Source organism: Acinetobacter sp. V102_4, assembly GCF_031799005.1.
Lineage (GTDB): Bacteria > Pseudomonadota > Gammaproteobacteria > Pseudomonadales > Moraxellaceae > Acinetobacter > Acinetobacter calcoaceticus.
The window spans coordinates 115,344-173,014 of the sequence record NZ_JAVQNR010000034.1; the positions used below are offsets into that span (position 1 = coordinate 115,344).

Below are 57,671 nucleotides of genomic sequence, written 5' to 3' on the forward strand. Positions count from 1 at the left end.
ATTAAGACTCATTGCATACACAGAAAGTGGAAAATAGCATCCGTTGGAGAGATTTCTCAAACTTTTAACATCAATTCGTTTACCACGAATATGCCCGTTTAAATCATGGAGGCAAATATCAATATGTTGAGTATGAGGATATGAGTTTAAATATGCATCGACTTCTTTCAAAAATAAATCGGGTTGGAAAGTATAAGCTTGTGTCAGTGGAGTAATATCGTCTGATATTTTAAAAGCCTTAAGGTGAGGGTCTTGTAAGTTTAAGTTTGGATAAATATGTGTACTCATTATAAAAACCTTGGTGGTTATTTAGCTAAAATCCTACCGCAAGCTGTGAGGTTAATAGCATAAAAAAAGAGTAAAATGATTAAAGAATAATTTTTAGAATATTTGGATTTTTTGTATGAATAATCAATTGCTTGAGTCTAATTTTTATAATTAAAAATTTAAGTAAAATTAGCGTATATGGGCAGTATAAGAGTTAGCAAATTTCTTAGAATTTTATTTTTAAATTAAACAATATTAGTAATTATGACCTTTCAATTTGGTGAGATGGTCAAACTGATTTAAACTTAAAGGCTTATCCAGTGAGTCACTTATTTTTGAAGTCTCGAATAGAGCAAGGCCTTTTAGGGTATTTACTGGAATTTTATTTTTGCGTTTTTTAAATTTATTTTTTGAGTTCTCTTAATATGAAAAATATCGGTTTAGCCATTCTAGCCATCAGCCTTTCAGGTTGTGCTGCAATGAGCGTAGAAGAATGTAAGACTGCGAATTGGTCATTAGTGGGTGAGAAAGATGGTTCAAAAGGTTCGTCGCCACGTTTAGATCAATATTACAAAGCATGTGGAAAAGCCAATATTGTTCCAGATCAAAAGTCATATGAACGTGGGTATAAAGAAGGTCTAGGGTATTATTGCCAGCCAACAAATATTTTTTATAACGCTTTAGAAGGTAGTGGCAATATCAATGTGTGCCCAGTTGAGCAGCGTAATCGTTTAAGACCTTATTATCAGGCAGCTTCTGATTACTACAATGCAAAAAATGAATATGATCGTTATGACGAAAAGTTTAAGCAATATTCTGATAATGCTTACAACGAAAAATTAAAGCCAGAAGAGCGTGAACGTTATCGTAAGCTTTTAAAAGAATTACAAATTGATCGTGACCGTATTAATCGAAATTATTGGAACTCAATTCGCGATATCGAACGTTTTAAATATGATCATGGCTTAAAATAATATTTGAAAAGGATTGATCCGAATTAGATCAATCCTTTGTTTTTTTTAAAGATAATAACTGGTTTTTGTCATGAGCTTTGAAATGGCTGTCATCGTAATTTTTACTGCATATGGTAATTCAACACCACCTGCTTCAAGTGCAGTATGACGGTGATGTAACTCATCTTCATTCATTTGCTCTAAAATTTTACGAGAGCGATCATCTTGAGCTGGTAGCTGTTTTAAATGGTCTTGTAAATGAAGGCTGACTTGACGCTCCGTTTCAGCCACAAAACCTAAACTATATTTATCACCTGCAATACCCGCAAGAGCACCCATGCCATATGAAAGCCCATACCATATTGGGTTTAATAAACTGGTATGACTATTTAACTCTTTTAAGCGAACTTCACACCAAGCTAAATGATCTTGTTCTTCAATTGCTGCTTGTTGCATTTCTTTACGTACATTGGGTAATTTTGCAGTTAATGCTTGTCCATGATAAAGGGCTTGTGCACAGACTTCACCACTATGGTTAACACGCATTAAGCCTGCGACATGGCGAGCATCTTCTACCCCTAGTTTTGCTTCAACTGTTTCAGCTGGATTTTGGCGCTGTGCTGCTGTTGCACCCGGAACAAGACTACGTAATGCTTGATCAAAAGAGTTAATGAGCTGATCAATTCCAGTATAGTGGCGCATAAATTAGTCCTCCAAAGAAAGATGTGCTGTGGCAAGCATTGGTTTTAGTCGTGCTAGAAGCCAAATACTAAAGATTGCACTAAGTACAGCTGTAATAATAAAAAGTATTTTAATATCAATTTTTAAAACACTTAAGATTAAAATTGAAAAAATTGCAGAAGAAACCATAAAAACGGCATTTAAAATGTTATTAGCCGCAACAACACGGGCACGATGTGAGCGCGGAGAATAAGCCTGCATCATGGCATAAAGCGGAACAATATAAAAACCGCCGCTAATCCCCAGTAAAGTCACTGCTAACATTACATGATAGTAAACCCAGCCTTGAGTGAAAATATCTTTTAATGTAAGTAATGCCCCAGTTCTTTCGGGTACAAAAGCTAAACTGGCAGCAAGGTAAAGCGCAAAAACGGTAAGGCCAATCGCACCAATTGGTACCATTTTAATATTAATTTCTGAGCCACCAATTTTACGGCAAAGCAGAGACCCGACCCCAATACCGACTGAAAAGAAAGTAAGTAAAAGGCTGACCACATTTTCTGATGCATGCAGATTTTGTTGAGTGAGCTGCGGAATTTGCGTTAAATAAGTAGCGCCATAAAACCAATACCATGAGTTACCTAACAAAATGGTGAACACTAAAGGTAAGCTTTTAGCATATTTAATCGTTTGAAAACTCGTGCGAAGAAAATTCCAATCAATCTTTAAATCGGGAGCAGCAACTTTCTGTGGCAAGATGAAGCGACTACATAAATAGCCAATACAAGCAATAATTACAACAGTAAGACTAATCCACAATAAGTTCCCATGTGATGATGCAATTACAGCACCACCTAAAATCATCCCAAATAAAATTGCCATTGAAGTGCCCGATTGAAACAGAGCATTACCGGACATTAACTCGTGCGGTTTTAAAATTTCAGGCAAAATTGCGTACTTGATAGGGCCAAAGAATGTTGAATGTGTACCCATTAAGAATAAAGCAAGAAGAAGCAACCATAAGTGCCCCAATAAAAAACCAGCAGAACCAATGAGCATAATAATAATTTCTAAAATTTTTATGCCACGGACGAGTTGAGAACGCTCATATTTATCTGCAATTTGTCCAGCAGTGGCCGAAAAAAAGAAATAGGGCAAAATAAACAAGAGAGCTGCTAAATTATTAAGGGTACTTACTGGGGCAGATTGTTGCTGAATCAAACCATAGGTAATCACTAATAATAAAGCTTGCTTAAAAACGTTATCATTTAATGCGCCAAAAAACTGGGTAAAAAACATCGGTACGAACCGACGTGATGTCATCAGGTGCTCATCTTGTTTCATCATGTGCAAACTTCATTGTGTTTTATAAAAAAATGTGACCGATTGTTAATTTGCAGAGAAAACCATGTATGATATTTTTAACGCTTGATTAAATGAAAAATCAATGGTTTTGAGTGAGTTTTACACTCACCTTGGTGCGTTTTATTAAAAAATAAGTCTAGAGTTTTCTATGCCTTCTAAAATTAAGTTTAAACAGTCAACTCTCGCTCATTCTATGCATTTAATTTTAAAAATGCAGGGGATTCCTAAACTTATTTGTAGCAGCTTGTTGTTAAGTGTTTGTGTAACGCCAAGTTTTGCTCAAACTTCTGTTGCAGCTAGTTCGTCAACTGCAAGCCCAACTGTGTCTGATACTTCAGCAGAACAATTAGCTTCGGTGGATCAGCAAAATACTGCGCCAATTACAGATATTGCTACACTTGTGACTCAAGCTCAGCAACAACAAGATAGCTTGGCTATATTGCAACAACAAGAACAATTTCCAAATCAAATTGACGAATTTAAGCCAATTACACTGGATAATCTCGAAGATTTACCAGATATGCCTGTTGACCAAAACATGGCAAATGAAATTTATAGGGTAGCGGAAGAAGCTAAAAATGAAGCGCAGAGTTTTCAAAATGGCACTCAGAAGCTACCTGAAGTAACGGTAAGTGATGCAACGCAGTCTGAAATACAAGAAATTAAACAAGCACCTGTAAATATTGACCAGCTTATGCAAGAGATTCAATCTGATAGCAAGATTGTAGTCGAAGCCAATGAAACAGGAAAAACCTTACCAGAGTTAACGCCAGAGACCGATGAACCACCTGAACACGCGGGTTTCTTTAAGCGTATTTTAAATAAAGTGCGTCCGCCACGTGCAATTCCAATGGAACAAGTACCGCGTATTAGTGCAGAAGTAAGTGGTGCTTCAGATGTGCTGGCTAAAAACATTAAAGGTAAGCTATCGACATTTACTCAAGAGTCATTTGAAGATTTCAATGCAGCTTTACCTCAACTCAGAACGTTAAGTAATCAGGCCGCACAAGCAGTTGGTTATTATAATGCTGAGTTCCGCTTTGAAAAATTAAGTTCGAGTCGGGTTCGTGTAAATGTGACGCCAAATGAACCAGTACGAATTAATGAGCAAAATATTGAATTTACTGGTGCGGGTGAAAAGCAACCACAGTTTCAGGTTATTCGTTTAGTTCCTGATCAGGATGTTGGTGACATTTTTAACCATGGTTTATATGAAACCACTAAAAGTCGTATTGTTGATGCCGCATCTAATAATGGTTATTTTGATGCTTACTGGCGTTTGCATGATGTGAAAGTGAGTCAGCCAGAAAATAAGGCTGATATTAACTTACGCTATGAAACAGGTGAGCGTTACAAATTAGATAAGGTTGAGTTTCGGATGAGTGATCCATCGAAACCTTTGCCATTAAATTTGAATATTTTAGAAAGTATGGCGCCTTGGAAAGATGGTGATGACTATGCATTTTGGCGAGTAAATGTGTTAGCAAACAACCTAACAAACTCTCGTTATTTTAATTACACTTTGGTTGATAGTATCAAACCTGATCCAATTGAAAAACAACTTGAGTTACCGCCAGATTTGCAGGCTTTAGTGGATGAGCAAAACATTGATGTTGATGAGTCTAATTTACTTTCACCTGAACAACGACAACTGGCTAAAGCACGTCAATTAGCGACATCTAATAAAGAAGTTACACAAAACGTAGTCGATGAAAAACAGTTTGCAGGAACACAAAAGGCCAAAGAGGCAGAACCTCAAACTGCTATGTTGCAAAGTGCGTCAGTTCAGCAGGATGAACAAGAAACTGAACAGGACCGCTTGCAAGCACAAGCACGTGAAACTAAAAGAATTCCAGTCATTGTGACTTTAAATGCAGATAAGCTAAATAGTTTAGAAACGGGTGTTGGTTACGGCACCGATACAGGCGCACGTTTACGTAGTCAGTATCGCCGTTCTATTGTCAATAAATATGGTCATTCATTTGATGCCAACTTAGAAGTTTCGCAAATTCGTCAATCTATTGATGGCCGATATAGTATTCCCTATAAACACCCGTTAAATGATTACTTTAACATTGTGGGCGGATATGAGCGTGAAACACGTGATGATATTGGTCCAGATGTAAGTTTACTTACAGAATCCGCTGTTGTTGGTGGAGAGCGTATCATTAAACGTCCGTTAGGGAACTGGCAACATACTTTTGGGGTCCGCTATCGTTTAGACCGTTTAACCCAACAGGGTAATGTTGATATTTCTGAATTACCAGATGCTTTTAAAACTGCCGCATCAGAGCAAGAAGCATTATTATTTAGTTATGAAACTTCTAAAACTTCTAGTAATACACGTTTGAATCCAACTAAGGCTTTTAAACAAACCTATAAAGTAGAATTAGGTAGCGAGAGTTTACTATCCGATGCCAATATGGCAATAGCAAGTGCGGGTTGGAGATTTATTTATTCTCTTGGCGAAAATGATGATCATCAATTCGTTGGAAGATCTGACCTTAGCTACATTTTTACCGATGACTTTGACAAAGTTCCGTACAATCTTAGATTCTTTACGGGTGGTGACCAAACCATTCGTGGGTTTGACTATAAGAGTCTTTCCCCAGAAATAGATGGATATAAAATTGGGGGACAAGCTTTGGCTGTCGGTTCTTTAGAATATAACTATCAGTTTAAGGACGGTTGGCGAGCCGCTATTTTCTCTGACTTTGGTAATGCCTATGATAAAGACTTTAGTAATCCAGCAGCTTATAGCGTTGGGGTTGGAATTCGCTGGAAGTCTCCAATCGGGCCAATCCGTTTAGATGTCGCTTCGGGTATTTCAGATGAAAACCATCCGATTCGTTTACATTTCTTTATAGGCCCACAACTTTAAAAATAAAATTTTATTAGGTTTATTTTATGGCGGATGTAGAACAGCAGCCAACTTCGGCACCTAGTTCACCTAAGAAGCGGCGCATTTTGCGTAGTTTCGTGCTGACGATATTGATCATATTTTTATTATTAGCGTCTTCGTTAGTGATCATGATGTCAACAGATCGCGGAAGTCGTTTTTTATTAGATCGGGTTTTAGAAGCTCAGAAAATAATTAAATATGAATACGAAGGCGGGAACTTACTGCGCGGAATTATTCTTAAGAATGTTTTGGTGCAATTAAAGGACGTTGATGTTTCATTAGATAGAGCTGACGTAGGCTTAGGATGGCGCTCTTTATTATTAGAAAAAGAAGTGCATTTGAGCCATGCAGATGTGCGTAACTTACGTATTATTAATAAAACTCCGCCCTCTGGTAAAGCATTTGAATTTAAGCCCATTAAGTTGCCATTTGTTCTACGTGTTGATGAAGCCGATGTTGATCATTTAGAGATTAAGTTAGCGACCTCAGATGTAAGTTTTCATGATGTTCATTTGCAAGATGCAGTTTGGTCAGAGACTAAACTGGAATTTGAAAAATCTAGTATGGATATGGGCTATCTTTCAGTCCACAATGCCACAGGAAAAATGGATTTTAGTGGTAAATATCCATTAAATGCGACAGCAGATTTAAGAATCCCATCTTTAAAAAGTTTAAATATTCAAAATATTAAAGTCGTAGCTCGCGGAAGTTTAGATACTTTAAAAGCTGGTGTTGCAACAACAACTCCCGATTTGTTAACAGGTTGGGTGGTATTGCATCCTGTTCGTGATGAAGTTCCAATGCAAGGTCAGTTATTACTCAAAAATTATCACTTACCTTTATTAGTTGAACAAAAATTATTTGCAAAAAATGGTGTGATCAAGTTTCAAGGCGATATTAAACAACTTAATTTAGCAGTTGATACAGATTTAAAGGGTGAGAATTTACCTGAAGGTCAATACAACGCTTTAATGAATACTGACTTGGTTCATCAACTTAATATTACCGATTTTAATGGCCAAGTCATGAAAGGGGCTGTTAACCTTAAAGGTTTGGTGAGCTGGAAAGATCATGTTATTTGGGATATCAAAGGCCGTTTAGACCATATTAATCCTAAAGACAAAGCAATTCCTCAGGTTGTTCAAGACTTTTTACCACCAAGTTTAGATGCTGCTGTTGCTTCAACCGGCTCTTTGGAAAAAGGTACTGAAGTATTTGCTAATGTTGATTTTGATCGTTACGAGTCTTGGAAACTTAAGTTTAATCAGGCGCCAGAAAAAAATAATAAGCCTCAACCGATGCTCATGAATGTAGCTTGGACGAAAATAGACCGTGCAATGCCTTATATTGGATGGTTAAGCAGTGACAGTGGTCAGGTTGATTTAACATTACGTGATGGTCAGCAAGATATTAAAGTGGCTACAAAAGTATATCAGCATGAAAAAACTTTATTGCCAGCAGGGCAATATCTAGCCAATTTGGATGTTAAAGATAATGTTTTAAATATTCCCAATTTTAGTTTTACTGCTGAAAAAGGTAGTTTAACTGGTCAGGCTAAAGTGTTGCTTCCTACCGAAAAACGTCAGTTGGTTTGGAACGCATTGTTAAATGCAAAAGATTTTAACCCACAAAGTATTCATGCGGCAGCACCAGTTAATCTTTTAAATGGTTCGATTAAAGCGAATGGTTTTGCTAAACCAAACCAGCAAATCATTCAATTTGAGAAAATTGATTTAACTGGTCGACTGGCTCAAGCAGGTCAAGAGACTGTAACTTTAGGTGGTAAAAGTACAGCAGCATTATTATTCCATGATGTGAAAGCTGGTGGTGGCTTTAAAGGTTTTGCAGTTAATTATGATGGATCTTTAAAAGCCTTAAAACAGGCAAATGGTTTATTGAAGTTTTCTATAGCAGGTACGCCAGATTTTATTCGAATTAACCAGTTACAACATGATGGTGTAGCTGGGAAAATCTATGCGACAGGTTCTGTAAATTTAAAAGATCGCATTGCATGGGATATTAATAGTTCATTGGTACGCTTTAAACCACAATATTTTGTCTCAAGTATTAAAGGTGAACTTTCAGGGAATCTGAAAACCCAAGGGGTTTGGTCAGATCATTTGAAACGAATTAATATTCAGCAATTGAATCTTGCAGGCTTTATAAATAATAAACCTGTTCGCGGTAAGGGTAATTTATCTTTATTGATGGACTCTAATCAAAAGGGCTTTTTACCTCAGCAGTTTGAAGCCAATAATTTATTTTTAGTGTACGGCCAGAATCAGCTACAAGCGACAGGTAATGCACAAAATCTAAAAATCAAGCTCAATGCCCCCGCACTCTACGAGTTATATCCGGGGTTGCGTGGTCGAGCTTATGGCGACCTAAATGTTCAATCACAACCACGTTTAAAAGCAACAGCAAATATCGCGGTAGATAACTTTGCATTTAATACTTTAGTAAGTGTGAAGCGGTTGAGTATTCAAGGGGAGCTTCCAACATCGGAAACAACACCGACTCAATTAACCGCAAAATTAGATAATTTGCGGAGTGGAAATAGACAAATTCAGTCTGCCGAATTGAATTTAACTGGAACAAGAAAAGCGCATCTATTGAAAGTACTCGGCAATAATAGTATTTCCAAATTCTATGTTCAGTTGGCGGGCGGGTTTAACCAAAATAATGATTGGTTAGGTCAAATTCAGAAAGGAAGTTTTGATTCAAAACGCATTCGTTTAGCACAAAATCAAAATGCTCCAGTGATTTATTCTTCTGCAAGGTCTGAGCTATATGTAGGTCAACACTGCTGGCAAAGTGCGAATAGCCAGCTCTGCTTTGACCAGCCAGTACGAGTAAGTAAGGCCCGCGGTAATATTTCATTTGTAACTCAAAACATGGATTTAAGTGACTTCGCGGCATTTATGCCAGAGGGCTTAGCGATGACTGGACAATTAAATGGTTATGCCAAGGCATCGTGGGTAAATGGAGGCAATCCAAAACTTGACGCACGTTTAATTACACGTAAAGGTGAAATTGGTTTAGCTGCTGAAGATCCTCAAGACCCTGCAACTACTCTGGCTTATGATGAGCTAAGTGTTATTGCAAAAAGTGTATCAGAAGGTCTATTGTTCCGTGTTGATGTTAAAACACCTGATATTGGTACGGGATATGCGAATGTTATTATCAATCCATTCCAGCCATCAATGCCAATGCATGGTGAGGTCGCTTTTAATGATGTTCAATTAAAAGTCTTGAAACCATTTATTCAAGATGTCCGCACACTAAGTGGAACCTTGGCTTTAGCAGGTAAGGTCAATGGTACATTAACTCAGCCACAGTTTACTGGTGAAATGCGTCTGAAAAATGGTGCAATCAGTATGATTTCGCTGCCAGTTAATTTAACTAATGTTCAGGTTTACTCATCAATTCGTCAGAACATGGCAACCATTGATGGCGCGTTTAACAGTGGTCAAGGTGTGGGGCTTTTAAAAGGCAGTTTTGAATGGAAAGATGCACCGCGTCTTCAATTAAACCTCAAAGGTGATAATTTACTTGTACGTCAGGCGCCACTAATTACTGCAATTGCCAATCCAAACCTTACACTTGATATGTATCCTTTCGATAAGCGTTTAAGCTTAAAAGGATCGGTGGATATTCCTCGTGCGCGAATTTCAATGCCAGAAACAACTGCTCCAGTCATTAATACCTCATCAGATGTCCGCATAGTTCGACAAGGCCAAGACCCGCTTGCAATTTTACGTGCTGCTAAACCTTGGGATATTCGAGCTGATATTGCTGTTAATATTGGAAAACAAGTGATATTCCAAGGCTTTAACAGTAATATTCCATTAGTTGGTCGCCTAAATTTAAGCCAACGTGGCTATGAGACTGCAATGAGAGCTAACGGGGCAATTGGTGTCAGTCAAAAAGTGAAAATTGAAGCTTATGGACAAAGTCTAGATTTGAATCGAGCGATTGCGCGTTTTAATGGTCCATTGGCAAACCCAACATTAGATATAGATGCAAACAAAAATGTTCAGGGTAGTATGGTTGGGGTACGTGTTACAGGTACTGCGACATCGCCAAACATTCAGGTTTATAATGATGCAGGACTATCTGAGCAAGAAGCATTAAATGCGCTCGTTACGGGACGTATTAATGAAGGTTCAAGTGGTTTAAGTAATGCGGAAGGGTTTAAATCTGATGTAAATAACACCATTGCTGCTGCGGGTATCAGTATGGGCTTGGGCGGTACACGTGCCTTAACTAACCAGATTGGACGTACTTTCGGTCTAAGTGGATTAGCTTTAGATGCTCAAGGTACAGGTGATGATACTCAGGTGAGTTTAACTGGCTATATTACACCTGATCTGTTTATTCGTTATGGTGTAGGTGTGTTTACTCCAGTCAACAAGCTTACGTTACGTTATCAAATGAACCGCCGTTTATATTTAGAAGCGAGTCAATCTTTAGAAAGAGCGATCGATTTATTCTACAATTGGCGCTTCTAAATGTATGAATTAAAAGCTCACTTCAAGTGGGCTTTTAATTTAATAACACCTTCATAATATTTAAAAAAGTTGAATATTTACTATATAAACCATCGATTCTCTTAAAAGTAAGCAAACCTTGAGCTGACCTCTGATTAAAGAAAATTCACTTGAAAATTGCTGTTTTATAAATTAGTTTTCAGAAACATTAAATGAAATTAGATTGATAATACCTTGTTGATAAGTGCAAATAAGGTGAGTTTTTCAAGGAAATAAACGTGAAAATAGATACTTATGTTGAAATAAAATATGGCAAGGACAACGATACAAATATTAAATATCGTGGGCTAATTCACAAGTTAACAGCAACATTGTCGTTGACGCTTTTGTCATTTGGATGGTGCTCCACTGTAAATGCTGCACAGCAACAAATCGCTTTAGTGGGAACATGGACATCTATCCCTGATGCACCGCTTGTGCAAAAACCCAAACAAGCCAGTGAAGGTCTGTACCAGCTTCAAGTGAATAGCGATGGGACTTTAACTCCTGTTAAGGTGTTGAAAATGAAAAGTCCTTCTTGGGTTGTAAAATCGAAAGATGGTCGTTTTGCCTATACCACTAATGAAGAAAATGAAGGAGCGGTGACTGCATTATCAGTTCAAAATGGTAAGGTAGAAGTGTTGAACACAGTGAATAGCCATGGCGGACATCCAACACACGCATCAATCGGTTTAGATGGTAAATTCCTGTTTGTGTCGAACTATTCAGCATTCGATAAAGGACGTGGTGGTGTGGCCGTTTTGCCAATTTTGCCAAATGGTCATTTGGGTGAAATGGTTCAAAATATTGTTTTCGCGGAAGGTTCTGGTCATGTCAAAGGCCGTCAGGAGAGTGGTCATGCACATTCGACAACTTTCAGCCCAGATGGTAAGTATTTATATGCGAGCGACCTTGGAAATGACAAAGTCTATACCTTTCGTTATAACTCGAATAAGCCTCAACCACTCGAAGCGGACAGCAGCCGAGATGTGACTTTTAAGCACGGTTCTGGCCCGCGCCATATGGTCTTTTCACCAAATGGCAAACATGCGTACATTACCGCAGAAATGCGAAGTGAAATTGTGACATTTAACGTACAAGATGGTCATTTGAAAAAAGTAGCTGAGCTAAAACTAATTCATGAGGACAAAACACCTGAATTTAAGAGTGCGAGTGGAATTATCCTCAGTCCAAATGGCAAATATGTGATTGCTGCTAATCGTGGTGCAGACAACAAACTTTTGGTATTTAAAATTCAACAAAATGGATTGCTAGGTAAACCAACAGTTTATAAAGCGAATGGTGTTGAACCACGGGCTTTCTCATTCGATGCGTCTGGTAAATATCTTTATGTAACCAATGTTTTTACTAATAACATTAGCTTGTTCCGTTTTGATGCCAACAAAGGCACATTAAAACCCGCTGGTGATGCAGCAAAAATATCAACACCGACTGATATCAAATTTTTTAATTAACCAGACTCATGAAACTGGCATTTCTAATGCTTGTATAAAAAGACCGAGGTTTTTATCTCGGTTTTTTTATGGCAATTTTTGCAAAAATGATGATTTTCCGTATGATATCAACAGCAATAATTAGTGTAGTGAAATGATGAAAAAGATTTTATTGATTGCAGTGAGCTTGTTGTTTGTTGGTTGTTCAGAAAAGAAGCCTTTAACCCCCGAAGAGCAGTGGCATGGCTTTTGTACTAGCGTAGGAAATGCAGCGAGAAGTATTGTTTTTGATCGTCAGCAAGCAATTGAAAAAACTCAAGCAGTTGAGCATGCAAATAAGATTGAAGATGACATTACGAAAAAATTTATTCTTAATGTTATTGAAAAAGTTTATGCAATTCCAAAAGAAGAACTGACTAAAGATTCTCAAGCACTCCAAGAAAAAGTTAGAAAGCAAGCGATGGATGAGTGTTTGGCAACACCTCATGACAAAATGCCAAAATATAAATCGTTCTAAATGTGTAAGGTTATTGAATTTCCTCTCATGTAAGGTGTTTTTGCTTAAAAATAGCCCAGATTTGGCTAATATGCTTATTATTTATACATGGGTATTTAGATACAAAATAATGGGCATCACGGAGAAACACCCCGTTTTCATTAACTTTTACCTTGAACTCTAGTAAACTTTTGTAGTCCATATTACTTGTGAAGCTTTTTAAGAAAGCTGGAATTTGCAAGTAATTTTTCAAAAAAAGAGGAATGAACACCGTGCTAGAAGCTTACCGCCAACACGTTGAAGAACGTGCCGCACTCGGAGTCCCACCGAAGCCACTTGATGATGCTCAAACAGCTCAGCTTGTTGAACTATTAAAAAATCCACCAGCAGGCGAAGAAGCGTTCTTGGTTGATTTGCTTGAAAACCGTGTTCCTGCAGGTGTTGACCAAGCAGCTTACGTAAAGGCAGCGTTCTTGGCAGCAATTGCAAAAGGCGAAGCAACTTCATCACTAGTTTCTAAAGAACGTGCTGTTTACTTACTTGGCACGATGCTTGGTGGTTATAACGTAGCACCACTTGTTGAGCTTCTTGACAATGCTGAACTTGCAAGCCTAGCTGCTGAAGCGTTGAAGAAAACACTTCTTGTATTTGATGCATTCCATGACGTAGCAGATAAAGCAAAAGCGGGTAATGCCAATGCTAAAGCTGTTTTACAATCTTGGGCAGACGCAGAATGGTTCACAAGCCGTCCTGACGTTCCAGAAGAAATTAAAATCACTGTGTTCAAAGTAACTGGTGAGACAAATACTGATGACTTGTCTCCAGCACAAGATGCTTGGAGCCGTCCAGATATCCCATTACACGCAAATGCAATGTTGAAAAACGAGCGTGATGGTATCAATCCTGAAAAACCAGGTGAAGTTGGTCCATTAAACCAAATTAAAGAACTCATCGCGAAAGGCAACCAAGTTGCTTATGTTGGTGACGTTGTTGGTACAGGTTCTTCACGTAAATCTGCAACTAACTCTGTACTTTGGTTCTTCGGTGACGAACTTCCACACATTCCAAACAAAAAAGATGGTGGTGTGTGCTTAGGTTCTAAAATCGCTCCAATTTTCTTTAATACAATGGAAGATGCAGGTGCATTACCTGTAGAAATCGACGTTGCTAACATGAACATGGGCGACGAAGTTGTATTGAAAATTGACCACGCTGCTGCAAAAGTTACTGCTTTTAAAGATGGCGTACAAATTTCAGAAGCAGAACTTAAAACTCCAGTACTTTTAGATGAAGTACGTGCTGGTGGTCGTATTAACTTGATCATTGGTCGTGGTTTAACAACTAAAGCACGTGAAGAATTAGGTCTTGCACCTTCTACATTGTTCCGCACACCTGTACAACCTGCTGACACTGGTAAAGGCTTCACGCAAGCTCAGAAGATGGTTGGCCGTGCATGTGGTTTAGCTGAAGGTCAAGGTATCCGTCCGGGTACTTACTGTGAACCTAAGATGACTACAGTTGGTTCTCAAGATACAACTGGTCCAATGACTCGTGACGAGTTAAAAGACTTAGCTTGCTTGGGCTTCTCTGCTGACTTGGTAATGCAGTCTTTCTGTCACACTGCTGCTTATCCAAAACCAGTTGACGTAACAACTCACCATACATTACCTGACTTCATCATGAACCGTGGTGGTGTATCTTTACGCCCAGGTGACGGTATTATCCACTCTTGGTTAAACCGTATGTTACTTCCAGATACAGTTGGTACTGGTGGTGACTCACATACTCGTTTCCCAATTGGTATTTCATTTCCTGCGGGTTCTGGTCTTGTTGCGTTCGCAGCTGCAACTGGTGTTATGCCACTTGATATGCCAGAGTCTGTACTTGTTAAGTTCAAAGGTAAAATGCAACCTGGTATCACTTTACGTGACCTTGTACATGCAATTCCTTACTACGCGATTCAAGCGGGTGACTTAACTGTAGAGAAGAAAGGTAAGAAAAACATCTTCTCTGGTCGTATCCTTGAGATCGATTTATCAGAAATGGAAAATGACTTGACTGTTGAGCAAGCATTCGAACTTTCTGATGCATCTGCTGAACGTTCTGCTGCTGGCTGTTCAATCACACTTTCTGAAGAGAAAGTTGCTGAATACTTACGTTCTAACATCACCATGTTGAAGTGGATGATCGCAGAAGGTTATGGCGATGCTCGTACAATGGCGCGCCGTGCTGAAAACATGCAGAAGTGGTTAGATAACCCAAGCTTGTTGAAAGCTGATGCTGATGCTGAATACTTAAAAGTTTACGAAATCGATCTTGCTGACATCAAAGAACCAATTCTTTGCTGCCCGAACGATCCAGATGACGCTAAACTTCTTTCTGACGTTCAAGGCGACAAGATTGATGAAGTATTCATCGGTTCTTGTATGACTAACATTGGTCACTTCCGTGCAGCGGGTCAGTTACTTGACAAAGTACCTAGTGGCTCACTGTCTACTCGTTTATGGTTGGCTCCACCAACACGTATGGACGAGCACCAATTAATGGAAGAAGGCTTATACAACATCTATGGCCGTGCTGGTGCGCGTACAGAGATGCCAGGTTGTTCACTTTGTATGGGTAACCAAGCACGTGTAGCACCGAACACAACATGTGTATCGACTTCTACTCGTAACTTCCCGAACCGTTTAGGTCAAGGTGCAAACGTTTACTTAGCTTCTGCTGAGCTTGCATCTGTAGCTGCGGTTCTTGGTAAATTACCAAGCCCAGAAGAATATCAACAGTACGCATCGCAAATCGACAGCGCTTCTGCTGACATCTACAAATACTTAAACTTCGACAAGATGAGCGAATATACTAAAGAAGCTGATCAAGTTGATACTAAGAAAATCCAAGCTGCTCAATTGACTTAATGAGATATGATTAAGAAAAGCTGATAGGCTTTTCCCTAGCGCAAGAGCAAAGCTATGCTTTGCTTGAGCAAAAAGATAAAATAAGGGCTGAGTAATCAGCCCTTATTTTTTATAATGAAAAGCATTTTAAATATTGAAAAAAATATTTTTGAATTAGAAAATATTTTGAATAAAAAACAAAAAATTGAAGAGTTGGAAAGCTCAATTCAGCAATTATTTTCCATAATATTAAAAGATTATCCTTATCTAAAATTACCGACGTTTTCAATAATTCCAACAAAGGCTCTAGAGTTTATTGTTTGGTATCAAGACCCGAATGCCATTACTGAAACCTTATTAATTAAGCAAAATAGTTTTGATGCATATTTATGGAGATGTGATGATGAAAAATGGTATTTAGATGATTTATATTCTGAACCGCGCGAAATCGCCTCTAAATTAATCAAAAATATACCTGTCTTTTATTCAATTCCTGAGAATCCTAAAGAGGTGAAGCATTTACTTGAAATTGGAATAATGCATTTTAACGAGATTTTATTTCCCATTTTTTCAAACAGAACGTTAGAGGACAGTAGAGAAGTATTGACATGGAATGATCACTTTTTACTAGTAGGTACCCAATTGACCAATCTTAAACTTTATAGTCATGAAGAGTGGAATGCCTTGATTGATAGAGAGAATTCTTATTTAAATTAAAATTAGGCAAAAGATTTTTAAGATTAAGAGATATTTATACTGATGGTAATATTATTTATACATTCGCATTTAAATTTAGAGAAACATTCCTATTAGTATAAGAATGTTCCTCCATATTTATAAAATCACCAATAACCCAACACTTTCCACCAAAGTCCGCCAATTACTACAAAAATAATGATATTAACAACACTCATGACAAAACCAGCTTTCCACCATTCACCCAGAGTGGTGTAACCCGAACCGAACACTACAGGGGAAGTGCCAGTCGCATAATGGGTTAATGTCATCATAATACTTGAAGCCGCTGCCATCATTAAGGCAAACAACATTGGCGGTGCACCGAGTGCAAGTCCAGCAGTATAGAAGGCTGCAAACATTGCAGTAATATGTGCCGTGGTGCTAGCAAACATATAATGTGCATACAGATACGCAAGCATTAACAATAAACAAGCAGGCATCCAGCTTAGACCTAAATGACCAATACTAGTTTCTAAAACAACCGAGAACCACGTGATTAAACCCAATTTATTTAAATAAGTCGCCATCATGACTAATGCTGCGAACCAAGTAATAGTATCCCATGCATTCTTTTGCGTCAGAATATCATCCCAAGTTAAAACACCTGTAAGTAGCAATAATCCTAAACCAATAAAAGCAGTCGTCGTTGGGTCAACAGCCCAAGCAGAGCCAAAAATCATGGCAGGAATACCCGCCCATAGCATCAATAAAATACCGAATACACCAAGCATAATGATTTCATTTTTACTGACTGGACCCATTTCTTTTAATTTAGTTTTAGCAAACTGAGCTGCGTTAGGCGTTTCTTTGACTTCGGGTGGATACATCAAATACATAATCAAAGGCATAATGATTAAAGCAATCAAACCAGGCAATAACATCGCCAGTGCCCAAGTGCTCCAACTTAAAGAAATTTCACTATTGGTAGCCTTTGCCACTAAATCAACTACTAATGGGTTAGGAGCAGTTGCTGTAATGAACATTGCAGAGGTAATCGGGTTGGCTTGGTAGTTAACTAATGATAAGTATTTTCCCATTCGACCTTCAGTGCCTTTAGCAGGATCGGAATCATAACTAGTAGAAATTGCCAGTACAATCGGGTGAATAATTCCACCACCACGTGCCGTATTGCTGGGTGTTACAGGGGCGAGAATGAGTTCGGAAAGCACCATGCTATAGCCAATACCAATGGTTTTTTTGCCCCAAACTGCGATAAATAAATAGCCTAACCGTGCACCCAATCCAGTTTTTTGCAAACCTTTAGAGATCATGATGGAAATACCAATCAACCAGATTAGGGGATTTGCAAAGCTACTAAGGGCATCTTGAATGGCTCCACTTGGGCTGTCATTGGTAACACCTGTCACAGCGACTAAGGTGATAGCAAGAATCGCAATTGCACCAATTGGCATAGCTTTACCGATGATTGCGGCAATCACACCTACAAACATCGCTAATAAATGCCATGCATCAGGATCAACATCAGTGGGTACAGGAATCACAAACCAGATTAACAATGTAATAAATAAAGAAATAAGTGTAGGGAGGGCTTTAAATCCCATGTAATTTCCCCTTGTTTTCATATGATTAAAAATTAAAGTTCTTTGTGAGTAAATCGCTAAAGAAATAAGTATTAAAGTTCTATTATCGATTAAATGATACAAAAATTCAAAAAACTTAAAAATAACGAGTGGAAAGTACTAATTTTCATCTTAATAAAAGGGATGAAATTTTTGTGTTAAGAATTTCTTTGGTTTATTTGGTATTATTAAGTTTTTCTGAAATTTTGGCTCTGAAATTGATTCCAAAATTATAAATTCTCTATATGGATATCAGCCTAATAAATAGTACCTAGTATTGTTGGTTTTAGAAAAAGCTATAAAGATAGCTAATTAAATTAATATATTATAATACTATTTTTTAGAAAATATTAAAGATCAAAAAATAATTTATATATCTAGATTAAGATATAAAGAGTGAAAAAATTATTTAATAAAATAACTTATATATAATTTTGGGTAAAAATAGACTTTATGAATTATTGTTTTTATTAAAAGTGTGAATTAGTTTGTGTTTATATTTAAAAAATACTAAATATGACATTTTTTAATTTGATATATATAAAATTAAATATAGTACTAGAAATTAACTAGTTTTTTGTTTTAAAATAATTAAACGAACTTAAAAATAATTAAAAAAAATATGGGTATTTTATATAGGGAATTTAAGAATGCTAAAGACAATTGTTGAATTTAAATTTGATGATTATCAACGATATGGTCAAAAAATATACTCTAATGAAGGAGGTGTTTTAGTTCAAAAAACTGAAGATATTGCACAATATATTTTTAGTATTTTGAAAAATAGATATCATTTAAATATAGAGCTATATAGTGAAAACTGGGGATGGCAAATTGAAATTCCTTTGCCCGAAATAACCATGTATCTTGGAATCAGTGTCTATGAAGAATATAGCAATGGATTCGAAATTTTTATTTCTCCAAATACACCTATTTTAAGAAAGTTTTTATTTAGAAAGCTTGATATTACTCATCACATTATGTTGCTGCAAAACTATATTAATCTTATTTTGAAATCACACCCAGGCATCTATGATGTGCAGTGGTGGGAAGAAAATGAATTCCGATGTGTAGCGATGACTTGACCTGAGAAAAAAGTAGAAAATTTTAAATGCTCAAGTGAGTGAAGGAAAATTTATTAAAGACTATATTGGTGAATAGAGGGCGAGAGCTTACTATATCTTTAATATCAAGTGGTCAGATCAAGATGCAAAATTCAGCTTGGATGGGATTGCGTAAGTTTTTCTATAATAATCTTCATAATCATGACTATGAAACTACGGTAAGTAGATGTATTAATTATTTTTTAGTTGTTTTAATTGTTGGCAACGTCGCTGCCGTTTTATTAGAAACAGTAAATGATTTGTACACAAGCTATCATGTTTGGTTCGACTATTTTGAAGTTATTTCAATTGCAATTTTTAGTATTGAATATCTATTAAGACTATGGAGTGTTGCAGATCGAGATATGACACAATCTGCATGGAAAATCCGTTTGAACTGGATGAAAAGTGGGGAAGCAATTATTGATTTGATGGCAATCTTACCTGCTTATCTTAATTTCTTCGTACGAATCGATCTTCGTATGCTCAGAATATTACGTTTACTTCGTTTATTAAAATTGACGCGGTATTTTATCTCACTACAGATATTGTTATGTGTGATTAAGCGTGAGAAGGGCTCTTTTCAGGCAGTTATCTTTATTTTAATTATTATGATTATTATGACTGCTTCTGGCATTTATGTGGTTGAAAATAAAGCTCAGCCAGAAGCTTTTAGTTCAATACCTAAATCTATGTGGTGGGCCGTTGTTACTTTAACCACAGTAGGTTATGGCGATGTCACCCCAGTGACCAGTTTAGGAAAGTTATTAGGTGCACTCATTACCATTTTAGGTGTTGGTATTGCAGCGTTACCAGCTGGTATTTTAGCATCTGGGCTGGCAAATGAGCTCAATCAAAGGAATCAAAGACTAGAGCAAGAATTTCGTGAGTTACTTCAAGTACGAGGGATTGATATTTTACATGACGAAGCTGAAATAGAACGAATCCGTCAAAAAGTGGGATTGCCAAAAGAACAAGCGCATAACCTGATTATTCAAATTATGCGTGAAAAAGTATTAGAGGAAGAAGAGTCGGTTAGAGAGACAAAATGTTATTGTCCTCACTGTGGCGGTAAGCTAACTGATTAGAAAAATTAGTTAGCTTCTTCTTTGATTAAATTTTCTTACTTGTTTTTTCTACTGCAAAGGCAATAAGTAAAATGATAAGGCCACCGAGGCTTAAGACAAAACCGACCCAGATTGGCGCGATCCAACCCATTTGGTGACTGAGTACCCATCCACCTAGAAATGCACCTAATGCATTGGCCATATTAAAGGCAGAGTGGTTGAGTGATGCTGCTAATGTTTGAGCATCGCCAGCGACATCCATTAGACGAGTCTGTAATGCTCCACCTAATCCCATTACGGTAAGACCAATTAAGAATAAAGATGCTATAGCAGTATAAATATTACTCATTAAGAAACTAGCCACCACAAAAGCGATAGCTGAGCTAATGAGTACGCCTACAATCGTTTTATTCAGATTTTTATCTGCAAGCCATCCTGCGGCTAAGCCACCAATAACCATACCAATACCCCAAATAGCCAAAGCGATAGGGACGATTTGGATATTCACTTGCGTATATTCAGTCAAAATAGGTGAGACATAGCTGTAAACAGAAAACATGCCTCCAAAACCGATTGCACCTACCGCTAGTGTTAACCACATGTTGATATTTTTAAGGCCAGTTAATTCTGTTTTTATGCTTGCTTTTGCTTGGACTGGAATATTGGGTACAAAGAAGCCAACAGCAATTAAGGTGAAGAAAGCGATAGTCGCTGAAAATTCAAAGCCTGCTCTCCAACCAAAATTTTGACCTAACCAAGTTGCCAAAGGTACACCAATCACAGTTGCGACTGTAAGACCCATCATCATTTGGGCAACAGCAGATGCTCTTCGTGAAGGACCAGCTAGTTCAGCTGCCACTAATGCTCCGACACCAAAATATGCTCCGTGCGGTAAACCTGCAATAAAACGTGAAACTAAAACAGCTTCGGGGGTATGGGCTAAAGCAGTACAAGCGTTGGCAATGCCATAAAAAAGCATTAAGCCGAGCAATAAAGTTTTTCTAGGAACTTTAGCTCCAAGAATAGCAATAATGGGAGCACCAATAACCACACCTAATGCATAAGCACTAATAAAGTGTCCAGCTTCGGGTACTGTAATTTTTAAGTTATTGGCAATTTCCTGAATCAGTCCCATTGCGACGAATTCGGTGGTTCCAATACAAAAACCACCTACAGCGAGTGAGAAAATTGCTAAAAATAGTGAATAGTGTTGATGTGTAGATAGAGGAGATTGCGGGGACGCCATAATAGGTTAAGAAGAGACTCAAAAAGAGAAGTATAAGGGAAAAGAGTAGAGAATAATAAAAAACTAAAATATTGAGAGAAGGATTACATATTCAAATGAAGTAAATTTAAATTTTTATATGGAATAATTCATCGAAAAACTTTCGAAAATTATATATGATTGGCGCGTAATACTCTAAGCATTACAACAAGTTGTATAAATATCAAAAAATAGAGATTTTAAGTCGTGAAAAAATTATTTATTACCTGCCTTATGGGTATGGCTATGTTATCTATGTCTGGTTGCTCAGTATTTATGGCGGGTAATCAACCAAGTAAAAAAAATGTAAATGTTCTAAATCCAGGTAGTTCTCGTAACTATGTGATTGCCGAGTTTGGAGCACCTGTACTTTCAGAATACCGTGATGGAACACGGGTTGAGATCTATACTTTTCAGCAAGGTTATTCAAAGTGGGTGAAAGTTGGCAGAGCTTTTGGTCATGGTGTAGCAGATGTTGCTTCAATCGGTCTTTGGGAAGTATTTGGGACGCCGACAGAAGCATATTTTAACGGTAAAGAAACATCTTACGGACCAGATGATTTAGTAAAAAGTTATAAGCTTATTGATTTTAATCAGGAATTTCAAAAAGTAAAAGAGCAATAAGGTAGATGAAAGAGGTCTTTGGGCCTCTTTCTTTTTGAATAAAAGATTAGGGAATTTTAAGTTTGAACATTAAATGATAATAATAATGATTTTTATTTATGTATACTGTAGCTGCGTATCTTTTGTCTGAAATTTTTTAACTTTGTGTACAACAGGATTTTGTAAGAATGAATAAATTTTTAATTGTGCCTCTTGCATTTATATGTACCACAGGCTTTGCTCATGAGCCCTATGTAGCGCCTTTAGCTTATAAAACAGAACAAACTCAAGTACCCGTAATTGCTGGTTATGCCGAAGAAGCATTAAATAGTGAGTATGCTTTAAAGGATGCCAAACTTACCGTAATTACTCCTAAAAATGAGCTTAAGACGATTACTGCGGAAGCTTTGCATAAATCGGCCACGGTTTTTGATGTCGATTTGCCGGAAGAGGGAACTTATATCATTCAGACACAAGCAAGTTATCCTTTAAAATATGTATATGATCAAAAGGCATGGCATTTATTTTTTGATATGCCAGCTGATAAAGCCCCACCGAAAGTAGAACGTGAATATTTAATTCCAGCTGACATTAAAGCGAAAAATATTAAAACAGAGGAAGTAACGAGAGAGTGGGTATTACAAAGTTATCTTTCTAAAGGAAAAGTTTCAGATATTCAACTTCCAAACACACCGATTAAAGTTAACTTTTCTGTACATCCCAACACAATTAAAGTTGCTCAACCTGTTAAATTAACCATAAGTGAGAAAGGAACGAGTCTCGCGAATGCTGAAATTAATTTAAGAGAAAAAGGCGCGACTGATAAACAAGTGCAGCAGTTTAAAGCAGATAGTAATGGTCAGGTTGAGCTTAAATTTCCAAAGGCTGGAGAGTACTCAGTAGAAGTAACAGCTCCACTAAATTTAAAGGTAAAACCTAAAAATCAAAATTATACGATTATTAGCTTAAATGTGTTGGCACAGTAATTATTACTTTTCATAAGAAATAGACCTAGATAGGGTCTATTTTTTGTTTTTATAAAATTCTTTTCGATTTCAATTAAGCAGTAATTGTAAGCTACACAGTTGTACCTTCACCTTTAAATTAAAAAAATTCATCTAATAGAATAATTATGAAAAATAATTCATGTTGAGACAAATTAATTAATTCCATGGTAAAATGAATAATATTCATTAGTGAAGATTTATCTACAGTTATTCTATTTGTTGAAAGGCAAAGATGAGATTAAGACACTCATAGATAAATCTATTGTTCAGGCTTGGCCCATGTTAGAAATTCGTCACCTTAAAACTTTAGTTGCCTTACGTGAACATGGTTCATTAGTTTCAGCAGCGAATGATCTTTGTTTAACACCCTCGGCTATCTCTCACCAATTAAAAGAATTAGATCATTGGTATGGGGTAGAGGTGGTGAATCGACGTAGCCGGCCTGTTAGCTTTTCTAATGTTGGGCAACGTTTACTTAAGTTAGCCGATGATGTTTTACCTCAAATTCAGATTACACATAGTGATATTACTCGTATTGTGCATGGACAGACCGGCAGAATTATCTTTTCATCTGAATGTCATAGTTGCTTTGACTGGTTAATGCCGTTATTGAATCAATATCGACATCAATACCCAGATGTTGATTTAGACTTTGCTTCTGGATTTGAAGCTAATCCACATGAGCTTTTACAAAATGCTGAATTTGATTTGCTTATTACAGCCGATCCAATTGCATTAAAAGGAATTGAGTATTTTCCTATTTTTGAATATGAATCGCGTTTGGTTCTATCCAACACGCATCCATTGGTTCGTGCTGAAAATATTACGGTTCAAGAGTTAGCAGAAGAAGTTTTAATTACTTATCCGGTTGATAAGCATCGTTTAGATATCATGTCGAAACTTTTCATTCCGGCAAATATTCAGCCTAAGCAAATACGAACAACAGATTTAACCCAAATGCTCATTCAGCTTGTAGCAAGTGGACGTGGCATTGCAGCATTGCCTGATTGGGTAGTGAATGAATATGAACAAAAGGGATGGGTTACGAGTCGCCGTTTAGATTGCGTTTCACCTACAGGCTTACGACGGACGTTATATGCAGGCTATCGAACTGAAGAAAAAGAAAAAAGTTATTTTGAAGGGTTCTTAAAGCAGTTAGAAAAGTTCTCTTTAAAACGGACTTCGTATTATTCTGGCTAGAGCAATTCATTTAGCTTAAGCATAAAAAAAGGTGCCCAATGGCGCCTTTTTTAATATCGAAAAAATTTATTTACCGATAAATAGCGAGAGCAAGCCTGCTGCAATAAGAGGGCCGACAGGTACACCACGGAGCAAGGCGACGCCAGCAACTGTGCCAATTAATAGACCTGCAACAACATCAGGCTGACTCGACATAAGTTTTACACCGCGGCCACCTAACCATGCGACTAACAGACCGATTGCAATGGCAACCAGTGATTTAATACTAACAAAGGACTTTAAAATACTCTCTCCACTCAGTTTTCCACTGGCAATGGGTGTGAGTACGCCAATGGTTAAAATAAGAATTCCTAAATTAAGACCATGTGCTTGAATAAAAGGGAAAAACTGATTTAAAGGCGTAATTTTAACGACAATTAACACACCTGCTGCAATGGTTACAGCTGCATTTTGACTTAGTAAACCACAGATAAGTAGAACTAGAAGGACAACTAAATTAACATCAAATTGGGCAAGCATGGGAGCGGGGTGGGCAAGTAAATAAAATGGAATTGTATAATATTTAAGAGTAGGAATGTGAAAGCTTTAAAAGATTCAGCAGATCTTAGATTTTATCTTTAATAAAATTTAATTGTATATCGCTCATTGATAAAGAGTTTTAATTTTCGGTTACGATTGGACACAATGTTATATAAATTAACAAGTTAAATCTTATAGTTTTTCGAAGTTGTGTTATAAAAATAGTCATTACTCATGAACATAGGATAATGACTATGGAAATTGTAGATATCAAAATTAAAGATCAGTTTGATCAGATTCATGATGCCAAGGCTCAACTAAAGCAAAATTTAGTTGAACACGAAAATGAAACTTTAAAACTAAGCCAACGTATTGAACATATTATTGTTGATAATGAAATTATTTTACCTACAACTGAATTGTTATTTGAAAGTGAACAGAACGAAAATATTTATCGAGTAGTTGAAGAATAGAATGCAGTTTAATGAACAAAATGCAAAGAGTAGTGAGTAGGGAGTTGAAACTGCGTTAAAATGAGTGTTTTGTTCTAAAGAGAAACCTCCATGCTGCTGGAAAAAATTTTACAATCACAAGGGTTTGGTTCACGTAAATATTGTCAGCAGTTAATAAAAAATGGTTCTGTAAGTGTTAATGGAAAAATTGCCGATGATCTTAAAAAGCAATTTTCTCCTGAAAATTTAGAATTTTCGCTTTTTGGACAAACTTACCAGTATCGAGAACAAGTTTATATTGCATTAAAAAAACCAAAAGGTTTTGAATGTTCACATCAGCCTCAGCATCATCAAAGCGTTTTTAGTCTTTTACCTGAAATCATGATTCATCGAGGCGTCCAAGCAATTGGGCGTTTAGATCAAGACACCACAGGCTTACTTTTATTGACTGATGATGGTAAATATCTTCAAGCTTTAACTCATCCTCGTAAACATGTTCCAAAGGTTTATCATGTTACTACCATTGATCCAGTGACACCTGAGCAAATCGCAATGTTAAGCGAAGGTGTCAGCTTACATCAGGAAAAAGGCATTTTTGCTGCAACCGATGTAGCAATGTTGGAAACTCACAAATTAACGATGACCATTCATCAAGGTGTTTATCACCAAGTCAAAAGAATGATTGCTGCTGTAGGAAATAAAGTAGAAGCATTGCATCGCCATCAAGTAGGTCAATTGGTTTTACCTGAAATAGCAGATGGGGAATGGATTTATTTATCAGAGCAGCAAAAGCAGCTAGCACAAAATATTATTTAAGAAAGCAATGGAATGTCTGGAACTCACTATCCCGGATGAAGCCCATTTGTTCATATAGACGATGAGACTCATGGTTATTACTTTGAGTTTCTAGGCTAATGCGTAGGGCATTTTGTTGTTTTGCAAATAAAATGGCAGTATCAATTAACTGTTTGGCTGAGCCTTGGCGACGAAAAATTGGCGTAACATATACATCATCTAAAATATAATATGTTGAACAAGCAACTGAAGAAAAACCTAAATAGAGTAGAACGAATCCGGTGATTTTTTCATCTTTAATATGAATGAAAAAAACACTTTCTCTATTCTCAAAACGTTGTTTAAGAAAGTAAAGTGATTCATTAAAATTAGAAGAAGCCCCATAAAACTGGCGGTATTCATCAAACAAAACGGCGAGTTGGTCTAAATCTTCAAAAGTCGCTCGTCTAACGATCATTTGGTACTCCTTGTAACTTATCATTATATTTTTACAAAGAGAGCATAACGAAAAAAAGAGCTTTTTAACGTTAAAACTTGTTTATAAATGCAACAGTGTTAAGTTTTGTCGCTCTCACCAAGAAGTGCGTTTAGTTCCTCAAACAAATCTTCATGGTCATCATCTTCAGCTAAAGTCGATGGGTTTTGATTTAATGAAGATGCTTTTGCTTTTCGGAGTTTTAATAGTTGTTCCATATTAATACTCTGATTTTCGATCGCAAACGGAATAGATTTAGTTAATACGACTTGTTTAAAAAAAAGTCGTACCGCTTGGGCAGGGGTAATTCCCAATTGTTTAAAAACAGCAAAAGCCTGCTTTTTCTCTTGGGAGTCCAGTCGAACCTGATAAACTTCTGTTTTTCGCATGAATAACAAAACCAAATGATTTTTAATTTTTAGGAATTTATTTTAAACCATCGCAATGTAATTTCAATGTTTTTCGGCATAAAAAACAATCTTTTTGTCATTACGCTTACATTACAACGTCAATTCAAACTGAGAATTGAAAAACATTTCCCCTTTTGTGAGTGGATCGACAAATGAAATGTGCTTAGCTAAAAGTTGTAATGGCTCTGAAAAATCATCATCTGCCTTATGTTGAACAGTCGGATAAAATGGATCATTTTTAATCGGAATATCTAGATAATTAAGATGTACACGAAGCTGGTGCTGTTTACCTGTCGTCGGTGTTAAACGATATTTAGCCCAAATCTGGTTGTGTTCAATAAGCTCAATATAGGTCTGAGTGTTTGCTTTAGCATTTGCCACAACTTGCATGGTGTAAAAAGGAGTCCCTTTATCTAAATGTAAATATAATGTTTGAGGAAGTTTTAATTCTTTTTTATAAGGAGCGATAGCGTGGTAAGTTTTATTGACTTGACGCTCTGCAAATAATTGTTGGTAAATACCTCGCGATTCAACCCGTTTGCAAAATAGAACAACCCCAGCAGTTTCACGGTCTAATCGATGTATCGGTGTTAAAAATTCATTGCCTGTCTGTTTTTTAAGTCGAACTAATAATGTTTCTTGCACATATTGTCCAGTTGGGCTAATTGTTAAAAAATGAGGTTTATCGACCACCAATAAGTCATCATTTTCAAATAAAATCCGATGTTCGAAAGGAACATGTGGCTCATAGGCAAGAAATCGATAATAAAAAATATGGGTATTGCTTTGATAGGGACTATCTAATGTTAATTTTTGTCCATTTGCCCCATAAATAAGTCCATCTTGAAATCGTTGCTGCCACTCTTGCGTTTTAATATGTTGAAAATGTTGACATAGATACTCATAAATAGTTTGAGTATTTGTTTGTGCAGGAAGATAAACTTGGCTTGCGCTTACACCATCAACCATAGGTGGCAAAAAATCGTTCGGACTAGACATAAAAAAGTATAAATATGTAAGAGAATTGATATAAAAAAAGCCAACTTCTAGGGCTTGAGTAGGCTTTTAAGGCAGGGCAATGTTATCATATCGATTATTTTGAATCATGTTATGTGTGCTATGTCGTATTCATTGAAATTGGTCTTAAATCATGAAGAAGATACTGGGCGTCTAGCTCAAGCGTTGGCGCAACATGTTCAGTCAGGTGTGATTTATTTAATTGGAGACTTAGGTGCGGGTAAAACCACACTTACGCGCTATTTCTTACAGGCTTTGGGTCATAAAGGCTCTGTTAAAAGTCCAACCTATACACTAGTTGAGCCGTATAAAATCAATGAGAAAGAAATTTTTCATTTTGACTTATATCGTTTGAATGACCCTTATGAACTTGAATTAATGGGAATCCGTGATTATTTAGATGTCGCAGATGCATTATTTTTATTTGAATGGCCATCAAAAGGTGGTGATGAAATTCCTCAGGCAGATATCATCATCGATATTCAAAAGTCAGAGGATGAGCTGAGTCGTTTTGTAACTTTAACTCTACCCACAGAACCTTTGTATCAGACTTTGCAGGAACAGCTTCATGACTGATGAAAAGCTAACACAACGTCGTATTCATACTTTAGACGCAGCGTTAGCCAACCAGATTGCTGCTGGTGAGGTGATTGAACGTCCTTCATCTGTTGTTAAAGAATTATTAGAAAACTCCATCGATGCGGGTGCAACTGAACTCATTGTACGGATCGCTCAAGGTGGTTCGACCCTCATAGAAATTATTGATAATGGGCATGGTATTCATTCTGAAGATTTGGCATTAGCCGTCATGCGCCATGCGACAAGTAAAATTAAAACTGCAGAAGATTTACACGCTATTGTAAGTTTGGGATTTCGCGGGGAGGCACTTGCTTCGATTGCCGCAGTTTCAAGATTGACATTGACCAGTAGCCAAGATGAAAGTGGTATTGGCCACCAGGTTGAAGTCAATGGCACAGCCTTTGATCATCAAGAAGTACAAGCTGTTGCTGCTCAAAAGGGAACCCACATACGTGTTCAGGACTTATTTTTTAATGTACCGGCACGCCGTAAATTCTTAAAAAAACCAACCACTGAATTTGGCCATATTGAAGAGATTGTTCGTCGTCTGGCTTTAACGCATTTTGATATACGTTTTGTGCTTGAGCATAATGATAATATTAGAATTAATTTACCTATAGCAGATAGCGGAGAACTCCGTTTTCAGCGAGTACAGCAATTATTAGGTTCGCAATTTGTACAAAATGCATATTGGATGGATGCCGAAAGTATTAGCATGCGTTTATCGGGGTGGCTTGGCCATCCTTCAGATGCTCGTGCGCAGGCTGATATGCAATATGTCTACGTTAATGGTCGTATTGTTAAAGATAAAACGATTTCTCATGCATTACGCATGGCATATGACGGTATTTTACATGGCCATCAACATTCATCTTATTTACTTTTCTTAGAAGTTGATCCTGAAAATATCGATGTGAATGTTCATCCTACAAAACATGAAATTCGCTTTTTAAATCAGAGAGAAGTGCATGAGTTTGTAAGACATTATGCGAAAGAAACTCTGTCGCAATTTCAGACAGCGAGCGCTGATTTAGCTCAAGCGATGAAAGTGGATGAAACTTCAGATTATTCTGTACAGCCTCAACCTAAATATCAGGAACAATTTACGCTGCATCGGGCAAATGAAGCTTTAAATCCAGACAATGAAGGGCGAACTCAGAATGCACCGACAGAGCTATTAACTGATTTTAATGCTAGTCGACCACAAACTGTTCATTATGCAGATCAAACGTTAAAATATAATGGCTCTGCTCAGTTAAATAATGCGTTAAAGACATACTTAGCGCCACTGCGTGACGAGCATGCTAATTTTTCAGTAAATGAAGATATTGAGCCAGTAACTAAAGTCGATGAATTTCCGTTAGGCATAGCAATTGCTCAACTTCATGGAATTTATGTTTTAGCGCAAAATACTGAAGGGCTAATTATTGTTGATATGCATGCAGCACATGAGCGTATTTTATTACAGCAAATGAAAAATGCTTGGGACAAACCAGAGTTTTGGACATCTCAACAGTTACTCATACCTAAAGTCATTTCTATTAGCCGTATGCAGGCAGTGCGTGTGGAAGAGTTGAAACCTCAACTTGAGCGCTTAGGACTAGAAATTGATTTATATGGGGATGAGCAGATTATTGTTCGGGGAGTACCAGCCATATTACAAAAAGCTGACTTTGAAAATCTTATTCCTGAACTTTTAAATGATTTAGATCCAAATGATGAAGCACAAGGATTACTTCAAAAAAGAGATGAGTTATTAGCTGGAATGGCATGTCATGGAGCAGTACGTGCACATCGACAACTCAGTCTTTCGGAAATGAATGCTTTACTTCGCCAAATGGAACAAACCGAATTTGCGAGCCAATGTAACCATGGAAGGCCAACTTGGCGTGCATTTCCATTATCTCAATTAGATAAATTATTTGCTCGAGGAGAGTAGTTTTACATGTCAAATCAATTGCCCGTCATCAATTTAATGGGACCAACTGCAAGCGGAAAAACCGCTTTGGCATGTGAATTATACGAGCGGGGAAATTTTGAGCTGATTTCTGTTGATTCTGCTCTCGTTTATAAAGATATGGATATCGGTACTGCTAAGCCAACTCGTGAAGAACAAGCGCTATATCCTCATCATTTAATTGATCTGATTACTCCTCTTGAAGTTTATTCAGCTGCTCAATTTGTTGAAGATGCATCTAAGTTGATTGATGACATGCATTCACGTGGGAAAACTCCTATCTTAGTAGGAGGCACAATGTTGTACTTTAAGGCATTATTAGAAGGTCTATCGAGTAATTTGCCAAGCGCAGATGCCCAAGTTCGGGCAGCAATTGAAGAAAAAGGTTTAAATGAAGGGTGGCAGGCTGTTTATGACGAATTAGTTTCTGTAGATCCTGCCGCGGCTATAAAATTTAATGTGACTGATAAGCAAAGGATTATTCGAGCACTAGAAGTTTATAAGCTTACGGGTGAGCCAATTACTAAATTACAGGCAGAACAACCAAAAAACGTACCATATCGATACATATTTCATAATTATGCTTTACTTCCAGATCGGGTAGAATTACATCAACGCATTGAGCAAAGATTAAGCAAAATGTGGGATATCGGTTTTTTGAGTGAAGTTGAAGCTCTAATTGAAAAATACGATTTAGATGAAAATTTACCCTCAATGCGTTCAGTGGGTTATCGACAAGCACTAGAATTTCTATTAAAAAGTGATATAAGTCTCAAAAGTAAACGTGAAATGGAGGATAAAGCTTTATTTGCAACACGACAACTTGCCAAACGTCAATATACGTGGTTACGTTCTTTGCAAGAAATACACGATTTTAAAACTTACTTGACGATAAAGCAGGCGAAAGAAGACTTGCGAAACTCTTATGGATAAAGCAAAATTTGCACACTGTCTTTTTATAATTTTTAGTTGAAAAATAAAGATAGTTTTTTTTGCGCTGATTTAAAAATTTTTTTTTGGAGTTAAAAATGTCTAAAGGTCAAACTTTACAAGATCCGTTCTTAAATTCTCTCCGTAAAGAACGTATTCCTGTTTCTATTTTCCTTGTGAACGGTATTAAATTACAGGGTCATATTGAATCATTTGACCAATATGTTGTTTTATTAAAAAATACAGTAAGTCAAATGGTTTACAAACACGCGATTTCAACTGTTGTTCCAGCTCGTAACCCACGCCCAGCAGGCGCGCAAGGTACAGGCTTCCCAGCACAAGGTGGCACACAAGGTGGTTTTGGTGGTCAACCTACTGGTGGCTTCGGTGGCGCTCAAGGCGGTGGCTTTGGTGGTGCTCAAGGTGGCTTCGGTGGCGCTCAAGGCGGCTTCGGTGGTCAAGGCGGCTTCGGCGGTGGTCAAGGTGGCGGCTTCGGCGGTCAAGGAGGCTTCGGTGGTCAAGGCGGTGGTTTCGGTGGTCAAGGCGGCTTCGGTGGTCATCAAGGTGGTTTTGACAACGACACTAAATTTGAAGATGGTCAAGAAGACGAAAATAATCGTTAATTGATATCTAAAAAAGAAACCAGTCAGATAATGACTGGTTTTTTTATGTTTATTTAAAAGTTAAATCAAAATATTAAACTCATCAAAGATCGTAATTTGACCATGGTGACTCATATATTTAAATAAATAGAGTTTTAATCGATGATATTAATATTGGCAGCTGCTTTAAGCAGTGTTTTGGTGTCTATCCTATTAAAAAACTTAAAGAAAAAAGGGTACCAGCCGTTACAAATGATTGCATGGAACTATGCGAGCGCGAGTCTTCTTTGCTTTTGGTGGTTTCAGCCTGATATTCAACACATTTCAATATTAAAGACCCCTTGGTGGTTAATTGTTGCATTGGGACTGATTTTGCCCAGTATTTTTCTGTGTTTAGCCAAGTCATTAGAATATGCAGGAATTGTTAAGACCGAAATTGCACAGCGTCTTTCCGTCGTACTTTCTTTACTCGCAGCTTATTTCTTTTTTCATGAACAATTTAATGCATTAAAGCTATGGGGAATAGGTTTAGGAATTTTTGCTGTTTTACTTGTCCTTTTTGGACAAATGAGTACTTCTTCGAATCATCAATCTCGAAAAGCAATTTTTGCTCTATTAAGTGTTTGGTGTGGATATGCCGCAGTAGATATTCTCTTAAAATATACGAGTAGTTTAGGTCTTCAATTTACACTCACTTTGAATCTTATTTTTATTACAGCTTTTATATTATCAATTTCATATTTAGTGGTGCAGAAAACCCAAAAATGGCAGCTTAAAAGTGCTATAGCTGGGTTGGTGTTAGGGGTGCTTAATTTTTCGAATATTGCTTTATATGTGAAAGCTCATATTCTTTTAAAAGACTCGCCTGCAATTGTTTTTGCAAGTATGAATATTCTTGTGGTGCTATTAGGCATTGCAAGTGGCGTTATTTTATATAAAGAAAAATTAAAATGGCCGACCACTTTAGGTATTTTATTTGGGATAAGTGGCGTGATTTGTTTAGCTAGGGCAATGGCTTTATAGTTCAAGAGATTTGAATCTCTTGAACTATTCTAATTTTATAAATAGGTAAAAATAACTTTATCTGGTAGGCGTGATTTAGGTAGTTTGGCATTAAAATCGTTTTTACTGCGATAACTTAGAGAAACAATGACTGAACTACGTAGGCCTTTTTCAGTTAAACCTAACTCATTATTTAAAATGTCTTCATCAAAGCCGCCCATTGGGGTTGCATCAATTCCTTCTAAACCCGCAGCAAAAAGTAATTGTCCCAGAGCAATGAATGTTTGATTTTCCATCCATCCAAATAAATTTTTCTGCTCATTTCGATAGAACTCAACATAGCCATGGCGAGTATCTTTTTGGCCTAATTTAGCTTTTTCATCTTTAAAACGGCCACTTAAATCATCTTGTTCAAGTAATTGATCCAAGTATTCAGATGAAATATCTGTTTTTGTGCAAAATACAAGTGTGTGTGATGACTCAAGTACTTTGGGGCCATTGTAAGCATATTTACCTGTTAAGGCTTTCGCTATTCTTTCTTTAGCTGCAAGGTTATCTGCAACGAAAAAGTGCCAAGGCTGTATATTCACTGAAGAAGGTGAAAAACGTAAAATTTCTAATAATTTATTAATTTTTTCTTGAGGAATTTTCTTTTCAGAATCATACGCTTTTGTTGTATAGCGGCTTTTAACAGAATTCAATAGGTCCATAGGTGTGCTCCATATCAATCTTATGGCAATTGAGAGAATTTAATCTTTGCCATCATACGCTATTTTATTCAAAAACATTTCCTATGTAATTTGATAAAGAAATATAATACTTATATAAAGTTTTAGTAATCTATTGAAAATGATTGATTTAATGCCAACCGATGCAAAGAGTAAGTTGCGAGAAGTTAGAATTGTTAAAGCCTTTATAATTTTTGCATTTGTACTGTGTCTTTTAATTTTATACATTGAATACCAAAAGTATGGACATATAAATTGGAGATTTGTATTTATTACTGGGGTATGTGTGATTTGGGATTTTGATTTAAATAAAAAAATTAAAGAATTGAAATTTCAAATAAAAAGTGACTAATTTCTATCTAATAATTCCAGACAATCAATTCGAGCTGTTGCGTATTTGAGGATGGATCAATTTCCAAAATATAAGCCTGATCTTTACGCCAATCGCCAAGAACAATTCGTTGTTTAGCTTGTACCTGATGAATTGAAGGACGGTGAGTATGCCCATGAATCAGAGTATCTACATCTGCTAAAGCAGACAGAACTGCTTGCTCATTTACATCCATGATTTCATAGCTTTTTTGCTGTTTATCCGCGGAGCTTCGCTTGCGGAAGCCATTAACCAACTTAGTGCGAAAACTGAGTGGAGTTCTACGTAAAAGAGCGACTAATAGAGGATTTCGAATAATCTTTTTAAATCTTTGATAGGAAACGTCATCTGTACATAATGCATCGCCGTGTTCAAGACGATATTCATGTCCTGCAATATTGAGGGAATAAATGTCAGGTAGTAAGACGCCATTAAATTTATTGAGGAAAACTTGATTAAGAGCAAAATCACGGTTACCGACTTGAAAGTAAACCCGATTTCCTTTTTTGTTAAAGTCTTTTAGGGCCTCAACAATTTCATCGAGCCATGGTGCTGAATAGTCATCTCCAATCCAGGCATTAAACCAATCGCCTAAGATATAGAGTTGAGTATTTTTATCTTGGTAATGCGCCAATAAGTCTAAAAACCCTCGAACGAGTCGAGGGTGTTCAGGTGACAAATGTAAATCTGAGATAAACAGATAAGTCACAGCTTTATCCTAAAATTATTCAGAAATAATTTTAGCAGATTCGATCACAACGTTTTCTAATGGAACGTCAGCATGATAACCACGGTTACCTGTGCGAACACCTTTGATCGCTTCAACAATGTCTAGACCTTCAACAACTTTACCAAATACAGCATAACCCCAACCTTGAGCAGTTTTAGAGGTATGGTTCAAGAAAGAGTTATTTTTTACGTTGATAAAGAATTGAGCAGACGCTGAGTGAGGAGCTTGAGTACGCGCCATTGCAATCGTACCTTCGTCGTTGCTTAAACCGTTATCAGCTTCATTTTCAATTGAATCACGTGTCGCTTTTTCTTTGAAGTTTTCATCCATACCGCCACCTTGGATCATGAAACCATCAATGACGCGGTGGAAAATAACGCCGTCATAAAAACCGTCACGTACATATTCTAAAAAGTTTGCTACTGTTTTAGGTGCTTTTTCAGCATTCAGTTCAAGAACAATACGACCTTTATTGGTGTTTAATTCGACTTGAGGAAAACTCATTACATTAATCTCCTAAACATGGGCTTATGACCATGGGTTTTTGGTTGAGAGAAGCATAAGCAAACTGTAAACTACAAGGCAAGTAAAAAACGTTAAAATCTTTGTTAAAAATGAAGATAGCGTTTAAATTTTTCGAAATTTTATCTACAAAGAAGTGATTGATACACTATGAAGCCTAATGATGTTGTCTCGAGCCTGCCAAATAACCCGACACCGAATACTCATGCCTCTGTCGATTCTGCGCAGCAAGAACAACAGGCTGGCTTAGATTTTGTTCGCCAAGTCATTACTGAAGACTTGGCTGCTGGACGTGCAAATCAGATCGTAACGCGTTTTCCACCAGAACCAAATGGTTATTTGCATATTGGTCATGTAAAAGCGATTTGCCTAAACTTTGGTGTGGCTGAAGAGTTTGATGGTTTATGTAATTTACGTTTTGACGATACAAATCCTGATGCTGAAGAACAAGAGTACGTTGACGGTATTGCGAATGATGTGAAATGGCTTGGTTTTAACTGGAATGGTGAGCCACGCTATGCATCAAGTTATTTTGATCAATTATATGCATGGGCTGTTCAATTAATTGAGCAAGGCGATGCTTATGTTGATTTACAGTCTCCAGAAGAAATTAAGTTAAACCGCGGTAGTTTTGTTGAACCGGGTAAAAATTCACCATACCGTGATGCATCTGTTGAAGAAAACCTTGCTCGCTTTGAAAAAATGCGCAGTGGTGAATTTAAAGAGGGTGAAGCTGTTTTACGTGCCAAAATTGATATGGCAAGCCCAAACGTACACATGCGTGATCCAATTTTATATCGCGTATTGCATTCAGAGCATCACCAAACAGGTGATAAGTGGAAAATCTATCCAATGTATGACTATGCTCATCCATTGTCTGATGCTATTGAGGGGATTACTCATTCGCTTTGTACATTAGAGTTCCAAGATCACCGTCCGTTTTATGACTGGATTGTAGAAAAGGTAAAATCTAAAGCAGTTCCACATCAGTATGAATCTTCACGTTTAAACGTGGACTACACCATTACATCAAAACGTAAATTACGTAAGTTGGTGGAAGGTGGTCATGTGAATGGTTGGGATGACCCGCGTATGCCAACAGTAGTGGGTATGCGCCGTCGCGGTTTTACTCCAGAAGGTTTACGTGATTTCTGTAAACGCGTGGGTGTGTCAAAAACTGATGGTATTGTAGATGTTGCAATGCTTGAGTTCTGTATTCGCCAATCTTTGGAAAATACAGCTGCGCGTGGTATGGCTGTTTTAAGTCCACTTAAAGTGTCTTTAACTAATTTACCAGAGGATATGGATCTTACGCATGCTCGCCATCCTAACGTTGATATGGGTGATCGTGTAATTCCTTTAACTAAGGAAATCTATATTGACCGTAAAGACTTTGAGGAAGTACCGCCAAAAGGCTTTAAGCGTTTAATTCCTGATGGTGAAGTACGTTTACGTCATGCTTATGTGATTAAATGTGATGAAGTCATTAAGGATGCTAATGGTGAAGTGGTTGAGCTGAAATGTTCAATTGACCCTGAAACCTTAGGTAAAAACCCTGAAGGTCGTAAAGTGAAAGGCGTAATTCACTGGGTATCTGCAACAAAAGGTATTCCTGCTGAAGTACGTATTTACGATCGTTTGTTCACAGAAGCAGACCCGGAAACAGGTGATGATTTCTTGGCAAACCTAAATCCAGATTCGATGAAAGTATTAGAAGCTGTAATTGAACCCGCTTTGGCACAAGCGAGTCCTGAAGATCGTTTCCAGTTTGAACGTGAGGGTTATTTCGTTGCAGATCAGCACGATCATTCACCTGAAAAACCAGTGTTTAACCGTATTCTCGATTTGAAAGATAGCTTTAAGCCTGAGAAAAAGTAACACGAGTAACAGGTTTTGAGTAAATAGCAGATATAAAAAAGCCCAACTCAGTTGGGCTTTTTTATGGTGTTCATACTCATATTATTTTTTATTTTGCTTTGGCGATTAAGCTAAGCAGGGTTAATGACATAAAAATAAGCAATAATTGTGATGAGTAGAATACATGCAAGCAATAAATAGGTATTCACCGTATTAAAGCTTTTAATGAATTTCCAGATATCCATAGTAAATCAGCGTGTATTTTATGTTACAAAAAAGAATAAATGTATAATACACGTAAATTAAAAATAAATGTGCCTAAAGATAGATTATTAATCTACCTTTGAGTAAAAAATAAACGTTTAGTTTGAGAAATATAATCTAATTAATCAATTATTAAATTATATTTTTATAAATTAACCACTATATCCAATACGTTTGAGAAATTTTTGAATAATTTCAAATGCAGCATGTTCGAGCGCTTGAGCGTATTGCAAATTATCTTCGCGAAGCTTTGGAATCGAAACATTTGCATGGCGAAGTTCACATGTATGACCAATTAACCATTTTTCAAAATGCTCTTCAGTGGTTTCAATGTGGAACTGCAAGGCAAGAATATTATTCCCGACTTCAAATGCCTGATTGGTATAAATATCAGAGCTTGCTAAAAGCACTGCATTTTCAGGAAGGTCGAAAGTGTCACCATGCCAATGTAGAACATGCACATTATTAAGCAAACCAGATAAAACTTGATTAGCGCGTAGGCTTAAACTCAGTGAACCCCAGCCAATTTCTTTTTGATGTCCTGCATATACTTTTGCACCAAGTGCATGAGCAATAAGCTGTGCACCAAGGCAAATGCCCAGAGTAGGTTTATCAGCTGCTAAACGTTGTTTGAGTAAAGCGATTTCATCTTTTAAGAATGGATAATCGTCAGTTTCATAAACTCCGATTGGACCACCTAAAATAATGGTTAAACCTTCATGTGAAAAAGCAGGGGTTAAATCATCAACACCCGCCTCAAAATAACGGACACGAAATCCGAGTTGATAAAAGACATCTTCTAATGAACCTAAGTCTTCGAAAGCAAGATGCTGAATGGCATAAATAGTTTTTGGGAAGGCGTTTGTTGTGCTCATAGAAATGATTCATAGAAGATCAATATGTGGAGTATAGCGATAAATATAAAGAAGAGAATATCTGTATAAATCGCCAATACCCGAAAATTGATATTTTTCGTTAAAATAATGTTGTTATGCAAAGGATTATCTATTTATGAATAAATCCCTAAACATATTCTACTGTTTAAAATAATAGCTTTTGAGTTTCCTCAAGGCCTATGTTTGAAAGTTGATGTTCGTCTTTTAAATTAACGCCTGAAAATCCGAGTTGTTTTGATTTTTTCATTAATGCGATTAAACGTTGTACCGCAACTGGAATACTTAAGCCTGCTGGGCGAACATTGGAAATACAATTGCGTTTCGCATCGAGGCAGCCTGAATATGCATTCCACGTGTAGTAAATGCCCATACTGTCTGGAGAGCTTAATCCCGGACGTTCTCCAATAAGCATCACAAGCATAGGTGCTTTGAAAATTTCCGCGACTTCATCGCCAAGAGCAACCCGACTGCCTGTTGCCAGTACAATTGGAGCAAGACTCCAGTTTTCTTGCTGAACTTGTTCACTCAACGCTGCAATAAATGCCACAGCATTCGCTTCAATTGCTCTTGCAGAGAGTCCATCACCTACCACAATACACACATCGTACTGTTGTGGATTTTCTGCATACTCCTTAATTAAGACATCTTTTGATTGGCTTGAAAGCTGACGTCCTAAATCTGGGCGTTTGAGATAAATTTCTTTATTGGATGCATTACTTTGTACATGAATGCTTGGAAGCTGTATTTGCTGTAATTGTTCAGATAAATGGAAAACATCCATATCTTGATAAACCGCATCTTTTGCTTGTGCATGAGATAGCTGAAACTCAAGTAAGGCTCGTGTTGGGATGCTACAACCTGCACGGCCCAAAGCAATACGGGCATCGGTAAACTGTTTGAGTTTTTCCCACTGATCTTGATGGGTAGAGGAGGGATATTGAATATCACGGTTCAGTTTCATAGTGTTCTCCCTAATTCATGAGCAGGCGAGAGAATTGGTCGGGCATGTGATCTGCCCAGCAAATTTGAGAGTTTTGTTGTTTAAAAATGCCTTGCTGTTCAAGCCAAGCAGAAAACTCAGGAGCGGGTTTTAAACCTAAAAGCTGTCTTAAGTATAGGGCATCATGGAACGAAGTCGTTTGATAATTGAGCATGACATCGTCTGAACCCGGAATTCCCATAATAAAGTTGATGCCCGCCGCGCCAAATAGGGTAAGGAGAACATCCATATCATTTTGGTCTGCATCGGCATGGTTGGTATAGCAAATGTCGCAGCCCATTGGTACTCCGAGTAACTTGCCGCAGAAATGATCTTCTAGCCCCGCACGTATAATTTGTTTACCGTTAAAAAGATATTCGGGACCAATAAAGCCAACGACTGTATTCACTAAAAGCGGATTGTATTTACGGGCCACTGCATAAGCACGTGTTTCTAATGTTTGCTGATCAACGCCGTGATGTGCATTGCTGGATAAGGCACTGCCTTGGCCCGTTTCAAAGTACATGACGTTTTGACCAATGGTTCCGCGTTTGAGTGCGAGTGTGGCTTCATATCCTTCTTGTAGTAAATCGAGAGATATTCCAAAACCTTCATTAGCCAGCTGCGTACCAGCGATTGATTGAAACATTAAATCAATCGGCACATTTTTTTCAGCAAGTTGAATGCCTGAGCTGATATGGGTAAGTACACAAGATTGAGTTGGAATTTGATATTCCTGAATGACGTGATCAAGCAATTTCAGTAGCTCTGACAAATTATGAAGGTTATCTGTTGCAGGGTTAATGCCAATCACGGCATCGCCATTGCCATACATCAAACCATCTAAAATACTCGCAGAAATACCAAGCACATCATCGGTCGGGTGGTTTGGTTGTAAACGGGTAGAAAGATGGCCTTTTAAACCAATCGTGTTACGAAATTGGGTGACTACTTCACATTTGCTGGCGACATAAATCAAATCTTGATTGCGCATAATCTTGCTGACAGCAGCCACCATTTCTGGAGTTAAACCTGATGCTAATGCTTTTAAACTTTGTGCAGTTGCTTCTTCTCCAAGTAACCAATTTCGAAAATCACCTACTGTAAAGTGTGAAATAGGAGCAAAAGCTGCCAGATCATGTTCATCAATAATTAGACGGGTAATTTCATCTGTTTCGTAATCGACTACAACTTCATTTAAAAAAGTTTTAAGTGGTACCTCGGCGAGTGTCATTTGTGCCGCAACATGTTCAGTTGCATCTCTGGCAGCTACACCTGCTAACTCATCGCCTGAACGTAATGGCGTTGCTTTTGCCATTAAAGTTTTTAGGTCAGCAAAGTGATATTGCTGATTGGCGACAATATTGCGATAACTCATGGTTGCATCCTTTTATTTATAGCTCTTGTTCAGCAGCTTTAATATTTGCAAACTCTTCTTCTGGTGTTCCCTTGACTAAATGATAGCGACTATAGAACAAAAAGTAAGCAATAAATGCAGCATAAATAGCAGCAGCAATAAACCAGACTTTAGGGTTAACCACAAAACCTGCAACTACCGCAGCCACTGCTAAAACTAATGCAATGCTTGAGGTCACAATGCCACCTGGTGTTTTATAAGGACGGGGCATGTCGGGTTTAGATAGGCGTAATTTGATGTGGGATAAAAGAATCAACACATAAGAAATGGTTGCACCAAAAACGGCAATTAAAATCAGTGAATCGCCTTCTTTGGTAAGTGAAAGTAAGAAACCGATAATGCCCGGAATAATAATTGCGAGATAAGGGGCTTTATTTTTGTTAGTTAAAGAGAGTGAGGTTGGTAAATAGCCAGCACGTGACAATGCAAAGATTTGACGTGAATAAGCATAGATAATTGAAAAGAAACTCGCGATTAAACCTGCTAAACCCACAAAGTTTACAAAGGTCGCAAGCCAAGTGTTCGTGCCATAAACTTTAACCAGAGCATCTACGAGGGGAGCACCAGAGTTTTGTAAAGTACTTGCACCCGCTGCGCCTGCGCCCAAGAATAAAATGAGCATAGCAAAGGCAGTTAAAATTAGCATTGCACCTATTAATCCGCGTGGTAATGATTTTGCAGGATCTTTCGCTTCTTCGGCTGCTAAAGGAACACCTTCAACTGCAAGGAAAAACCAGATTGCAAAAGGAACTGCTGCCCATATACCTAAGTAACCATGAGGTAGAAAACGACTTGCGCCCACACCTGTACCAACCGGAATATCTAACAGGTTTTGTGCATTAAAATGTGGGATCATTGCTGCAATAAATACAATAAGAGCAACTGCTGCGACAACAGTAATTGCAAACATAATTTTTAAGGCTTCGCCGGCACCTTTTAAATGTATGCCCATAAAAATCGCATAGCAGGCGAGGTAAATCATCCAGCCATTAATGCCAAAAAGAGATTCGCAATAACCGCCAATAAATACAGCAATCGCCGCAGGAGCAATTGCGTATTCAATTAAAATGGCTGTTCCTGTTAAATAGCCCCCAAAAGGACCAAAGGCAGCACGTGCAAAGCTATAACCACCACCTGCTGTCGGCATCATGGTGGACATTTCTGACATAGAAAGACACAGGCACAGGTACATAAGCGCAGCAAGCGCAGTGGCAATAAACATACCGCCCCAACCACCTTGGGCAATACCGAAGTTCCAACCCGCAAAATCACCCGATATCACATAAGCTACGCCTAAACCAATCAGGAGTAACCAACCAACCGTACCTTGTTTGAGTTGACGCTGAGCAAAATATTCTGCTGATGAGACTTCTGTGCTTGAAGAAATGACGGAAGCTGTTTCTGGTTGATTCATACAATACTCCTGCGAGTGGGTTTGTATGAATCAATGCAAAAGCAATGCCTAAATGAAGCACTTTAGAGAGTAGATGGCGCTTTTTTATTCCAAATGATAAAAACTTGAGAACTAACAGTACTAAATAAAGAAGCCAGTAATCTAAATTACTGGCTTCTTACATAATTAATGAGCTTACTTCTTTCTAGTGTTGATAGTCTGGTATCAACTTGGTGCAGAACTTAGAAGAAGCCCATAGGTTTAGTTGAATAACTAACCAACAAGTTTTTAGTTTGTTGATAATGATCTAGCATCATCTTGTGGTTTTCGCGGCCAATACCAGACTTCTTGTAACCACCAAATGCAGCATGTGCAGGGTAGATGTTGTAGCAGTTTGTCCAAACACGGCCAGCTTCAATAGCACGACCAGCACGATAAGAAATGTGAGCTGAACGTGACCATACACCTGCACCTAAACCATACATGGTGTCATTGGCAATTTTAATTGCATCGTCAAAGTCTTTGAACGTTGTCACAGCAAGTACAGGTCCAAAAATTTCTTCTTGGAAAACTTGCATGCCATTGTGACCTTTAAAAATAGTCGGATCGACATAGTAACCATCACCTACTTCTTTACGGCCACTACCGCCAAGTAAGAGTTCTGCGCCTTCTTCACGACCAGTATTAATACAACGTAAGATTTTCTCTTGTTGTTGTAGAGATGCTTGAGCACCAATCATGGTTTCGGTATCAAGCGGATGGCCAGTTTTAATACGTTTTACACGCTCTACAGCCAACTCCAAGAACTGATCAGCAATACTTTCTTGTACTAAAGCACGAGAAGGGCAAGTACATACTTCACCTTGGTTTAAGGCAAACATCGCAAAACCTTCAAGTGTTTTTTCTAAGAAATCATCTTCTTTATCCATGATGTCTTCAAAGAAAAGGTTTGGTGACTTACCACCAAGTTCTAATGTCACTGGAATAATATTTTCGGTCGCATATTGCATCACCATTTGTCCAGTTTGAGTGGAACCTGTGAACGCGATTTTTGCAATACGTGGGTTTGTCGCTAAAGGACGGCCGACTTCTGAACCGAAACCATTGACAATATTAAGTACACCCGGCGGTAAAATGTCTTGGATCAGTTCAGCAACCAGTAAAATACCTACTGGTGTTTGTTCTGCTGGTTTAATCACGACACAGTTACCAGCCGCTAGAGCAGGAGCAAGTTTCCATGCTGCCATTAAAATTGGGAAGTTCCATGGAATGATTTGGCCAACTACACCTAATGGCTCATGGAAATGGTAGGCAATGGTATCTTCATCAATTTCAGAGATGCCGCCTTCTTGAGCACGAATACAACCTGCGAAATAACGGAAATGGTCAATCGCAAGTGGAAGGTCTGCTGCTAAAGTTTCACGAACCGCTTTACCGTTATCCCAAGTTTCTGCAACAGCAAGCATTTCAAGATTTGCTTCTAAACGATCAGCAATTTTTAAAAGTATATTAGAGCGTACCGTTGGTGAGGCTTTATTCCATGTTGCTTTCGCTTTATGTGCTGCATCTAGAGCGAGTTCAATATCTTCGGCACTAGAGCGTGGAATACGGGTGAAAGCTTTTCCATCAACAGGAGATACATTATCAAAATATGCACCCTTTACAGGTGCAACCCATTCACCGCCAATAAAATTTTCATATTGTGATTTAAATTGAACTTTTGAGCCTGGTTGATTTGGATCGATATAGCGCATATAAATATTCCTTTGCTTTTTAGGACTAAAGACTAACAAGAACCCTGTCAGTAGGTACTTTCGTACTTTGTATAATTAGGATATAAAGAAGAAGGTTGGAGAAAGGTTGGAATAGAAATGTGGATATATAAGGAATTTACAAATGTTCACAAAAAAGGATTTATTGCAGCAACGGACGTTGATTGATCAACTGCGTACGCAAAATAGTCTCTCTCCTCAAAATGCTGCCAAACTGGGTCAAAGTATTGCAAGCTCATGGGAACGTTCAGCCTCTGCTGAGATTCCTAAAGAGCGTTTTGCGGCTCCATTAGTCGAGAAAAAATCTGCTTCACAAAATGCGTTAGATATGGCTTTAAGCCAATGTGCTGACGATTTACGTCATATCGCTGAACAATCCTCAATGGTGATCGCTGTTGGTGACATTGGTAGTACGATCATTTGGACGGCAACAAGTGCTCAAATGCAAAGTGCAGCTGAGCGTGTTCACTTTGTGCAGGGTGGGCAATGGCGTGAAGAATTTGTTGGCACCAATGCATTGGCTTTGTCTTTAAAAACTCAGCAATCAAGTTGTGTTTTTTCTAATGAACACTATATGGAATCGATTCATGATTGGGTGTGCTATGCCGCGCCAATTATCGATCCATACTCAAAACAAACTCTAGGTGTCGTTGATTTATCGACTACTTGGAAGAACCATAATAGTTTAGGAATATTGGCTGCCGAACGTTGTGCATCAATTATTCAATCTGCCTTGCTAGAGCAGCAGCGTCAGCAATTACATATTCGTGCTTTTTCAACACCACAAGTTAAATTTAATGGCAAAAGTTTATTATTAACACCGCGTCAAATTGAAATTTTGACGATATTGGCGTTATGTCCACATGGCTTAACTTTAGAGCATCTTTATCAGGCGCTGTATGGCGAACGTAAAGTGAGTATGGGTACGCTTAAAGCTGAAATGTCTCAACTTCGAGATATTTTGGGTGGTTTACTTGGGTCTCGGCCATATCGTTTGCTTGTACATGTTGAAGCCGATTTTTTACAAGCTGAACAAGCACTGGATGCGGGATATGCGGCTTCTGCTTTGCAGCTTTACACAGGTGTTTTTCTGGCAAAAACGGAAAGCCCGTTTTTATGTGCATGGCGTGACTGCCTTGAATCGCGCTTGAGCGATGCAATTTTTAAAACGCAAGAAACAGATTTATTACTTAAGCATTTAGCTCATTTCCCTGAAGCAATCGATGCGGTAGAACGTCTTATGGAGTTAGTACCGAGTGAACATCCCGCGCATCAATTGCTGATGAAATACCTTGACTCACCTAAGCTCAGTTAAGTGATTTTTTGATCCAGCCACTGGAATAACTGTTGATAGACTTGTTCTCGTACTGGCTGGGCTGAAAGGACTAGATCATGCAAGCCATTGTGAATAGAGACAACAGAGACATCGCCTTTGATTTTTTTACCGTGTTTTTCAATGTCTTTAACATCTAAAATCACATCACTTTGAGTCGCATCTACTCCCCATTTTTTTGGATTTTTAGTTTGGTGGGAGTGCATAATCAGTGCAGGGATATCGAGTTTAACCCCACGATGAATCTCTTTTTGTGCCGTATGAATCGCATGTAGAAAGCTGAGTTGAACAGTAGGGGCAGAAGTTGGTTTCCAGTGCAGATTAAAGTCCCATTCGCCTTTAAGTTCTTTGTGAAGACTTGCGGTGTACCATTTGTTCAGTTGGCTTGGGAATTTAACTTTTGGTAGATATTTTCCTACTCGACTGAGTACTGGAATACCAAACTTTTTTTCGACCAAGCTTAAATTAAAGTCGTAAAACGGGCTGTTTGCCCACAGCGCTTTAACAAGAGGATGGTTTGGGTGATGGGCAGCATAAAGCGTTGCTGTCAGACCACCTGTTGAATGACCTGCAAGCAAGACTTGTGTGTGTTGTTCTTTAGCAATAATATCTAATGCTTGAGTAATTTCGGCATCGTATTCACTTAAATCAAGCACATTATAGAAGATTTGATGGGGTAGCTTGGAACGACCATATTTTCTTAAATCCAAGGCATAGAAGTCGTAACCATGCGCATTGAATTGTTCAGCCATTTCAGTTTGAAAGAAATAATCTAAAAAACCATGAATATACAGCACAGCTTTTTGAGTAGATTGAGCGGCCTTTTTACGCACTAAGGTAGCTACAACTTTACCTTCATAATCATCAGGAAAGTTTAGTGTGAGCTGTTCGTAGCCAGTACCTAAAATATCTGGAACATAATTTTGAGTAGCTGAGGATGTATTCATTTTTATCGAGCTATTGTAATTAAGACATGCTGAGTATCCTTCAATGAAATGGGCGAATTGTCAATCAGGTTTAGAGGTTGGATTGGAATAGAGGTTTAAAAAAAGGGAATACCGCTGGAGCTAAGTATTCCCCAAAAAGTAAGTCAACGGTCGGAGGGGTTTGACTTACTAGAGGGATGTGCCATTACATCAAGATTAAAGTGCTGCTTTGAAAATCTCCACAACTTGTGCATGATTTGCTTTACGTGGATTGGTCAGCATACACGCATCTTTTTGAGCATTATCGGCCATAACTGCAAGGTCTTCAGTTTTTACGCCTAGCTCTGTTAATCCAGATGGAATACCAATGGATGAAGACAGTTTACGAATGGCATCAATTGCAGCATATGCAGCTTCCATCACCGTCAGTCCATGAGTTTTTACACCCATTAAATCTGCGATTTTTGCGTAACGATCTGGACAGGCAATTAAGTTAAATTCGCACACGTGTGGTAACAAGATTGCGTTACATACGCCGTGAGGTAGGTTATAGAAACCGCCCAATTGATGCGCCATTGCATGTACATAACCTAAAGATGCATTGTTAAATGCCATACCAGCCAAGTACTGTGCATAGCTCATTGCATCACGTGCTTCGATGTTTTCGCCATTTGCTACAGCAGGCTGTAACCATTGACTAATCATGGTGATGGCTTTTTCTGCACAAGCATCGGTAATTGGGTTGGCTGCCGTAGAAACATAGGCTTCAACAGCATGGGTTAAAGCATCCATACCCGTGGCTGCTGTTAAACCAGCCGGTTTGGCAATCATGAGTTTAGGGTCGTCAATTGCAATGAGTGGAGTACAACGCCAGTCAACAATTGCCATTTTTACGTGAGTATCGGTATTGGTGATAATACAGAAACGAGTCATTTCAGATGCAGTACCCGCGGTTGTGTTGACTGCAATCAATGGCGTCATTGGTACCTTACTTTTATCGATACCTTCGTAATCACGAATATGACCACCACCCGCAGTGACTAGGCCAATCCCTTTTGCACAGTCATGAGATGAACCACCACCTAGCGAGACAATAAAGTCACAGCCATTGTCGTTATAGGCATTTACTCCATTATGGACATTGATATCGGTTGGGTTAGGTTCTGCACCCGGAAAAATATGGCTAGCAACGCCTGCTTCGGTTAAATAGTTTGCGATAATATCTGCGACACCAAATTTAAATAAGCCTTCATCGGTCACAATTAATGCTTTTTTTGCGCCGAGGTTTTGTGCCTTTGTACCTATTTCTTTGGCACATCCTGGTCCAAAGAGTGATACGCATGGAATATAAAAACCGTTTGTTTGATCTGCAATATTTTTAAAAGCCATGGAGTGATTCCTTCTTCCATAAATCCATTGTTTGTTATTACAGGTGAGCCTCACCATGGCCTTAGTATTGTGATATGCAGATTATTTTCCTACCTACCAAAAACCTACCAAATATTATTTTAATGTTAATTATTGATTTATATTGATTTTACAGAAATTCTAGCTCATTCATTTAATTTTTTCGGGAAAGTCGTTAAGCTATGGGCTGTTGAAGATGTACTTATGAGATTATGAAACAGGAAACTGCGCTTAAACTGCTTAAAGCAGGTGAAAATGTCTTTTTAACCGGTTCGGCTGGTGCAGGGAAAACCTATACACTCAATCAGTACATCCAATATTTAAAAGCACGTAAAGTGCCTGTGGCGATTACGGCATCTACAGGTATTGCTGCAACGCATATGAACGGCATGACGATTCATACATGGGCAGGCATCGGGATTAAAGATCAGTTAACTGATGATGACCTAAAACGTATGAAAGAGCGTAAATATCTCAAGGAACACCTTGAAAATGCGCAAGTTCTCGTCATCGATGAAATTTCGATGTTACATGCGAAGCAGCTTAATCTGGTGAATCAGGTTTTAAAATATTTTAAAGAAAGCGATGAGGCATTTGGTGGTATCCAAGTCATTGTTGCCGGAGATTTCTTTCAGTTGCCACCAGTTGGACGTAATAGTGAAGCCAACCGTGACAAGTTCTGTTTTATGTCTGATGCATGGGTTGAAGCTAAATTTCGCGTATGTTATTTAACAGAACAACACCGCCAAGATGATGAAATCCTTAACCAGATTTTAAATGCCATTCGTGCGCAAAATATTCAATCAGATCATTTACACGCATTACGTCAATCACGCTCCCATGATATTGGTGAGACCTTTACTCGTCTTTATACACACAATATGGATGTCGACAATATCAATTATCAGCACTTAAATGAAATTGATAATGAAGGGCATCAATTCAATGCTGTTTTAGATGGTAATGAAAAACTGGTAGAAACTTTAAAATCTTCGGTTCGTGCACCAGAAGAACTCACCTTAAAGAAACATGCAAAAGTCATGTTTGTAAAAAACAACTTTGATATGGGCTATATCAACGGGAGTTTAGGTGAAGTCATTGGCTTTGAAGAGGATGATGAAAACGGTTTGTTGCCGAAGGTGAAACTAACCGATGGCACGACATTGCTGGTTGCACCTGAAACTTGGTCGGTTGAAAATGACGCAGGTAAAGTGATTGCCAGTTTCCAGCAAATTCCACTCCGTTTGGCATGGGCGATTACCATTCATAAAAGCCAAGGGATGACATTAGAAGCTGCTGAAATTAATCTCATGAACACCTTTGAAAAAGGTCAGGGTTATGTTGCGCTTTCACGTTTGAAATCTTTAACTGGGTTAAAATTATTAGGGATTAACGAGCAAGCTCTAGAGCTAGATAGCTTGGCTGTAAAAGCCGATCGCCGTTTTCAGGAGCTTTCTAAAGAAGCTGAAGATAACTTTGCAGATGTAGATTTAACTGCTCAGCACAAAGCATTTATTCGTCATTGTGGCGGAACTTTAAATGAAACTGAGATTTCTCGTAATGAGAAAAAACTCTCAAAAGGTGCGAAACAAAATTATGCCTCGGCAACGCTAGACGAAACACGTGCGTTGTTTGAAGAAGGCTATGAGATTGAAGATATTGCGCATGAACGTGGCCTTACCCCAGCGACAATCATTAACCATTTGGCTCGACTTCATAAAGAACAAAAACTGGATATTTCGGTTGCCTATCCTGGGGAAGAAGTGGTCGAAGAAATCCGAAAAATTTATAAGAAACTGAAAAAGCGCCAAAATCCAGATCATTTTTCTGATGATGGTTCGATCAAACTACGACCAATCGTTGAAGCAACCAGCCCTCGAATGGGATATGATCAGGTTCGATTAGCTTTATTATTTATTGAGTAAAGTTTAATTAGCTTAATTACTTATTACATAAATTGAGGTGGCTATGCCGCACATTGTAGTTGATTATTCAGATAACTTAACTGGATTAAATGCAAAACAATTACTTGAAGAAATTAATACAACGCTCATTAAAACAGAGTTGTTTAGCCCAGAAGACATTAAAAGCCGTGCGCGTAAAGATGATGTTTTCCTAATTGGTTTGGGACTAGAACAGGCTTATATTCATGTAAAAGTTTATATTTTGTCGGGAAGAAATGCAGAGCAAAAACAACTGATGGGTGATCAGTTGTTAGCGGCACTCAGCAATAAAAATTATCTACAACAAGAGTTTAATAAAGAAATTCAATTGTGTGTTGAACTTGTTGATATGCCAAAAGAAGATTACTTTAAGCAAGTTGTATAAATTATAAAGCTGCGACTGGTTTGTGATTATCAGTACTATCGGCAGATTTAAAATATCCTCTTACCCACAAAGGCATAACTTCTTGTGGTTATGCCTTTAAACCAAATAGCTTGATATTTGCATATTGCTCAATCAGGTTGGCATCTAACATATGAATATAGTCCATAAAAATGGTACTAAAACTTCCCATGGTTTGTGCCTGATTGGATGCAAGTTTACCCGCAATTGCAAAATGTATATGGGCTGAAAGCGCTGCAATAGTTGGAGTCGTTACTGCACTATATGCAGCGATTAACGCACCCAAAGCGCATCCTGTTGCTGTAATTTTAGGTTGTAAGGGGCTGCCGCCGTTAATTTGGATAACGACATCTAGTTCTTTAGACAGAATGTAATCTGACTCGCCTGAAATTGCGATACAGTCTGTATGTACTAATAGCGCGTAAGCTTGTCGATAGACATAATCACTACTTAGGGTGCTATCTACACCTTTAGATTGAACCTGATTACCTGCAAGCGTACTGATTTCTGAAGCATTACCACGAATAACGCTTGGCTTAAATTGCAAAAGCTCATCTGTCATTTGACTACGCCAAGCTAAAATTGGTCCATAACCTACCGGATCAAGTACCCATGGAATATCATTTAGCTGAGCTGTTTTAGCTGAGATCTGCATGGCTTGCATTTGCTCAGTGGTAGGTGTACCTAAATTAATGCTCAAGGCCGATGCGACTTTGGTAAAGCTTTCTGCTTCATAAGGATTATCAATCATCGCAGGCGAGGCACCAGACGCGAGTAATACATTGGCCGTATAGTTTGCAGCAACGCTATTAGTAATACATTGTACAAGAGGCGTTTTGGCCTGCATGTTCTGCCAAGCTTCAATGACCTGTTCAATCAAACTAGATGTCGATGTCATATTATTATCCCTAGTAAGCCAAAGTGATTATAAAATTAGTGGGTAAAATAGTGGTCTTGATGCTTACATTTTTGGCAAATCAAAGAAACATAATCTGCTGCATCATAGTCAACGGTTAAATCATTTGAACCACAATACATACAACGTTTGACAGAATAAAAGTTTAAACGTGGTTCAATTTTTCGCCATGCTTTCCATACAGGTTGCACAAATATCTGTTCGTCGTAACCCAAGAAACGATTAAGCAAAATATAACTCATTTTACTGTAAGCAATATTGTGAGGACGGGGGAGCATAGAGGTTTCCCACTTTTCGGTCACGGCTCTTTCGCGATATTGTTCTAACGTTTTCTTTAATAGATTGGTATTGATAAACTTATCATTGCGAGGCTGTAAAACTTTTTGTTTATACAGATATTCTAGTGCAGTTTGTACCAGATAATAAATCTGCCCAATTGCGAGTGAATCCATTAAACGATAGCAAAAGCTTTGAAAATTTGAATTTCCAGCAATTTGGATACCCCAAGTTCGGCAGTAGAACTGCATGAACTGGATAATTTCTTGATAGAGCACCTGAAAAAGTACGTCTTTCACTTCATCTGCACTACGAAAAGGAATACCAAAGCTTAAATTTTCATAAAACCAATTACGTAATTGTTGAGCCACACTAAATAAACTTGGATCGCTGTAACCATCTAAACGAATATTTAAGTGAAAACATTGTGGGTCATCAGTTTGGTCATTTGCATTCAAAATGCCATCTTTATGCAACTGTTTAATTAAATAGCTCTGAAACATCCAGTTAGGCGTGATGTGATGGTATTTAATTTTGTCCCAATGAATATATTCATCATGAGCGATTTCTTCACGGGCATAGTCGTCTAGGAGACTTAGCAAGAAAAGTTTATGTAAGAAGCTGAGCTGTTCGAGACTGCGTTGTGGCTGCTCTTTTGACTTAAAATGGCGTTGTTCTTGTAGGCGTGTTTGTTGTAGAAGCTTTTTCCGTTGTTTTGTGCATGTATCACAGTGGCAAGTCATTCTTTGATCTTTAAATAGACGGTGCTGACAATGACTGCATTCATGGAATTGAATGTCTTGTTCAAATTGCTCGGCATCTACCCAGTACATTGAGGCTTGGCAGAGAGGACAATGGCTACTTTCATCTAGCTGTTTCTGTAGAATTTGTAAGGCCATTTTGCTCCGAGCATAAAATAAAAATGATGGGGCTATTATACACAGCCGCGCTGTAGGTGGCGGAGATTGCCACTTTCGTTTGTTGCTAAAATAGAAAAACCTAAAATCTATGTTTCGATTTTAGGTTTTCATAGTGGGCTAAAAAGTTGAATTAAACAGGGCACGGCAAGCTCTCATCATTTTGGCCAAGCTTTTTGGCTTTAATAAGAGCCTGTACTTTTTTACTTGGTAATTTCAGTTTCCCTAACGCATCGTAAGTATTAACAATAGAAGTAACCTCCTGAGTTGTAATAGCAATACCTTCCGCAGATAAGAACACGGCAATCACATGGTGATCGAGTCCTGCTGCTGATAGATCATGAATAGCTTTAATGTTCTCTAGTCGATGAAAATGTGCTTTAAATTCCATGCTGACACCTCTTGTTCTAATTTAGATACCCATATTGGTATATTTAATTAGGCAAGAACCATGCCCAAAATGTAAGCTGACTCTAAAAAATGTTAAAAGCTAAAGGTGTTTTATTTTTATTGTATAGATTGCTTATATAAACAACGATTATCGTAAATTTGGTCTAATCTGTGCTAATAAAACAAGATTCTAATTTGAAATGTATAAATGAAGTCCCATTAATTTCATAAAGGTAATCAAATACAGTATGTATGACTTGGCGTATGATATTTCATGACGACTCATACTTCCGTTTAGACGAGTATATAAGGAATAAAGATGAATATTGCGGCGCAGCCTCCAGTTCAGGCAGATCAGACAGTTTATTTAAAAGATTATCAAAAACCTGCATTCTTGGTTGAATCAATTAATCTTGATATCCAAGTATATGATGATAAAACAATTGTTGATTCGACATTAGTGATGAAGCGTCAAACTGTTGGTGATCTGGTGCTATTAGGCCGTGACCTAGAATTACAGTCTGTTCAGTTAAATGGACAAATTCTCACTCCTGCACAATATTCACTCGATAGTGAACAACTGGTGATCACTAATGCACCAGATGAAGTCATTTTACAAACGCAAGTCATTATTCATCCTGAAACGAATACTCAATTAGAAGGCTTATATAAAGCAGATGACTTGTTTGTAACGCAGAACGAACCTGAAGGTTTCCGTAAAATCACATTCTATCCAGACCGTCCAGATGTACTTTCTGTATTTACTACACGCGTAGAAGCAGACAAAAAATATCCAGTACTACTTGCCAATGGTAATTTGCTAGAAACAGGTGAGGCTGGTGAAAACCGCCACTTCGCGATTTGGCAAGATCCGACCAAAAAGCCAAGCTATTTATTTGCTTGTGTCATTGGTGATTTAGCAGTTCTTAAAGATCGCTATACGACCTCTGAAGGACGTGATGTTGCTTTAGAAATCTATGCAATAGAGAAAGACATTCCAAAATGCCATATCGCGATGGAAGCATTAAAGCATTCTATGCGTTGGGATGAAGAACACTACGGCCGTGCTTATGACCTAGACAACTATATGATTGTTGCTGTTAGCCAGTTCAACATGGGTGCCATGGAAAATAAAGGTTTAAACATCTTTAATACTTCGTGTGTGCTTGCTGATGAAGAATATACGACTGATGCTGCGATTATGCGTGTACAGTCTGTGATTGCTCACGAATATTTCCATAACTGGACAGGTAACCGTATTACTTGTCGTGATTGGTTCCAGCTTTGCTTAAAAGAAGGTTTAACGGTATTCCGTGATCAGTCTTTCTCTGAAGATTTACAATCTGCTGCGGTTCAACGTATTGACGATGTAGCTGTGCTGAAATCACATCAATTCCCTGAAGATGCAGGTCCATTGTCGCACCCGCCGCGTCCAGATCACTTTGTGGAAATTAATAACTTCTATACGGCGACTGTCTATGAAAAAGGTGCGGAAATTAACCGCATGATGTCGACCTTGTTAGGTAAAGAAAAATACCGTCAAGGAACGGATGAATATTTCCGCCGTCATGATGGACAAGCCGTGACTGTAGAAGACTGGGTTGCTGCGTTAACTGCTGGCTCAGGTGTCGATTTATCTGCATTCTTAACTTGGTATAACCAACCAGGTACGCCAAAGCTTGAAGCAAAAGGTGAATATGATGCAGCAGCACAAACTTACCGTTTAAGCTTTAAACAAAGCCTAAAAGCACATCCTAAATATCCAAATTTAAAAGCTGTTCCGATTCCTGTGGCATTAGCACTATTTAATGCTAAAACAGGTGAGCAATATACATTGCATAGTGAAAGCTTGTTTGTAAACGATGTTAAAGATGGCATGTATTTGTTTGACCAAGATGAGGCAACCATTGAGTTTACAGGTGTGACTGAACAACCCGTTGTTTCGCTACTCCGTAATTTCTCTGCACCCGTAAATCTTGTGTTTAATTATACCGATGAAGAATTAGCTTTCTTAATTCAGCACGAAACAAACGGCTTTAACCAATGGCAAGCAACGCAAACTTTGCTTGAACGTATTTTGTTAGAAGACCATTCTGCGGATGCATACATTCAGGCAATTCAAAGCACTTTGCCTGAATTAGTTGGTCGCGACCCGCTATTGGCATCGCGTTTGTTTGATGTACCAAGCGAAGGTTATTTGGGTAGTCGTATCGATCAGAACTATGCACCAGCCGATATTCATGTAAAACGTGAAGCATTGCTCAATCGTTTGGCACAAGAGTTGGGTTCATTCTGGAAAGATACTTACCTTACACTTGACCCAGATCTGCAAAAAGAATTTTCTTTGGCAATGGGCGTGCGTGCATTAAAAAATATTATGCTCATGATGATAGCTCGCCAGGGTGATCAAACCGCATTTGAACTTGCGCATGTGCAATACCAAAATACAGGTAATATGTCTGAACGTTTAGGTGCGCTACGTGTACTGGTTTGGCAAAATGCGCCTCAAGCTCAAGATGTACTTGCTGACTTCTATGATCGTTTTAAAGATGAAGCTTTATCTTTAGATCAGTGGTTTATGATTCAGGCTGCAAACCCGAATGCGACAACCGAAACAATTGAATACCTCACTCAACATCCTGATTATGATTTAACAACTCCAAATCGTATTCGTGCGGTGAGTGGAGGATTATCAAATAATCCTGAAAACACGTGGGGCTTTGGTGTAGCTCACTTTATTAACCTTGCACAATATCTTGATGAGAAAAATCCAATTTTAGGTTCACGACTGTTACAGGTATTGTCGCGTTGGTACACGTTAGCAGAACCTCAGCGGACTCAAGTGCAACAGGCTCTGCAAGCATTGCAGCCTAAAGTGAAATCGAAAAATGTCTCTGAAACTTTAAATAGTATGTTAAGTGTTTAATTAGGCTTAAATATAAAAAATAAAGGTCTCGTAAGAGGCCTTTATTTTTATATGTCTCTATAGAGATTTAATGCTTTAAAAAATAAAACTTTCCTTATAGTAATTCGTCTTTAGCTCCACTGCTCATCATTTTACTTTTATTTAAATTATAATCTTTAATAGTTTGTTTGAAATTTATCTTTAAGTAAGCATATACAATCAAAATTTAAGAGAGCAATAATATAAAAATAAGTAAGCAACTCTGTGATAGTATTTAGTTTCATAAAATTAGCTAAATTTTTGACATATTTATTTAAATTTTACTTAATAAATTTTATGAAGGTTTTATTTAAATTATTTAAATCAATGGGTTGTTTTTTGGGTGTGTTAATTTTTGTATCTATGGAGTTGGTTTGAGTAATTATATTTTGTTAATTAGAAATTAAAATAATAATAAGATCATGCATTTTAATTGTTTTTATGTATGATGTTAAAAAATAGGGTAAAAAAATAAACTTTAAAAGGAGCAGTCAAATAAAAAATGATTGTAAGAATAAGTGCTAAATTTTTTATATCTATTAGTTTTAACAATTTAATTTAAAAGGTTTTGACTATGAAAAAGACTTTTTTTCATTTATCAGTAATTGCCGTAGCATTATTTTCTCTCAATTCAGCAAATGCAGCTACAGCAACGGGTACATTAACTGTTAAGGCAACAGTAACGAATAGTTGTGTATTGAATACTTCCGCTACAGGTACAACAGCGAATGCAGTTTTAGACTTTGGGACTTTAAGTTCTCTTGCGAGTAACGTTGATGCAGACACCACAACGACAGGTGGTACCTCAATCAAAGTCCTTTGTAACAACACTGTACCGTGGACCTTGGCTTTCGATGCTGGGCAAAATGCGCAGACGACTCAACGTCGTATGATTGGTGGTGCAACAAGCAACGAATATATTCCTTATAATCTCTACTCAGATTCGGGGCATGCCACAGCAATCGGCATTGCAACGACTGCCTATAGTGGAACTGGTAGTGGTGCAGTACAAACAGTGAATGTATATGGCCGTATTCCTGCTGGTTCAACGCTGCCGAGTGCGGGTAGCTATCTTGATACAGTAACAATAACAGTAACTTATTAATTTTTATAAATTAGAAATATTGTTAGCCCTTTTGAAAGGGCTAACATATTAAAAAAGTTATATTTGAGTAAATCATGAAAAAAAATATCTTTATTATTACGGGATTATTCTTATCTTTTTCTAACATTATTAACGCCGCTACAATTCGTCTTTCACCTGTGAATGTAGAAATATTAAGTAATCAAAACGCGTCTTCAATTAGTTTATTTAATCAGTCAAATGAAAGTACTGATTTGCAGATTCGTGTATTTGAATGGACTCAAAAAAATGGACAGGATCAGTTAACACCTACAGATGAGATCGCAATTAGTCCACCATTTTTAAAATTACAGTCTAATGATTCTTATAACTTGCGTGTAGTTAGAATTAATCCAGCACCCGTTTCTGGTGAAAAAACGTATCGCATTATTATTGATGAACTACCAAAACCAATTGATAGCCGTAAAGCAGCTCAAGGGGTTAACGTGCTTTTACGCTCGTCATTGCCTGTATTTGTAGTAAATAAAGACGCGATTACTCAATTGAATTGGAAAATTGATGCTAATCAGGAGGTGCCTTCCTTAAATATTAGTAATATTGGAAACCGGCATGCACTTTTAAATGACTTAACGCTTGTGGATACCACAACAAATAAAAGCTATCCCATTAAAGTAAATACCGTGAATGGTTATATTCTTGCGGAGCAGGCACGAAGCTACTCTATTAATAATTTTACATATCAGCCAAATCATAAATACAGCGTTTCTCTGACAGTTAATGGTAAGAAAACCACACTTTAAGAGGCTTATATGAAATACATTATAGGTGTCTTATGTGTTGCATATCTTCCGGCGTATTCTTTTGCTGAGCAACTCCAAGATAATACCAACACTCCAATTCCCAGTGTTCCTAAATCTATAGATATCAATAATAAATATACACAGGGGAATATAAATGAAGAGGAACAATATCTTAATTTTACTCAGCTTTTTTTAGTCGTTTCTATTAATTCAAATGCTGCTGAAGACTTGGTTGCTGTGAAGCAATCTAAGGATGGAAAGCTATATATTCGCTCTGGGACCTTAAAAACTTTAAGAGTGAAAATAGATGAGCATGTTGCTGATAGCCAATGGGTGTGTATTAACGATCTAAAAGGAATTCAGTTTAAATATCTAGAGAATGAACAATCTCTAAACTTACAAGTTCCGTCGAACATGTTGGCGGATTATTCAGTTGACTTAAATGGTCAACAGCTCACAAGCCCTCATTTACTGAAAATGAAACCCTTAAATGCGGCCATTTTGAACTATAGCCTGTATCACACCGTGACCAATGACGAGAATGTTTTCTCCGGTTCGGCAGAAGG

At 37.7% G+C, this 57,671-nt stretch carries 49 protein-coding genes and 2 pseudogenes (2 of these 51 cut by a window edge); 29 read left to right on the forward strand and 22 right to left on the reverse strand.

Features of this window, described 5'->3' with window-relative positions; genetic code table 11:
* Positions 1–288, reverse strand: partial view of a glutamine synthetase family protein gene (locus RMB13_RS05485; RefSeq protein WP_311084621.1) — the 5' end (the start) only. 1,137 nt of this gene lie to the left of the window's left edge; 288 of the gene's 1,425 nt are visible here — the first part of the coding sequence; the start codon lies at positions 286–288; its stop codon lies beyond the left edge, outside the window.
* A gap of 404 nt (positions 289–692) precedes the next feature.
* Between RMB13_RS05485 and RMB13_RS05490 the strand changes: the two genes are divergently transcribed.
* Complete coding sequence (locus RMB13_RS05490) at positions 693–1,241, forward strand: DUF2799 domain-containing protein (protein ID WP_080027388.1); 549 nt, start codon at positions 693–695, stop codon at positions 1,239–1,241.
* A 45-nt stretch (positions 1,242–1,286) separates the two neighbouring features.
* Here RMB13_RS05490 and coq7 read toward each other — a convergent pair whose 3' ends face one another.
* Together coq7 and RMB13_RS05500 are read right to left on the reverse strand one after the other, a co-directional pair.
* Positions 1,287–1,922: a 2-polyprenyl-3-methyl-6-methoxy-1,4-benzoquinone monooxygenase gene (gene coq7, locus RMB13_RS05495; protein WP_004643288.1), complete on the reverse strand. Its 636-nt coding sequence runs from the start codon at positions 1,920–1,922 to the stop codon at positions 1,287–1,289.
* Positions 1,923–1,925: 3 nt separating this feature from the next.
* Complete coding sequence (locus tag RMB13_RS05500) at positions 1,926–3,248, reverse strand: MFS transporter (protein WP_311084622.1); 1,323 nt, start codon at positions 3,246–3,248, stop codon at positions 1,926–1,928.
* 166 nt (positions 3,249–3,414) lie between these two features.
* Here RMB13_RS05500 and RMB13_RS21825 point away from each other — a divergent pair.
* The 7 genes and pseudogenes from RMB13_RS21825 to RMB13_RS05530 all read left to right on the forward strand — a co-directional run.
* A pseudogene (locus tag RMB13_RS21825) lies at positions 3,415–4,995 on the forward strand (POTRA domain-containing protein); the annotation flags it as partial.
* A 90-nt stretch (positions 4,996–5,085) separates the two neighbouring features.
* Positions 5,086–6,147 (forward strand): annotated as a pseudogene (locus tag RMB13_RS21830) (autotransporter assembly complex protein TamA); the annotation flags it as partial.
* 26 nt (positions 6,148–6,173) lie between these two features.
* A complete protein-coding gene (locus RMB13_RS05510; protein ID WP_311084624.1) occupies positions 6,174–10,679 on the forward strand; it encodes a translocation/assembly module TamB domain-containing protein in 4,506 nt (1,501 codons plus the stop codon).
* 257 nt (positions 10,680–10,936) lie between these two features.
* Positions 10,937–12,172, forward strand: a complete 1,236-nt coding sequence (locus RMB13_RS05515) for a lactonase family protein (protein ID WP_311084625.1) — start codon at positions 10,937–10,939, stop codon at positions 12,170–12,172.
* Positions 12,173–12,305: 133 nt separating this feature from the next.
* On the forward strand, positions 12,306–12,668 hold the full coding sequence (locus RMB13_RS05520; protein WP_080027383.1) for a hypothetical protein: 363 nt from the start codon (positions 12,306–12,308) through the stop codon (positions 12,666–12,668).
* Positions 12,669–12,919: 251 nt separating this feature from the next.
* Positions 12,920–15,559, forward strand: coding sequence for a bifunctional aconitate hydratase 2/2-methylisocitrate dehydratase (locus RMB13_RS05525; protein WP_311084626.1), 2,640 nt, complete (start codon positions 12,920–12,922; stop codon positions 15,557–15,559).
* Between the two features lie 114 nt (positions 15,560–15,673).
* Positions 15,674–16,255 carry a hypothetical protein gene (locus RMB13_RS05530; RefSeq protein ID WP_311084627.1) on the forward strand — a complete coding sequence of 194 codons (582 nt, stop codon included), beginning with the start codon at positions 15,674–15,676 and terminating at the stop codon, positions 16,253–16,255.
* A gap of 125 nt (positions 16,256–16,380) precedes the next feature.
* On the opposite strand, the gene RMB13_RS05535 is transcribed toward RMB13_RS05530, so the two are convergent.
* Positions 16,381–17,838: a DASS family sodium-coupled anion symporter gene (locus RMB13_RS05535; RefSeq protein WP_311084628.1), complete on the reverse strand. Its 1,458-nt coding sequence runs from the start codon at positions 17,836–17,838 to the stop codon at positions 16,381–16,383.
* A gap of 668 nt (positions 17,839–18,506) precedes the next feature.
* Between RMB13_RS05535 and RMB13_RS05540 the strand changes: the two genes are divergently transcribed.
* On the forward strand, positions 18,507–18,941 hold the full coding sequence (locus tag RMB13_RS05540) for a hypothetical protein (protein WP_311084629.1): 435 nt from the start codon (positions 18,507–18,509) through the stop codon (positions 18,939–18,941).
* A gap of 122 nt (positions 18,942–19,063) precedes the next feature.
* Positions 19,064–20,047, forward strand: coding sequence for an ion transporter (locus RMB13_RS05545; RefSeq protein ID WP_311084630.1), 984 nt, complete (start codon positions 19,064–19,066; stop codon positions 20,045–20,047).
* Positions 20,048–20,072: 25 nt separating this feature from the next.
* Here RMB13_RS05545 and RMB13_RS05550 read toward each other — a convergent pair whose 3' ends face one another.
* Complete coding sequence (locus RMB13_RS05550) at positions 20,073–21,272, reverse strand: MFS transporter (protein WP_311084631.1); 1,200 nt, start codon at positions 21,270–21,272, stop codon at positions 20,073–20,075.
* A gap of 225 nt (positions 21,273–21,497) precedes the next feature.
* On the opposite strand from RMB13_RS05550, the gene RMB13_RS05555 reads away from it, so the two are divergent.
* The 3 genes from RMB13_RS05555 (at position 21,498) to RMB13_RS05565 (ending at position 24,100) form a co-directional block, all read left to right on the forward strand.
* The gene (locus RMB13_RS05555; protein ID WP_311084632.1) at positions 21,498–21,914 is read left to right on the forward strand and encodes a hypothetical protein; all 417 of its coding nucleotides are present in this window, start codon (positions 21,498–21,500) and stop codon (positions 21,912–21,914) included.
* Between the two features lie 167 nt (positions 21,915–22,081).
* Positions 22,082–22,879 (forward strand): DUF4198 domain-containing protein, encoded by a 798-nt coding sequence (locus RMB13_RS05560; RefSeq protein WP_311084633.1) that lies wholly within the window; start codon positions 22,082–22,084, stop codon positions 22,877–22,879.
* A gap of 300 nt (positions 22,880–23,179) precedes the next feature.
* Positions 23,180–24,100 (forward strand): LysR family transcriptional regulator, encoded by a 921-nt coding sequence (locus tag RMB13_RS05565; protein WP_003652415.1) that lies wholly within the window; start codon positions 23,180–23,182, stop codon positions 24,098–24,100.
* Positions 24,101–24,166: 66 nt separating this feature from the next.
* On the opposite strand, the gene RMB13_RS05570 is transcribed toward RMB13_RS05565, so the two are convergent.
* Entirely contained in the window at positions 24,167–24,619 is a 453-nt protein-coding gene (locus RMB13_RS05570; RefSeq protein WP_003652413.1) for a DUF441 domain-containing protein, read from the reverse strand.
* Positions 24,620–24,873: 254 nt separating this feature from the next.
* Between RMB13_RS05570 and RMB13_RS05575 the strand changes: the two genes are divergently transcribed.
* Together RMB13_RS05575 and RMB13_RS05580 are read left to right on the forward strand one after the other, a co-directional pair.
* Positions 24,874–25,092 carry a hypothetical protein gene (locus RMB13_RS05575; RefSeq protein WP_017388115.1) on the forward strand — a complete coding sequence of 73 codons (219 nt, stop codon included), beginning with the start codon at positions 24,874–24,876 and terminating at the stop codon, positions 25,090–25,092.
* Between the two features lie 90 nt (positions 25,093–25,182).
* Complete coding sequence (locus tag RMB13_RS05580; protein ID WP_311084634.1) at positions 25,183–25,887, forward strand: pseudouridine synthase; 705 nt, start codon at positions 25,183–25,185, stop codon at positions 25,885–25,887.
* Here RMB13_RS05580 and RMB13_RS05585 read toward each other — a convergent pair.
* From RMB13_RS05585 to RMB13_RS05595, 3 genes are all read right to left on the reverse strand, one after another.
* Positions 25,880–26,323: a GNAT family N-acetyltransferase gene (locus RMB13_RS05585; RefSeq protein ID WP_004643268.1), complete on the reverse strand. Its 444-nt coding sequence runs from the start codon at positions 26,321–26,323 to the stop codon at positions 25,880–25,882. The genes RMB13_RS05580 and RMB13_RS05585 overlap by 8 nt on opposite strands.
* Before the next feature lie 98 nt (positions 26,324–26,421).
* The gene (locus RMB13_RS05590) at positions 26,422–26,730 is read right to left on the reverse strand and encodes a type II toxin-antitoxin system RelB/DinJ family antitoxin (protein WP_003652408.1); all 309 of its coding nucleotides are present in this window, start codon (positions 26,728–26,730) and stop codon (positions 26,422–26,424) included.
* Positions 26,731–26,841: 111 nt separating this feature from the next.
* Positions 26,842–27,750, reverse strand: a complete 909-nt coding sequence (locus RMB13_RS05595; protein WP_311084635.1) for a pseudouridine synthase — start codon at positions 27,748–27,750, stop codon at positions 26,842–26,844.
* Between the two features lie 120 nt (positions 27,751–27,870).
* On the opposite strand from RMB13_RS05595, the gene tsaE reads away from it, so the two are divergent.
* From tsaE to RMB13_RS05620, 5 genes are all read left to right on the forward strand, one after another.
* The gene (gene tsaE, locus RMB13_RS05600; RefSeq protein ID WP_035360207.1) at positions 27,871–28,344 is read left to right on the forward strand and encodes a tRNA (adenosine(37)-N6)-threonylcarbamoyltransferase complex ATPase subunit type 1 TsaE; all 474 of its coding nucleotides are present in this window, start codon (positions 27,871–27,873) and stop codon (positions 28,342–28,344) included.
* The gene (gene mutL / locus RMB13_RS05605; protein WP_311084636.1) at positions 28,337–30,286 is read left to right on the forward strand and encodes a DNA mismatch repair endonuclease MutL; all 1,950 of its coding nucleotides are present in this window, start codon (positions 28,337–28,339) and stop codon (positions 30,284–30,286) included. Before tsaE ends, mutL begins: the two co-directional genes overlap by 8 nt.
* A gap of 6 nt (positions 30,287–30,292) precedes the next feature.
* A complete protein-coding gene (miaA, locus tag RMB13_RS05610; protein WP_004643262.1) occupies positions 30,293–31,237 on the forward strand; it encodes a tRNA (adenosine(37)-N6)-dimethylallyltransferase MiaA in 945 nt (314 codons plus the stop codon).
* A 95-nt stretch (positions 31,238–31,332) separates the two neighbouring features.
* Positions 31,333–31,857, forward strand: a complete 525-nt coding sequence (hfq, locus tag RMB13_RS05615) for an RNA chaperone Hfq (RefSeq protein WP_005046408.1) — start codon at positions 31,333–31,335, stop codon at positions 31,855–31,857.
* 141 nt (positions 31,858–31,998) lie between these two features.
* Positions 31,999–32,859 (forward strand): DMT family transporter, encoded by an 861-nt coding sequence (locus tag RMB13_RS05620; protein WP_311084637.1) that lies wholly within the window; start codon positions 31,999–32,001, stop codon positions 32,857–32,859.
* A gap of 35 nt (positions 32,860–32,894) precedes the next feature.
* Here RMB13_RS05620 and nfsB read toward each other — a convergent pair whose 3' ends face one another.
* Complete coding sequence (gene nfsB / locus RMB13_RS05625) at positions 32,895–33,548, reverse strand: oxygen-insensitive NAD(P)H nitroreductase (protein ID WP_311084638.1); 654 nt, start codon at positions 33,546–33,548, stop codon at positions 32,895–32,897.
* Between the two features lie 139 nt (positions 33,549–33,687).
* Here nfsB and RMB13_RS05630 point away from each other — a divergent pair, with 139 nt between their 5' ends.
* A complete protein-coding gene (locus RMB13_RS05630) occupies positions 33,688–33,918 on the forward strand; it encodes a hypothetical protein (protein ID WP_311084639.1) in 231 nt (76 codons plus the stop codon).
* A gap of 7 nt (positions 33,919–33,925) precedes the next feature.
* Here RMB13_RS05630 and RMB13_RS05635 read toward each other — a convergent pair whose 3' ends face one another.
* Together RMB13_RS05635 and RMB13_RS05640 are read right to left on the reverse strand one after the other, a co-directional pair.
* Positions 33,926–34,645 carry a UDP-2,3-diacylglucosamine diphosphatase gene (locus RMB13_RS05635; RefSeq protein WP_311084640.1) on the reverse strand — a complete coding sequence of 240 codons (720 nt, stop codon included), beginning with the start codon at positions 34,643–34,645 and terminating at the stop codon, positions 33,926–33,928.
* 15 nt (positions 34,646–34,660) lie between these two features.
* A complete protein-coding gene (locus tag RMB13_RS05640; RefSeq protein WP_003652397.1) occupies positions 34,661–35,170 on the reverse strand; it encodes a peptidylprolyl isomerase in 510 nt (169 codons plus the stop codon).
* Between the two features lie 168 nt (positions 35,171–35,338).
* Here RMB13_RS05640 and RMB13_RS05645 point away from each other — a divergent pair, with 168 nt between their 5' ends.
* The gene (locus RMB13_RS05645; RefSeq protein ID WP_311084641.1) at positions 35,339–37,066 is read left to right on the forward strand and encodes a glutamine--tRNA ligase/YqeY domain fusion protein; all 1,728 of its coding nucleotides are present in this window, start codon (positions 35,339–35,341) and stop codon (positions 37,064–37,066) included.
* Between the two features lie 395 nt (positions 37,067–37,461).
* Here RMB13_RS05645 and RMB13_RS05650 read toward each other — a convergent pair whose 3' ends face one another.
* The 5 genes from RMB13_RS05650 to RMB13_RS05670 all read right to left on the reverse strand — a co-directional run bounded on the left by RMB13_RS05650 (position 37,462) and on the right by RMB13_RS05670 (position 43,748).
* Positions 37,462–38,184, reverse strand: coding sequence for a glutamine amidotransferase (locus tag RMB13_RS05650; RefSeq protein WP_205468961.1), 723 nt, complete (start codon positions 38,182–38,184; stop codon positions 37,462–37,464).
* Positions 38,185–38,350: 166 nt separating this feature from the next.
* Positions 38,351–39,166 (reverse strand): ethanolamine ammonia-lyase subunit EutC, encoded by an 816-nt coding sequence (gene eutC / locus RMB13_RS05655; RefSeq protein WP_311084642.1) that lies wholly within the window; start codon positions 39,164–39,166, stop codon positions 38,351–38,353.
* Positions 39,167–39,176: 10 nt separating this feature from the next.
* Positions 39,177–40,562 (reverse strand): ethanolamine ammonia-lyase subunit EutB, encoded by a 1,386-nt coding sequence (locus tag RMB13_RS05660; protein WP_198077665.1) that lies wholly within the window; start codon positions 40,560–40,562, stop codon positions 39,177–39,179.
* A gap of 16 nt (positions 40,563–40,578) precedes the next feature.
* Positions 40,579–42,015, reverse strand: coding sequence for an ethanolamine permease (gene eat, locus RMB13_RS05665; RefSeq protein WP_311084643.1), 1,437 nt, complete (start codon positions 42,013–42,015; stop codon positions 40,579–40,581).
* Positions 42,016–42,236: 221 nt separating this feature from the next.
* On the reverse strand, positions 42,237–43,748 hold the full coding sequence (locus RMB13_RS05670) for an aldehyde dehydrogenase family protein (RefSeq protein ID WP_004643247.1): 1,512 nt from the start codon (positions 43,746–43,748) through the stop codon (positions 42,237–42,239).
* Between the two features lie 142 nt (positions 43,749–43,890).
* Between RMB13_RS05670 and RMB13_RS05675 the strand changes: the two genes are divergently transcribed.
* The gene (locus tag RMB13_RS05675; RefSeq protein WP_311084644.1) at positions 43,891–45,081 is read left to right on the forward strand and encodes a transcriptional regulator; all 1,191 of its coding nucleotides are present in this window, start codon (positions 43,891–43,893) and stop codon (positions 45,079–45,081) included.
* Here RMB13_RS05675 and RMB13_RS05680 read toward each other — a convergent pair.
* Both RMB13_RS05680 and RMB13_RS05685 read right to left on the reverse strand, forming a co-directional pair.
* Positions 45,078–46,046 carry an alpha/beta hydrolase gene (locus tag RMB13_RS05680; protein WP_311084645.1) on the reverse strand — a complete coding sequence of 323 codons (969 nt, stop codon included), beginning with the start codon at positions 46,044–46,046 and terminating at the stop codon, positions 45,078–45,080. The two genes, RMB13_RS05675 and RMB13_RS05680, sit on opposite strands and share 4 nt — an antisense overlap.
* Before the next feature lie 195 nt (positions 46,047–46,241).
* Positions 46,242–47,414 (reverse strand): iron-containing alcohol dehydrogenase, encoded by a 1,173-nt coding sequence (locus RMB13_RS05685; RefSeq protein ID WP_311084646.1) that lies wholly within the window; start codon positions 47,412–47,414, stop codon positions 46,242–46,244.
* A 230-nt stretch (positions 47,415–47,644) separates the two neighbouring features.
* Here RMB13_RS05685 and RMB13_RS05690 point away from each other — a divergent pair, with 230 nt between their 5' ends.
* Both RMB13_RS05690 and RMB13_RS05695 read left to right on the forward strand, forming a co-directional pair.
* The gene (locus tag RMB13_RS05690; protein ID WP_311084647.1) at positions 47,645–49,357 is read left to right on the forward strand and encodes a helix-turn-helix domain-containing protein; all 1,713 of its coding nucleotides are present in this window, start codon (positions 47,645–47,647) and stop codon (positions 49,355–49,357) included.
* Between the two features lie 43 nt (positions 49,358–49,400).
* On the forward strand, positions 49,401–49,760 hold the full coding sequence (locus tag RMB13_RS05695; protein ID WP_198077661.1) for a 5-carboxymethyl-2-hydroxymuconate Delta-isomerase: 360 nt from the start codon (positions 49,401–49,403) through the stop codon (positions 49,758–49,760).
* Positions 49,761–49,848: 88 nt separating this feature from the next.
* Here RMB13_RS05695 and thiM read toward each other — a convergent pair whose 3' ends face one another.
* The 3 genes from thiM to RMB13_RS05710 all read right to left on the reverse strand — a co-directional run bounded on the left by thiM (position 49,849) and on the right by RMB13_RS05710 (position 52,278).
* A complete protein-coding gene (thiM, locus tag RMB13_RS05700; protein WP_311084648.1) occupies positions 49,849–50,676 on the reverse strand; it encodes a hydroxyethylthiazole kinase in 828 nt (275 codons plus the stop codon).
* A gap of 35 nt (positions 50,677–50,711) precedes the next feature.
* The gene (locus RMB13_RS05705) at positions 50,712–51,869 is read right to left on the reverse strand and encodes a hypothetical protein (protein WP_311084649.1); all 1,158 of its coding nucleotides are present in this window, start codon (positions 51,867–51,869) and stop codon (positions 50,712–50,714) included.
* 151 nt (positions 51,870–52,020) lie between these two features.
* Positions 52,021–52,278: a hypothetical protein gene (locus RMB13_RS05710; RefSeq protein WP_311084650.1), complete on the reverse strand. Its 258-nt coding sequence runs from the start codon at positions 52,276–52,278 to the stop codon at positions 52,021–52,023.
* A 318-nt stretch (positions 52,279–52,596) separates the two neighbouring features.
* Here RMB13_RS05710 and pepN point away from each other — a divergent pair, with 318 nt between their 5' ends.
* The 4 genes from pepN to RMB13_RS05730 all read left to right on the forward strand — a co-directional run.
* Positions 52,597–55,203, forward strand: coding sequence for an aminopeptidase N (gene pepN, locus RMB13_RS05715; protein WP_311084651.1), 2,607 nt, complete (start codon positions 52,597–52,599; stop codon positions 55,201–55,203).
* 586 nt (positions 55,204–55,789) lie between these two features.
* Positions 55,790–56,326: a spore coat U domain-containing protein gene (locus tag RMB13_RS05720; protein ID WP_201784113.1), complete on the forward strand. Its 537-nt coding sequence runs from the start codon at positions 55,790–55,792 to the stop codon at positions 56,324–56,326.
* A 74-nt stretch (positions 56,327–56,400) separates the two neighbouring features.
* On the forward strand, positions 56,401–57,105 hold the full coding sequence (locus RMB13_RS05725) for a fimbria/pilus periplasmic chaperone (RefSeq protein WP_311084652.1): 705 nt from the start codon (positions 56,401–56,403) through the stop codon (positions 57,103–57,105).
* A gap of 9 nt (positions 57,106–57,114) precedes the next feature.
* Positions 57,115–57,671, forward strand: partial view of a fimbria/pilus outer membrane usher protein gene (locus RMB13_RS05730; RefSeq protein ID WP_311084653.1) — the beginning only. It continues 1,903 nt past the right edge of the window; 557 of the gene's 2,460 nt are visible here — the first part of the coding sequence; its start codon is at positions 57,115–57,117; the stop codon falls past the right edge of the window.

What these genes read in the sequence shown, in the direction of transcription:
- RMB13_RS05630 (WP_311084639.1), top strand. Translation starts at nt 33,688, where the DNA reads ATGATTGATTTAATGCCAACCGATGCAAAGAGTAAGTTGCGAGAAGTT.
- RMB13_RS05530 (WP_311084627.1), top strand. Translation starts at nt 15,674, where the DNA reads ATGAAAAGCATTTTAAATATTGAAAAAAATATTTTTGAATTAGAAAAT.
- RMB13_RS05680 (WP_311084645.1), bottom strand. Translation starts at nt 46,046, where the DNA reads ATGAATACATCCTCAGCTACTCAAAATTATGTTCCAGATATTTTAGGT.
- RMB13_RS05575 (WP_017388115.1), top strand. Translation starts at nt 24,874, where the DNA reads ATGGAAATTGTAGATATCAAAATTAAAGATCAGTTTGATCAGATTCAT.
- RMB13_RS05685 (WP_311084646.1), bottom strand. Translation starts at nt 47,414, where the DNA reads ATGGCTTTTAAAAATATTGCAGATCAAACAAACGGTTTTTATATTCCA.
- RMB13_RS05570 (WP_003652413.1), bottom strand. Translation starts at nt 24,619, where the DNA reads ATGCTTGCCCAATTTGATGTTAATTTAGTTGTCCTTCTAGTTCTACTT.
- thiM (WP_311084648.1), bottom strand. Translation starts at nt 50,676, where the DNA reads ATGACATCGACATCTAGTTTGATTGAACAGGTCATTGAAGCTTGGCAG.
- RMB13_RS05545 (WP_311084630.1), top strand. Translation starts at nt 19,064, where the DNA reads ATGCAAAATTCAGCTTGGATGGGATTGCGTAAGTTTTTCTATAATAAT.
- RMB13_RS05520 (WP_080027383.1), top strand. Translation starts at nt 12,306, where the DNA reads ATGATGAAAAAGATTTTATTGATTGCAGTGAGCTTGTTGTTTGTTGGT.
- RMB13_RS05565 (WP_003652415.1), top strand. Translation starts at nt 23,180, where the DNA reads ATGTTAGAAATTCGTCACCTTAAAACTTTAGTTGCCTTACGTGAACAT.
- RMB13_RS05585 (WP_004643268.1), bottom strand. Translation starts at nt 26,323, where the DNA reads ATGATCGTTAGACGAGCGACTTTTGAAGATTTAGACCAACTCGCCGTT.
- RMB13_RS05725 (WP_311084652.1), top strand. Translation starts at nt 56,401, where the DNA reads ATGAAAAAAAATATCTTTATTATTACGGGATTATTCTTATCTTTTTCT.
- RMB13_RS05500 (WP_311084622.1), bottom strand. Translation starts at nt 3,248, where the DNA reads ATGATGAAACAAGATGAGCACCTGATGACATCACGTCGGTTCGTACCG.
- RMB13_RS05690 (WP_311084647.1), top strand. Translation starts at nt 47,645, where the DNA reads ATGAAACAGGAAACTGCGCTTAAACTGCTTAAAGCAGGTGAAAATGTC.
- RMB13_RS05540 (WP_311084629.1), top strand. Translation starts at nt 18,507, where the DNA reads ATGCTAAAGACAATTGTTGAATTTAAATTTGATGATTATCAACGATAT.
- tsaE (WP_035360207.1), top strand. Translation starts at nt 27,871, where the DNA reads ATGTCGTATTCATTGAAATTGGTCTTAAATCATGAAGAAGATACTGGG.
- eat (WP_311084643.1), bottom strand. Translation starts at nt 42,015, where the DNA reads ATGAATCAACCAGAAACAGCTTCCGTCATTTCTTCAAGCACAGAAGTC.
- RMB13_RS05510 (WP_311084624.1), top strand. Translation starts at nt 6,174, where the DNA reads ATGGCGGATGTAGAACAGCAGCCAACTTCGGCACCTAGTTCACCTAAG.
- eutC (WP_311084642.1), bottom strand. Translation starts at nt 39,166, where the DNA reads ATGAAACTGAACCGTGATATTCAATATCCCTCCTCTACCCATCAAGAT.
- RMB13_RS05660 (WP_198077665.1), bottom strand. Translation starts at nt 40,562, where the DNA reads ATGAGTTATCGCAATATTGTCGCCAATCAGCAATATCACTTTGCTGAC.
- RMB13_RS05705 (WP_311084649.1), bottom strand. Translation starts at nt 51,869, where the DNA reads ATGGCCTTACAAATTCTACAGAAACAGCTAGATGAAAGTAGCCATTGT.
- RMB13_RS05650 (WP_205468961.1), bottom strand. Translation starts at nt 38,184, where the DNA reads ATGAGCACAACAAACGCCTTCCCAAAAACTATTTATGCCATTCAGCAT.
- RMB13_RS05640 (WP_003652397.1), bottom strand. Translation starts at nt 35,170, where the DNA reads ATGAGTTTTCCTCAAGTCGAATTAAACACCAATAAAGGTCGTATTGTT.
- RMB13_RS05645 (WP_311084641.1), top strand. Translation starts at nt 35,339, where the DNA reads ATGAAGCCTAATGATGTTGTCTCGAGCCTGCCAAATAACCCGACACCG.
- pepN (WP_311084651.1), top strand. Translation starts at nt 52,597, where the DNA reads ATGAATATTGCGGCGCAGCCTCCAGTTCAGGCAGATCAGACAGTTTAT.
- RMB13_RS05580 (WP_311084634.1), top strand. Translation starts at nt 25,183, where the DNA reads ATGCTGCTGGAAAAAATTTTACAATCACAAGGGTTTGGTTCACGTAAA.
- RMB13_RS05695 (WP_198077661.1), top strand. Translation starts at nt 49,401, where the DNA reads ATGCCGCACATTGTAGTTGATTATTCAGATAACTTAACTGGATTAAAT.
- RMB13_RS05620 (WP_311084637.1), top strand. Translation starts at nt 31,999, where the DNA reads ATGATATTAATATTGGCAGCTGCTTTAAGCAGTGTTTTGGTGTCTATC.
- RMB13_RS05675 (WP_311084644.1), top strand. Translation starts at nt 43,891, where the DNA reads ATGTTCACAAAAAAGGATTTATTGCAGCAACGGACGTTGATTGATCAA.
- RMB13_RS05595 (WP_311084635.1), bottom strand. Translation starts at nt 27,750, where the DNA reads ATGTCTAGTCCGAACGATTTTTTGCCACCTATGGTTGATGGTGTAAGC.
- RMB13_RS05560 (WP_311084633.1), top strand. Translation starts at nt 22,082, where the DNA reads ATGAATAAATTTTTAATTGTGCCTCTTGCATTTATATGTACCACAGGC.
- RMB13_RS05670 (WP_004643247.1), bottom strand. Translation starts at nt 43,748, where the DNA reads ATGCGCTATATCGATCCAAATCAACCAGGCTCAAAAGTTCAATTTAAA.
- hfq (WP_005046408.1), top strand. Translation starts at nt 31,333, where the DNA reads ATGTCTAAAGGTCAAACTTTACAAGATCCGTTCTTAAATTCTCTCCGT.
- nfsB (WP_311084638.1), bottom strand. Translation starts at nt 33,548, where the DNA reads ATGGACCTATTGAATTCTGTTAAAAGCCGCTATACAACAAAAGCGTAT.
- RMB13_RS05490 (WP_080027388.1), top strand. Translation starts at nt 693, where the DNA reads ATGAAAAATATCGGTTTAGCCATTCTAGCCATCAGCCTTTCAGGTTGT.
- mutL (WP_311084636.1), top strand. Translation starts at nt 28,337, where the DNA reads ATGACTGATGAAAAGCTAACACAACGTCGTATTCATACTTTAGACGCA.
- miaA (WP_004643262.1), top strand. Translation starts at nt 30,293, where the DNA reads ATGTCAAATCAATTGCCCGTCATCAATTTAATGGGACCAACTGCAAGC.
- RMB13_RS05550 (WP_311084631.1), bottom strand. Translation starts at nt 21,272, where the DNA reads ATGGCGTCCCCGCAATCTCCTCTATCTACACATCAACACTATTCACTA.
- RMB13_RS05710 (WP_311084650.1), bottom strand. Translation starts at nt 52,278, where the DNA reads ATGGAATTTAAAGCACATTTTCATCGACTAGAGAACATTAAAGCTATT.
- RMB13_RS05590 (WP_003652408.1), bottom strand. Translation starts at nt 26,730, where the DNA reads ATGCGAAAAACAGAAGTTTATCAGGTTCGACTGGACTCCCAAGAGAAA.
- coq7 (WP_004643288.1), bottom strand. Translation starts at nt 1,922, where the DNA reads ATGCGCCACTATACTGGAATTGATCAGCTCATTAACTCTTTTGATCAA.
- RMB13_RS05535 (WP_311084628.1), bottom strand. Translation starts at nt 17,838, where the DNA reads ATGGGATTTAAAGCCCTCCCTACACTTATTTCTTTATTTATTACATTG.